The organism is Pseudomonas sp. BIGb0176 (genome assembly GCF_024810175.1).
Taxonomy (GTDB): Bacteria; Pseudomonadota; Gammaproteobacteria; order Pseudomonadales; family Pseudomonadaceae; genus Aquipseudomonas; species Aquipseudomonas protegens.
This window is the reverse complement of sequence record NZ_JANUEC010000004.1, coordinates 505,558-563,228: the sequence shown is the minus strand read 5'-3', so window position 1 is coordinate 563,228 and position 57,671 is coordinate 505,558. Positions and strand designations below refer to the sequence as shown.

At 64.7% G+C, this 57,671-nt stretch carries 49 protein-coding genes (2 of these 49 only partly in view); 31 read left to right on the top strand and 18 right to left on the bottom strand.

Annotated features, from left to right (window positions below; genetic code table 11):
- The 10 genes from M2395_RS25660 to M2395_RS25615 all read left to right on the top strand — a co-directional run.
- On the top strand, positions 1-1,182 hold the 3' portion of the coding sequence (locus M2395_RS25660) for an MFS transporter (protein WP_019094638.1). 117 nt of this gene lie to the left of the window's left edge; 1,182 of the gene's 1,299 nt are visible here — the last part of the coding sequence; the start codon falls outside the window, past its left edge; it ends in the stop codon at positions 1,180-1,182.
- A 237-nt stretch (positions 1,183-1,419) separates the two neighbouring features.
- Positions 1,420-2,403, top strand: coding sequence for a phosphate ABC transporter substrate-binding protein PstS (locus M2395_RS25655; protein ID WP_011064285.1), 984 nt, complete (start codon positions 1,420-1,422; stop codon positions 2,401-2,403).
- 488 nt (positions 2,404-2,891) lie between these two features.
- Positions 2,892-4,925 (top strand): ABC transporter permease subunit, encoded by a 2,034-nt coding sequence (locus tag M2395_RS25650; protein ID WP_174395861.1) that lies wholly within the window; start codon positions 2,892-2,894, stop codon positions 4,923-4,925.
- A gap of 15 nt (positions 4,926-4,940) precedes the next feature.
- Entirely contained in the window at positions 4,941-6,611 is a 1,671-nt protein-coding gene (gene pstA, locus M2395_RS25645) for a phosphate ABC transporter permease PstA (protein ID WP_011064283.1), read from the top strand.
- A gap of 185 nt (positions 6,612-6,796) precedes the next feature.
- Positions 6,797-7,630 carry a phosphate ABC transporter ATP-binding protein PstB gene (pstB, locus tag M2395_RS25640; protein WP_011064282.1) on the top strand — a complete coding sequence of 278 codons (834 nt, stop codon included), beginning with the start codon at positions 6,797-6,799 and terminating at the stop codon, positions 7,628-7,630.
- 121 nt (positions 7,631-7,751) lie between these two features.
- On the top strand, positions 7,752-8,513 hold the full coding sequence (phoU, locus tag M2395_RS25635; RefSeq protein ID WP_011064281.1) for a phosphate signaling complex protein PhoU: 762 nt from the start codon (positions 7,752-7,754) through the stop codon (positions 8,511-8,513).
- Between the two features lie 166 nt (positions 8,514-8,679).
- Positions 8,680-9,639 (top strand): response regulator, encoded by a 960-nt coding sequence (locus M2395_RS25630; RefSeq protein WP_019093932.1) that lies wholly within the window; start codon positions 8,680-8,682, stop codon positions 9,637-9,639.
- Positions 9,640-10,199: 560 nt separating this feature from the next.
- Positions 10,200-10,535: a type II toxin-antitoxin system RelE/ParE family toxin gene (locus tag M2395_RS25625; protein ID WP_053154609.1), complete on the top strand. Its 336-nt coding sequence runs from the start codon at positions 10,200-10,202 to the stop codon at positions 10,533-10,535.
- On the top strand, positions 10,528-10,842 hold the full coding sequence (locus M2395_RS25620) for a helix-turn-helix domain-containing protein (protein ID WP_011064278.1): 315 nt from the start codon (positions 10,528-10,530) through the stop codon (positions 10,840-10,842). Before M2395_RS25625 ends, M2395_RS25620 begins: the two co-directional genes overlap by 8 nt.
- Positions 10,843-10,903: 61 nt before the next feature.
- Positions 10,904-11,800 (top strand): M23 family metallopeptidase, encoded by an 897-nt coding sequence (locus M2395_RS25615; protein ID WP_123431121.1) that lies wholly within the window; start codon positions 10,904-10,906, stop codon positions 11,798-11,800.
- Positions 11,801-11,837: 37 nt separating this feature from the next.
- Here M2395_RS25615 and M2395_RS25610 read toward each other — a convergent pair whose 3' ends face one another.
- From M2395_RS25610 to phoB, 3 genes are all read right to left on the bottom strand, one after another.
- Complete coding sequence (locus M2395_RS25610; protein ID WP_011064276.1) at positions 11,838-13,178, bottom strand: hemolysin family protein; 1,341 nt, start codon at positions 13,176-13,178, stop codon at positions 11,838-11,840.
- 117 nt (positions 13,179-13,295) lie between these two features.
- Positions 13,296-14,588: a phosphate regulon sensor histidine kinase PhoR gene (gene phoR, locus M2395_RS25605; RefSeq protein WP_233447088.1), complete on the bottom strand. Its 1,293-nt coding sequence runs from the start codon at positions 14,586-14,588 to the stop codon at positions 13,296-13,298.
- Between the two features lie 128 nt (positions 14,589-14,716).
- Positions 14,717-15,406, bottom strand: a complete 690-nt coding sequence (gene phoB / locus M2395_RS25600; protein WP_003177195.1) for a phosphate regulon transcriptional regulator PhoB — start codon at positions 15,404-15,406, stop codon at positions 14,717-14,719.
- Positions 15,407-15,557: 151 nt separating this feature from the next.
- Here phoB and M2395_RS25595 point away from each other — a divergent pair, with 151 nt between their 5' ends.
- Positions 15,558-15,941: a hypothetical protein gene (locus M2395_RS25595; RefSeq protein WP_011064274.1), complete on the top strand. Its 384-nt coding sequence runs from the start codon at positions 15,558-15,560 to the stop codon at positions 15,939-15,941.
- Between the two features lie 116 nt (positions 15,942-16,057).
- Here the strand turns inward: M2395_RS25595 and ubiA are convergent, their stop codons facing one another.
- Both ubiA and M2395_RS25585 read right to left on the bottom strand, forming a co-directional pair.
- A complete protein-coding gene (gene ubiA / locus M2395_RS25590) occupies positions 16,058-16,948 on the bottom strand; it encodes a 4-hydroxybenzoate octaprenyltransferase (RefSeq protein ID WP_011064273.1) in 891 nt (296 codons plus the stop codon).
- Positions 16,948-17,511: a chorismate lyase gene (locus M2395_RS25585; RefSeq protein WP_123431120.1), complete on the bottom strand. Its 564-nt coding sequence runs from the start codon at positions 17,509-17,511 to the stop codon at positions 16,948-16,950. The genes ubiA and M2395_RS25585 overlap by 1 nt, the downstream gene beginning before the upstream one ends.
- A 215-nt stretch (positions 17,512-17,726) precedes the next feature.
- Between M2395_RS25585 and M2395_RS25580 the strand changes: the two genes are divergently transcribed.
- From M2395_RS25580 to M2395_RS25550, 7 genes are all read left to right on the top strand, one after another.
- Complete coding sequence (locus tag M2395_RS25580) at positions 17,727-17,894, top strand: rubredoxin (protein ID WP_011064271.1); 168 nt, start codon at positions 17,727-17,729, stop codon at positions 17,892-17,894.
- 42 nt (positions 17,895-17,936) lie between these two features.
- Positions 17,937-19,085 (top strand): NAD(P)/FAD-dependent oxidoreductase, encoded by a 1,149-nt coding sequence (locus M2395_RS25575; protein ID WP_015637492.1) that lies wholly within the window; start codon positions 17,937-17,939, stop codon positions 19,083-19,085.
- Positions 19,086-19,274: 189 nt separating this feature from the next.
- On the top strand, positions 19,275-19,550 hold the full coding sequence (locus M2395_RS25570) for an HU family DNA-binding protein (RefSeq protein WP_011064269.1): 276 nt from the start codon (positions 19,275-19,277) through the stop codon (positions 19,548-19,550).
- 164 nt (positions 19,551-19,714) lie between these two features.
- Positions 19,715-20,239 (top strand): hypothetical protein, encoded by a 525-nt coding sequence (locus M2395_RS25565; protein WP_041752690.1) that lies wholly within the window; start codon positions 19,715-19,717, stop codon positions 20,237-20,239.
- Positions 20,227-20,598, top strand: coding sequence for a hypothetical protein (locus tag M2395_RS25560; RefSeq protein ID WP_053160459.1), 372 nt, complete (start codon positions 20,227-20,229; stop codon positions 20,596-20,598). Before M2395_RS25565 ends, M2395_RS25560 begins: the two co-directional genes overlap by 13 nt.
- 111 nt (positions 20,599-20,709) lie before the next feature.
- Positions 20,710-21,144, top strand: a complete 435-nt coding sequence (locus M2395_RS25555; protein WP_015637489.1) for a DcrB-related protein — start codon at positions 20,710-20,712, stop codon at positions 21,142-21,144.
- Between the two features lie 53 nt (positions 21,145-21,197).
- On the top strand, positions 21,198-21,461 hold the full coding sequence (locus M2395_RS25550) for a hypothetical protein (RefSeq protein WP_041120412.1): 264 nt from the start codon (positions 21,198-21,200) through the stop codon (positions 21,459-21,461).
- 19 nt (positions 21,462-21,480) lie between these two features.
- On the opposite strand, the gene M2395_RS25545 is transcribed toward M2395_RS25550, so the two are convergent.
- From M2395_RS25545 to tssA, 12 genes are all read right to left on the bottom strand, one after another.
- On the bottom strand, positions 21,481-22,107 hold the full coding sequence (locus M2395_RS25545; protein ID WP_123431119.1) for a hypothetical protein: 627 nt from the start codon (positions 22,105-22,107) through the stop codon (positions 21,481-21,483).
- Between the two features lie 15 nt (positions 22,108-22,122).
- Complete coding sequence (locus M2395_RS25540) at positions 22,123-26,583, bottom strand: RHS repeat-associated core domain-containing protein (RefSeq protein ID WP_123431118.1); 4,461 nt, start codon at positions 26,581-26,583, stop codon at positions 22,123-22,125.
- 9 nt (positions 26,584-26,592) lie between these two features.
- Complete coding sequence (locus tag M2395_RS25535; RefSeq protein ID WP_011064263.1) at positions 26,593-27,018, bottom strand: DcrB-related protein; 426 nt, start codon at positions 27,016-27,018, stop codon at positions 26,593-26,595.
- A gap of 18 nt (positions 27,019-27,036) precedes the next feature.
- Positions 27,037-28,974, bottom strand: a complete 1,938-nt coding sequence (locus M2395_RS25530) for a type VI secretion system Vgr family protein (RefSeq protein WP_011064262.1) — start codon at positions 28,972-28,974, stop codon at positions 27,037-27,039.
- A 130-nt stretch (positions 28,975-29,104) separates the two neighbouring features.
- A complete protein-coding gene (tssH, locus tag M2395_RS25525; protein ID WP_011064261.1) occupies positions 29,105-31,780 on the bottom strand; it encodes a type VI secretion system ATPase TssH in 2,676 nt (891 codons plus the stop codon).
- Positions 31,773-32,825 (bottom strand): type VI secretion system baseplate subunit TssG, encoded by a 1,053-nt coding sequence (tssG, locus tag M2395_RS25520; RefSeq protein ID WP_011064260.1) that lies wholly within the window; start codon positions 32,823-32,825, stop codon positions 31,773-31,775. Before tssG ends, tssH begins: the two co-directional genes overlap by 8 nt.
- Positions 32,789-34,648 (bottom strand): type VI secretion system baseplate subunit TssF, encoded by a 1,860-nt coding sequence (gene tssF / locus M2395_RS25515; RefSeq protein WP_123431117.1) that lies wholly within the window; start codon positions 34,646-34,648, stop codon positions 32,789-32,791. The genes tssG and tssF overlap by 37 nt, the downstream gene beginning before the upstream one ends.
- Positions 34,645-35,160, bottom strand: coding sequence for a type VI secretion system baseplate subunit TssE (tssE, locus tag M2395_RS25510; RefSeq protein WP_011064258.1), 516 nt, complete (start codon positions 35,158-35,160; stop codon positions 34,645-34,647). The genes tssF and tssE overlap by 4 nt, the downstream gene beginning before the upstream one ends.
- 160 nt (positions 35,161-35,320) lie before the next feature.
- The gene (locus tag M2395_RS25505) at positions 35,321-35,809 is read right to left on the bottom strand and encodes a type VI secretion system tube protein Hcp (RefSeq protein WP_011064257.1); all 489 of its coding nucleotides are present in this window, start codon (positions 35,807-35,809) and stop codon (positions 35,321-35,323) included.
- A gap of 118 nt (positions 35,810-35,927) precedes the next feature.
- Positions 35,928-37,421, bottom strand: coding sequence for a type VI secretion system contractile sheath large subunit (gene tssC, locus M2395_RS25500; protein ID WP_011064256.1), 1,494 nt, complete (start codon positions 37,419-37,421; stop codon positions 35,928-35,930).
- Positions 37,422-37,437: 16 nt separating this feature from the next.
- Positions 37,438-37,953, bottom strand: a complete 516-nt coding sequence (tssB, locus tag M2395_RS25495; protein ID WP_011064255.1) for a type VI secretion system contractile sheath small subunit — start codon at positions 37,951-37,953, stop codon at positions 37,438-37,440.
- A gap of 81 nt (positions 37,954-38,034) precedes the next feature.
- Positions 38,035-39,054 carry a type VI secretion system protein TssA gene (gene tssA / locus M2395_RS25490; RefSeq protein ID WP_041752688.1) on the bottom strand — a complete coding sequence of 340 codons (1,020 nt, stop codon included), beginning with the start codon at positions 39,052-39,054 and terminating at the stop codon, positions 38,035-38,037.
- Positions 39,055-39,446: 392 nt separating this feature from the next.
- Between tssA and tagH the strand changes: the two genes are divergently transcribed.
- The 13 genes from tagH (at position 39,447) to M2395_RS25425 (ending at position 57,318) form a co-directional block, all read left to right on the top strand.
- Positions 39,447-40,931 (top strand): type VI secretion system-associated FHA domain protein TagH, encoded by a 1,485-nt coding sequence (gene tagH, locus M2395_RS25485; RefSeq protein ID WP_123431116.1) that lies wholly within the window; start codon positions 39,447-39,449, stop codon positions 40,929-40,931.
- A 64-nt stretch (positions 40,932-40,995) separates the two neighbouring features.
- The gene (tssJ, locus tag M2395_RS25480; RefSeq protein WP_011064252.1) at positions 40,996-41,502 is read left to right on the top strand and encodes a type VI secretion system lipoprotein TssJ; all 507 of its coding nucleotides are present in this window, start codon (positions 40,996-40,998) and stop codon (positions 41,500-41,502) included.
- Positions 41,503-41,517: 15 nt separating this feature from the next.
- Positions 41,518-42,852 (top strand): type VI secretion system baseplate subunit TssK, encoded by a 1,335-nt coding sequence (gene tssK / locus M2395_RS25475; protein ID WP_011064251.1) that lies wholly within the window; start codon positions 41,518-41,520, stop codon positions 42,850-42,852.
- A 6-nt stretch (positions 42,853-42,858) separates the two neighbouring features.
- On the top strand, positions 42,859-44,184 hold the full coding sequence (locus M2395_RS25470) for a DotU family type VI secretion system protein (protein ID WP_011064250.1): 1,326 nt from the start codon (positions 42,859-42,861) through the stop codon (positions 44,182-44,184).
- Positions 44,181-47,687: a type VI secretion system membrane subunit TssM gene (gene tssM, locus M2395_RS25465; RefSeq protein WP_053160448.1), complete on the top strand. Its 3,507-nt coding sequence runs from the start codon at positions 44,181-44,183 to the stop codon at positions 47,685-47,687. Before M2395_RS25470 ends, tssM begins: the two co-directional genes overlap by 4 nt.
- Complete coding sequence (gene tagF, locus M2395_RS25460) at positions 47,684-48,337, top strand: type VI secretion system-associated protein TagF (RefSeq protein ID WP_123431115.1); 654 nt, start codon at positions 47,684-47,686, stop codon at positions 48,335-48,337. Before tssM ends, tagF begins: the two co-directional genes overlap by 4 nt.
- Positions 48,338-49,072: a PP2C family serine/threonine-protein phosphatase gene (locus M2395_RS25455; protein ID WP_053160444.1), complete on the top strand. Its 735-nt coding sequence runs from the start codon at positions 48,338-48,340 to the stop codon at positions 49,070-49,072.
- A gap of 2 nt (positions 49,073-49,074) precedes the next feature.
- A complete protein-coding gene (locus M2395_RS25450; RefSeq protein WP_123431114.1) occupies positions 49,075-52,158 on the top strand; it encodes a serine/threonine-protein kinase in 3,084 nt (1,027 codons plus the stop codon).
- A complete protein-coding gene (locus M2395_RS25445) occupies positions 52,158-52,874 on the top strand; it encodes an ABC transporter ATP-binding protein (RefSeq protein WP_123431113.1) in 717 nt (238 codons plus the stop codon). The genes M2395_RS25450 and M2395_RS25445 overlap by 1 nt, the downstream gene beginning before the upstream one ends.
- A complete protein-coding gene (locus tag M2395_RS25440) occupies positions 52,874-54,076 on the top strand; it encodes an ABC transporter permease (protein WP_015637478.1) in 1,203 nt (400 codons plus the stop codon). Before M2395_RS25445 ends, M2395_RS25440 begins: the two co-directional genes overlap by 1 nt.
- 22 nt (positions 54,077-54,098) lie before the next feature.
- Complete coding sequence (locus tag M2395_RS25435) at positions 54,099-55,781, top strand: SUMF1/EgtB/PvdO family nonheme iron enzyme (protein WP_232643851.1); 1,683 nt, start codon at positions 54,099-54,101, stop codon at positions 55,779-55,781.
- An 83-nt stretch (positions 55,782-55,864) separates the two neighbouring features.
- Positions 55,865-56,794 (top strand): type VI secretion system-associated lipoprotein TagQ, encoded by a 930-nt coding sequence (gene tagQ, locus M2395_RS25430; RefSeq protein WP_011064242.1) that lies wholly within the window; start codon positions 55,865-55,867, stop codon positions 56,792-56,794.
- A gap of 140 nt (positions 56,795-56,934) precedes the next feature.
- Entirely contained in the window at positions 56,935-57,318 is a 384-nt protein-coding gene (locus tag M2395_RS25425; protein ID WP_015637475.1) for a hypothetical protein, read from the top strand.
- A 58-nt stretch (positions 57,319-57,376) separates the two neighbouring features.
- On the opposite strand, the gene M2395_RS25420 is transcribed toward M2395_RS25425, so the two are convergent.
- Positions 57,377-57,671 carry the 3' end of an aminoacyl-tRNA deacylase and HDOD domain-containing protein gene (locus tag M2395_RS25420; RefSeq protein WP_123431111.1) on the bottom strand. It continues 1,106 nt past the right edge of the window, so 295 of the gene's 1,401 nt are visible here — the last part of the coding sequence; the start codon falls outside the window, past its right edge — the gene reads right to left on this strand; the stop codon is at positions 57,377-57,379.

Here is a 57,671-nt window from a genome sequence, read left to right as displayed (position 1 = left end):
TTCATCATCTTCGTGTTCTTTGCCACCGTGGTCGGCAAGCTGTTCTTCCCGGCGGACATGCCCGAGTGGCTGCGCCTGATGCAGACCTTCGGGATCTTCGCGGCCGGTTACCTGGCGCGGCCCCTGGGCGGGATCGTCATGGCTCACTTTGGCGACCTGCTGGGGCGCAAGAAGATGTTCACCCTGAGCATCTTCATGATGGCGGTGCCCACCCTGATCATGGGCCTGTTGCCGACCTACGCGCAGATCGGCATGTGGGCGCCGATCCTGCTGTTGCTGATGCGGGTGATCCAGGGGGCGGCCATCGGTGGTGAGGTGCCCGGGGCCTGGGTGTTCGTTTCCGAACACGTGCCCCAGCGGCATATCGGCTATGCCTGCGGCACCCTGACCTCGGGCCTGACTGCCGGGATTCTCCTGGGGTCGCTGGTGGCCACTGCGATCAACAGCATCTATACCCCGGTGGAAGTGGCGGATTACGCCTGGCGGATCCCGTTCCTGCTGGGTGGGGTGTTCGGCCTGTTCTCGGTGTACCTGCGCCGCCTGCTCCACGAAACCCCGGTGTTCGCCGAACTGCAACTGCGCAAGGCCCTGGCCGAGGAACTGCCGCTGCGCACGGTGCTGCGTGATCACCGCGGGGCGATCGTGATTTCCATGCTGCTGACCTGGCTGCTGTCCGCCGGGATCATCGTGGTGATCCTGATGACCCCCACCGTGCTGCAGACGGTCTATAAATTCCCGGCCATCACCGCCCTGGAGGCCAACAGCCTGGCCATTATCTTCCTGAGCCTGGGCTGCGTGGCCTCGGGTGCCCTGGCGGACCGATTCGGTGCGGGCAAGGTGTTCGTGTTCGGCAGCGCCTTGTTGCTGGTCACTTCCTGGACCTTTTATCACGGCCTGCTGGACAACCCGCAGTGGCTGTTCCCGCTGTATGCCCTGACCGGCCTGTTCGTCGGCACCATCGGTGCGGTGCCTTATGTGATGGTCAAGGCGTTCCCGGCAGTGGTGCGCTTCAGCGGCCTGTCGTTTTCCTACAACCTGGCGTACGCGATCTTCGGTGGCCTGACGCCAATGGTGGTGACCTGGCTGCTCAAGGAAAGCCCCATGGGCCCGGCCTATTATGTTGCAATTATTTGCGGCATCGGCCTGCTGGTGGGGCTGTACCTGTGGGCCAAGGGCCGCTGACCACCACCCTGTAGCCGCTCAGGCCCTGGTGTGCGCTGAAGGGCGCCGCGACCCTGCGGGTCGATCGCAGCCTGCGGCAGCGGCTACAGAGGTTTTTATCGCCGAACAAAGAAAGGCCCGCTTGCGTTCAGGAATGCTGGCCTTTCATCTAATTGTCATATTCCGGACATAGAGTGTTCACACGGCCTACAGATACTTGGCCCCGACTTAACACACCCTATCTGCTAGGAGTAAGGCATGAAACTGAAGCGTTTGATGGCGGCAATGACCTTTGTCGCCGCTGGCGTTGCGACTGCCCACGCGGTTGCCGCTGTTGACCCTGCTATCCCGAGCTACACCAAGACCACTGGTGTGTCGGGCAACCTGTCCAGCGTCGGTTCCGATACCTTGGCGAACCTGATGACCCTGTGGGCCGAGAACTACAAAAAGGAATACCCGAACGTCAACATTCAGATTCAGGCCGCCGGCTCCGCCACCGCGCCACCCGCGCTGACCGAAGGCACCTCCAACCTGGGCCCTATGAGCCGCAAGATGAAGGACACGGAACTGGCGGCCTTCGAGCAGAAGTACGGCTACAAGCCAACCGCTATCCCGGTGGCCGTGGACGCCCTGGCCGTGTTCGTGCACAAGGACAACCCGATCCAGCACCTGACCATGGAACAGGTCGACGCGATCTTCTCCTCGACTCGTCTGTGCGGCGCCAAGGAAGAAGTGAAGACCTGGGGCGACCTGGGCGTGAAGGGCGACCTGGCCAACAAGCCGGTTCAGCTGTTCGGTCGCAACTCGGTATCCGGCACCTACGGCTACTTCAAGGAAGAAGCCCTGTGCAAAGGCGACTACAAGCCTAACGTCAACGAACAGCCTGGTTCGGCGTCGGTGGTGCAGTCCATCAGCTCCTCGCTGAACGGCATCGGCTACTCGGGCATCGGCTACAAGACCGCCAGCGTGAAGACCGTGGCCCTGGCCAAGAAAGGCAGCACCGACTTCATCGAAGACACCGAAGAAAACGCCCTGAACGGCAAGTACCCGCTGTCGCGCTTCCTCTACGTCTACGTCAACAAGGCCCCGAACAAGCCTCTGGCCCCGCTGGAAGCCGAGTTCGTGAAACTGGTCCTGTCCAAACAAGGCCAGGAAGTGGTCGTCAAAGACGGCTACATCCCACTGCCAGCCAAGGTGGCCGCCAAGGCACTGGCTGACCTGGGCCTGAAAGAAGGCGCATAAGCCGCCTCCGAAGGTCCGGGCTCCCCGGACCCTCTCGTTTTCGTAGGAGCTGGCCGGGCGGCGTTCCGCTTGCCAGGGAAAGCGCCTGAAATGGCGACCCAGGCTCAAGGCTGGTTCGTCGGCCTGCCGGCTCCTGCAACCTCATTTTCTGTCCGCTGCCGGCCCTGCCATGCGGCGGATTTGTTGCGTCACTGCATTGTCATCTTTCTGTCATACAGGATCGCTAGGGTGTGCGCATGAATGATCTGGCCAACTCCACCATGACTACGACTTCTCCCCCCAAGCGCATTGACTTCAATACGCCTGAACTGCAACGCAAGCGTCGCATCCGCGCGCTCAAAGACCGCCTGACCCGTTGGTACGTCCTTGTCGGCGGCCTCGCGGTACTGGGTGCTATAACCCTGATCTTCTTCTTCCTCGCCTATGTCGTCGCACCGCTGTTCCAGGGCGCCGAGCTGACCGCCAAGGACCCTCTGACTCCCGCCTGGATGCAGGACGCCGGCAAGCCGCTGATGTTCTCCCTGGAAGAGCAGAACCAGGTGGCCATGCGCGTCTCCGACAAGGGCCAGGCGCTGTTCTTCGACATCGACAGTGGCGCCGAGCTGCGCAAGGTCGACCTGCCGATCCCGGCGGGCGCCAGCGTCACCTCCATCGGCAAGGACCAGCCCGGCAACCCGCTGGTGGTGGTCGGCCTGTCCAACGGCCAGGCCCTGGTGTTCCGCCACACCTACAAGGTCAGCTACCCGGACGGCAAGAAGACCATCTCGCCGGCCATCGAGTACCCCTACGGCGAAACCCCGATCACCCTGAACGAGCAGGGCGGTGCCCTGGAGCACGTCAATCTCAATGCCAGCGATTCGTCGCTGATCGTCGCTGGTTCCACCGGGGCGCAGTTGCATGTGCTGAAGCTGACCCGCGAAGAAAACATGATGACCGGCGAGGTCACCAGCGAGCAGAGCCGCATCGAGCTGCCGCAGATGACCGAGCCGGTCAAGGCCATGTACATCGACCCGCGCCAGCAGTGGCTGTACGTGATCAACGGGCGCGCCCAGGCCGATGTCTTCAGCCTGCGGGACAAGAGCCTCAACGGTCGCTACAAACTGCTGGAAGACGCCGATACCGAAGTCACCGCCAGCACCCAGTTGGTGGGCGGCATCTCGCTGATCATCGGGACATCCAAGGGCGGTCTGGCCCAGTGGTTCATGGCCCGCGACCCGGACGGCGAGCTGCGCCTGAAGCAGATCCGCACCTTCCAGATGGGCACCGCGCCCATTGTTGAAATCACCGCCGAGGAGCGTCGCAAGGGCTTCGTTGCCCTGGACGCCGCCGGCAAGCTCGGGGTGTTCCACAGTACCGCCCACCGCACCCTGCTGGTGGACCAGGTGGTAGACGGCCAGGGCCTGTTCGGCCTGTCGCCACGGGCCAACCGGGTGATCGTCGAGGCCGGCGGCAAGCTGCAACCGCTGCTGCTGGACAACCCGCACCCGGAAGTGTCCTGGAGCGCGTTGTGGAGCAAGGTCTGGTACGAGAACTACGACGAGCCTAAATACGTCTGGCAATCCACCGCGGCCAACACCGATTTCGAACCCAAGCTTAGCCTGTCGCCCCTGACCTTCGGCACCCTGAAGGCGGCGTTCTACGCCATGCTGCTGGCGGCGCCATTGGCGGTGGCGGCGGCGATCTACACCGCCTACTTCATGGCACCGGGCATGCGCCGCAAGGTCAAGCCGGTGATCGAACTGATGGAAGCGATGCCGACGGTGATCCTCGGCTTCTTCGCCGGCCTGTTCCTCGCGCCCTATGTCGAAGGCCACTTGCCGGGCATCTTCAGCCTGCTGCTCCTGCTGCCGATCGGCATCCTGGTGGCCGGTTTCGCCTGGAGCCGCCTGCCCGAGTCGCTGCGCCTGAAAGTGCCGGACGGCTGGGAGAGCGCAATCCTGATCCCGGTGATCATTTTCGTCGGCTTCCTCTCGCTGTACATGAGCCCGTTCATGGAGAACTGGTTCTTCGGTGGTGACATGCGCATGTGGATCTCCCACGACCTGGGGATCACCTACGACCAGCGCAACGCCCTGGTAGTGGGCCTGGCCATGGGCTTTGCGGTGATCCCGAATATCTACTCGATCGCCGAAGACGCCGTGTTCAGCGTGCCGCGGGGCCTGACCCTGGGCTCCCTGGCCCTGGGCGCCACGCCGTGGCAGACCATGACGCGGGTGGTGATCCTCACCGCCAGCCCGGGGATCTTCTCGGCGCTGATGATCGGCATGGGCCGCGCCGTGGGCGAGACCATGATCGTGCTGATGGCCACCGGCAACACCCCGGTCATGGAAATGAACCTGTTCGAAGGCCTGCGCACCCTGGCCGCCAACGTCGCGGTGGAAATGCCCGAATCGGAAGTCGGCGGCAGCCACTACCGCGTGCTGTTCCTCTCGGCGCTGGTGCTGCTGCTGTTCACCTTCGTCATGAACACCCTCGCCGAGCTGATCCGTCAGCGTCTGCGCAAGAAATACTCGTCGCTTTAAGAAAGGTAGAAGTCTGTGAAACAGAACTCCCTAAAAGACTGGTTCAAGAGCGGCGCCCCCGGCGTCTGGATCAGCGGTGGCGCGGTGTCCATCGCGGTCATCATGACCATCGGCCTGCTGGCGGTGATCGCCGTGCGTGGCCTCGGCCACTTCTGGCCAGCCGACCTGGTGCACGCCAACTACGACGTTCCGGGCCAGGCCAACCACCTGGTTATCGGTGAAGTGGTGCAGAAGGAAGAAGTGCCCCGGGCGCGTCTGAAGAGTGCCGGCCTGCCGGTGCCCGACCAGGGCCCGGAGTTCATGACCCGCGAGCTGATCAAGGTCGGCAACCGTGACCTGAACGGCAACGACTTCACCTGGATCGTCGGCGAGTGGCTGACCAACCAGAGCTACCCCAAAGAGCTGATGGCCATCGAGCGCCGTGAGTGGGGCAACTTCTACGGCTACCTGGTCAACGTCAAGGAAAGCGGCAAGGTGATCGCCGAAGGCGAAGCCGCCTGGCCCGAGCTGCAAGCGCGGATCGACCGGGTGAACAAGCTGGCCGCCCAGCTCAAGACCCTGGAGAAATCCGACATCGGCGCCATCAACGCCGGCCTGGAACGCATCCGCCTGCACGGCCGCAAGCTGGAGCTGGACGGCAAGCTGGATGCCGCGGCCCAGGCCGACATGGATGCCGAGCGCGCCGAACTCAATGCCCGCTACCAGGACATCGAGGCGCGCCTGAGCGACCTGCACGCCCAGTTCAACCGCGACAGCCTGACCGCCCGTGATGCCAACGGCAAGGAAGTGGAGATCGGCCTGGGCAAGGTGGTACACGCCTACCAGCCGAACGCCATGGGCACTTTTACCAAGATCGGTTTCTACTTCAGCAAGGTCTGGGAGTTCCTCAGCGATGACCCGCGCGAAGCCAACACCGAGGGCGGTATTTTCCCGGCCATTTTCGGCACCGTGATGATGACCCTGATCATGGCCATGATCGTCACCCCGTTCGGCGTGCTGGCAGCGGTCTACCTGCGTGAATATGCCAAGCAGAACACCCTGACCCGGGTGATCCGCATTGCGGTGAACAACCTGGCGGGGGTTCCGGCCATCGTCTACGGTGTGTTCGGCCTGGGCTTCTTCGTCTACGTGCTGGGCGGCTCCGTGGACCGTCTGTTCTTCCCCGAAGCGCTGCCGGCGCCGACCTTCGGCACCCCGGGCCTGCTCTGGGCTTCCCTGACCCTGGCGCTGCTGGCGGTGCCGGTGGTGATCGTGGCCACCGAAGAAGGCCTGGCGCGGATTCCCCGCACCGTGCGCGAAGGTTCCCTGGCCCTGGGTGCGACCAAGGCCGAGACCCTGTGGAAGATCGTTCTGCCCATGGCCAGCCCGGCGATGATGACCGGGATGATCCTCGCGGTCGCCCGCGCTGCCGGTGAAGTGGCGCCGCTGATGCTGGTGGGTGTGGTGAAGCTGGCGCCGTCGCTGCCGCTGGACGGTAACTACCCGTACCTGCACCTGGACCAGAAGATCATGCACCTGGGCTTCCACATCTACGACGTCGGCTTCCAGAGCCCCAACGTCGAGGCGGCGCGGCCGCTGGTGTACGCCACCGCGCTGCTGCTGGTGCTGGTGATCGCCACCCTGAACCTGTCGGCGGTGTGGATCCGTAACCACCTGCGTGAAAAATACAAGGCACTGGACAGCTGATCGGCTGGCTTGTGTGGACGCTGGCTTGCGTAGGAGCTGGCTTGCCAGCGAAGGCGTCCGCAAGGGCGACACAAGGCCCGCAGGCCTCTTCGCCGGCAAGCCGGCTACTACAAACAGAATGATGTCGCCGCTGGCCTGATGCCTGCGGTTCACGACAAACGAATTGGTAGCACAGGGAGCATCCCATGCAACACGAAGCACACACTCATGGCATCAACATGTCCGCCCTGGGCCGCGACAAGCAGAGCCTGAGCCTGGAACAGGAAACCGTGGCCATCGAAGTGCCCGGCCTGAGCCTGTACTACGGCGAGAAACAAGCGCTGTTCGACGTCAGCATGAACATCCCCAAGCAGCGCGTGACCGCCTTCATCGGCCCGTCCGGTTGCGGCAAGTCGACCCTGCTGCGGACCTTCAACCGCATGAACGACCTGGTGGACGGCTGCCGCGTAGAGGGTGCGATCAACCTCTACGGCAACAACATCTACCGCAAGGGCGAAGACGTGGCCGAGCTGCGTCGCCGGGTCGGCATGGTGTTCCAGAAGCCCAACCCGTTCCCCAAGACCATCTATGAAAACGTGGTCTACGGCCTGCGCATCCAGGGCATCAACAAGAAGCGCGTGCTCGACGAAGCCGTGGAATGGGCCCTCAAGGGCGCGGCGCTGTGGGACGAGGTCAAGGACCGCCTGCATGATTCGGCCCTGGGCCTGTCCGGCGGCCAGCAGCAGCGTCTGGTAATCGCCCGGACCATCGCCGTGGAGCCGGAAGTGCTGCTGCTGGACGAACCCTGCTCGGCCCTGGACCCGATCTCGACCCTGAAGGTCGAGGAGCTGATCTATGAGCTCAAGTCCAAGTTCACCATCGTCATCGTGACCCACAACATGCAGCAGGCGGCGCGGGTTTCCGACTACACCGCCTTCATGTACATGGGCAAACTGGTGGAGTTCGGCGATACCGACACGCTGTTCACCAACCCGGCGAAGAAGCAGACCGAAGACTACATTACCGGGCGCTATGGCTAGAAAGCAGCTGCCAGCCGCAGGTTTCACGCGGCGCAACAGAGGCGGTGCGCGACATCCGGATCACTATTTAACTGCTTGAAGCTTGCGGCTTGAAGCTTGCAACTTTCGCGGAGCGAACACGATGATTTCGAAGGAAGGCTTAACCCATCACATCTCCCAGCAGTTCAATGCCGAGCTGGAAGAAGTACGCAGCCACCTCCTGGCCATGGGCGGGCTGGTGGAGAAGCAAGTCAATGACGCGGTCACAGCGCTGATCGAGGCCGACTCCGGCCTGGCCCAGCAGGTGCGCGAGATCGACGACCAGATCAACCAGATGGAACGCAATATCGACGAGGAATGCCTGCGCATTCTCGCCCGTCGCCAGCCGGCGGCCTCCGACTTGCGTTTGATCATCAGCATCTCCAAGTCGGTGATCGACCTGGAGCGCATCGGCGACGAAGCCACCAAGATCGCCCGCCGGGCCATCCAGCTCTGCGAAGAGGGCGAGGCCCCGCGTGGCTACGTGGAAGTGCGGCATATCGGCGACCAGGTGCGCAACATGGTGCGCGATGCCCTGGACGCCTTTGCCCGCTTCGATGCCGACCTGGCACTTTCGGTGGCCCAGTACGACAAGATCATCGACCGCGAATACAAGACCGCGCTGCGTGAGCTGGCCACCTACATGATGGAAGACCCACGCTCTATCTCGCGGGTTCTGAGCATTATCTGGGTGCTGCGCTCGCTGGAGCGGATCGGCGACCACGCGCGCAACATTTCCGAGCTGGTGATTTATCTGGTGCGCGGCACCGATGTTCGTCACCTTGGGCTCAAGCGCATGAAGCAGGAAGTTGAAGGTACCAGTGGCGAATCCGCTAATGTTCCGGATGAAACTGACGATAAGTAAGAGTGCCCGAGAAGAGCGCCCGGCCTTTTGGCCGGGCGTTTTTGTTTGTGCTCCTGGAAATTGAAAAGCAGCACCCGCGAACGAAAAGTCCCGGCGTGACTGAAGAGTTTTGGCAAAGTGCCATCAGCCAGCGTTATGCTTGCCGGGATTTTTAAAGGGGTGGTCGATGAGTAAGGTAAGTGTGTTGGTGGTGGATGACGCTTCGTTCATTCGTGACCTGGTGAAGAAGTGCCTGCGCAACTACTTCCCTGGCATCAAGATCGAAGACGCGATCAATGGCAAGAAGGCCCAGGCGATGCTCGCCCGTGAAGCCTTCGACTTGGTCCTGTGCGACTGGGAAATGCCGGAAATGTCCGGCCTTGAACTGCTGACCTGGTGCCGCGAGCAAGATGCGCTGAAGGCCATGCCGTTCATCATGGTCACCAGCCGGGGCGACAAGGAAAACGTGGTGCAGGCGATCCAGGCCGGGGTTTCCGGTTATGTGAGCAAGCCTTTTACCAACGAACAGCTGCTGACCAAGGTCAAGCAGGCGCTGAACAAGGTCGGCAAGCTCGATACCTTGATGAACAGCGCGCCGACCAAGATGAACTCGGCCTTTGGCAACGACTCCCTGAGCGCCCTGACTGGCGGCAAGCCGGCGGTGGTGGGGGCGGCTTCCGCTCCGGTCAATCCGTTCGCCAAACCGGCGGCTGCCGCCCCGGCTCCAGCTCCAGCGGCAGCAGCGCCGGCCCGCGGTTTGCTCAACAGCCCTCCGGTCAAGGCCCCGGCGCCTGCGGCAGCGGCCGGTGGTGGTCGTGGCCAGGGCCAACTGCGGCTGTCCAGCGGCAACCAGCAGTGTGTGATCAAGGCCCTGAGCATCAAGGAAGCCTTGCTGGTGGTGAAGCGCACCGACAGCCTGCCCCAGGTGCTGGAGAGCGCGGTGCTGGACCTGGAGCAGGGCGACAACGCCGAAGTGGCGCGGCTCAATGGCTACCTGCATGCGGTGGTGGCCTTTGAACCCAAGCCGGACAGCGAGTGGCTGCAGCTGACTTTCCGCTTCGTGGACCAGGATGCCCAGAAGCTCGACTACATCTCCCGCCTGATCGCCCGCGGCACCGCCCAGAAGCACTTCGTTCCAGGCGCCTGATCCTTGCCGGCCGCCTCGCTGTAGGAGCTGGCTTGCCAGCGAAGGCGCCCGCAAGGGCAGCACAAGGCTTGAAGGCCTCTTCGCCGGCAAGCCGGCTCCTACGGTGGCAGGTGCGTAAGCCGCGAGAACACCCTCTTGCTGTGTAGGAGCTGGCTTGCCAGCGAAGGCGCCCACAAGGGCAGAACAAGGCTTGAAGGCCTCTTCGCCGGCAAGCCGGTTCCTGCGGTGATGGGAGGCTGCGGAAATCTGCTGAAAACACTTTCCCACTGCGAGCTTTTGCCGGCCGCCGAGGCGGGCTGCTGCGTCATCCCGCTATCGAGCGAGCAACTCGCAACATAGGCTGTAACCCTCAAGCCACAAGGCGTGCTCCGCCCCCCTCGGTACTTTCCGCCGTACGTCAGATTAATTTCTTTGTGCTTGATTTATATCTGTTTGGATATAGATTTCAGGTGGCGCTCTTTATTGCTCATCCCTTGCGGCCATGCCTTGAAACAACCCGGCGCGACCGGTCCTGGCCGTGTTGATTAGCCTTGTTCCTGGTTATTAACAGGAGAGGTTCGATGCCCAGGCACAAGGATGTGGTGTTTGTCGGGAGCGCGCTGCGGGATCTCAGGGCATTCCCTGAAGATGCCCGTCGGGCCGCCGGTTTCCAGCTGGATCTGCTGCAGCAGGGCGAACAGCCCTACGATTGCAGGTCGGTGAAAACCATTGGCCCGGGCGTTTTCGAGATCAGGATTCATGAGGACTCCGGGGCGTTTCGGTTGTTCTATGTGGTCCGGCGGGCCGCGGCCATTTATGTGTTGCACGCGGTGCGCAAGACCACCCGCAAGACCGAGGCGCGGGATATCGAGCTGGCTCGTGCCAGATATCAGGAAGCAGGTTCACGCCATGACTGACCAACCGATCAACCAGCGCTTTGCCAGTGTCTGGGATGCCCTTGAAGCCACCCCCCAGGAGGCTGCCAACATGCGCCTGCGGGCCAAGCTGATGCTGGAACTGGGCAAGACCGTGCAGGCCTGGGGGGTGTCGCAGAAGGAGGCGGCCAGGCGCCTCAATATCACCCAGCCCCGGCTCAACGATGTGCTCAGCGGCAAGATCAACAAGTTCTCCCTTGATGCGCTGGTCAACCTCTGCGAGGCGGCGCAACTGGGGGTGGACATCCACTTCGACGCTGGCGGCATTGAACCCTTGGCGCCCGCCTGATTCATACAAGCTCCATATCAGGCTGCTAGCGTGATTCCACCCTCTGCCAAGAAGCTGCCGAATGTTTGTGCGCCTGCTGTTTTTCTGTGGATTGTCTTTAGCCGCCACGTCGCTGGCGGCGATGACTGTGTACAAGTCCATCGACGCCAATGGCGTGGTCTCCTACAGCGACCTGCCTTCGCCGGGGGGCCAGGAGTTCGTGTTCCGCGACCGCATGGTGGAGCACCTTGAGCGCCAGGTGCGCCTGGATATCCAGAAGCACAGGGGGGTGGATGCGGTGTATGTGCGCAATGACCTGTATGCCCCGGTGGAAGTGGAATTGAGCTTTGCCGGGTTGAACAATGTCAGCGGCGCTCCGGGGCAGCCGATCCGCCAGGTGCTGCCGGCCCGCAGCAGGCAGCGCCTGGCGCTGCTCACGGCGATTCGCGCCGACCAGCCTCTGAGCTATGCCCCCAGGTTCCGTTATTCCCTGGGGGATCCGGCAGGCGCCACCCAGGCCTATCGCTACCCGCTGCCCTGGCGTGGCGGGCCGTTTCGCCTGACCCAGGGCGCCAATGGCCAATACAGCCATTTCAGCCCCAAGAGCCGCTATGCGATGGATATCGCCATGCCGGTGGGGACGCCGATCATTGCCGCCCGGGGCGGGGTGGTGGTGAAGACCGAGAACGCCCAGAACGGGCGGGGCAATAACCCGGCGGGCAATTTCGTCCGGGTGCTGCACGACGACGGCACCATGGGCGTGTACCTGCATCTCAAGCAGGGTTCGGTCAGCGTGCGGGAGGGCCAGCGAGTGGCGGTGGGCAGCGCCCTGGGGCTGTCGGGCAACACCGGCAACAGCAGCGGGCCACACCTGCATTTCGTGGTGCAGCGCAATACCGGGTTGGGGCTGGTGTCGATTCCCTATCAGTTCAACCAGCCCCTGGGGGATTTGCCGAATTTTGCCCTGGGCAACCAATAACCTGCCCGTAGGAGCCGGCTTGGCGGCGAAAGGGCCGTCAATCCAGCATCAGCACCTTGGCCAGGATGATCTTCGGTCCCTTCATCTTCTTGATGATGATGCGCAGGCCTTCGACCTCCAGTACTTCTTCCTCTTCCGGCACCCGTTTCAGGGTTTCGTACACCAGGCCGGCGAGGGTTTCGGCCTCGATATGGTCCAGGTCGATGCCCAGCAGGCGCTCGACCTTGAACAGCGGGGTGTCACCGCGCACCAGCAGCTTGCCCGGCTGGTAGGCCAGGATGCCGCGCTCGGTCTTGCGGTGTTCGTCCTGGATATCGCCCACCAGCACTTCAAGCACGTCTTCCATGGTCAGGTAGCCAATGACCTTGCCGTCGGCTTCTTCCACCAGGGCGAAGTGCGAGCCGCCCTTGCGGAACTGCTCCAGCAACTGCGACAGCGGCATGTGCCGGGATACGCGCTCCAGCGGGCGGGTCAGCTCGGCCAGGTTGAACGACTCGGGAATGTGGTCCAGGGCCGCCAGTTCCAGCAGCAGGTCCTTGATGTGCAGCAGGCCGACGAATTCGTTGCGCTCGCTGTCGTAGACCGGGTAGCGGCTGAACTTGTGGCGACGGAACAGGGCGAGGATTTCCTTGAGCGGCGCGTTGAACTCGACGCTGATCAGGTCTTCCCGGGAATTGGCCCAGTCCACCACTTCCAGTTCGCCCATTTCCACCGCCGAGGCCAGTACGCGCATGCCCTGGTCGCTGGGGTCCTGGCCGCGGCTGGAGTGCAGGATCAGCTTGAGTTCTTCTCGGCTGTAGTGGTGTTCATGGTGCGGGCCGGGCTCGCCCTGCCCGGCGATGCGCAAGATGGTGTTGGCGCTGGCGTTGAGCAGGTAGATGGCCGGGTACATCAGCCAGTAGAACAGGTACAGCGGCACCGCCGTCCACAGCGACAGCAGCTCCGGCTTGCGGATCGCCCAGGATTTGGGCGCCAGCTCGCCGACCACGATGTGCAGGTAGGAAATGATGAAGAACGCGGTGAAGAACGACACGCCGCGGATCACTTCCGGAGAGCTCACGCCCAGGGCGCCCAGCAGCGGCTCCAGCAGATGGGCGAAGGCCGGCTCACCGACCCAGCCCAGGCCCAGGGAGGCCAGGGTGATGCCCAGTTGGCAGGCCGAGAGGTAGGCGTCGAGCTGGCTGTGCACGGTGCGCAGGATCTGCCCGCGCCAGCCGTTCTTGTGGGCAATGGCCTCGACCCGGGTCGAGCGCAGCTTGACCATGGCGAACTCCGCCGCAACGAAGAAGCCGTTGAGCAGGACCAGGATCAGAGCAAAAAGAATCATGCCGAAGTCGGCGAAAAGAGACGCGAGGGTAAAACCAGGGGAAGGGTCCATGATGGAGTTTTGCGGGTTCCGTGTATTCGAAAAGGAAGGAAATGCGGTGCCTGAAAGGCAGGCACAAGTTACGCAATGTAGCGGCTGACAGGGCAATTGCCTAGGGGCGAGTGGCTGTCAGCGCTGGTCGGTCAGGCTCTGGGTGCGGTTTTTCTTCACTTGGGCCGGAACGAAATGGCAGGTGAAGGTGCTGCCGTGGCCCAGCACGCTGCTGATCTCCAGGCGCGCACGGTGGCGCAGCAGCACATGCTTGACGATGGCCAGGCCCAGGCCGGTGCCGCCGGTGTTGGAGTTGCGGCTCGAATCCACCCGGTAGAAGCGTTCGGTGAGGCGCGGCAGGTGCTTGTTGTCGATGCCGATCCCCGAGTCCTGCACGCTCAGGTGCGCGCCCTGTTCGTCGCCCCACCAGCGAATGCGGATATTGCCTTCGGCCGGGGTGTATTTCACTGCGTTGAACACCAGGTTGGAGAAGGCGCTGCGCAGCTCCGCCTCGCTGCCCTTGAGTTGTACCGAGGCATCGGCTTCCAGGGTGATGCGCTGGTTGCGTTCCCCGGACAGCGCCTGGGCGTCGCTCTTGATCGATTGCAGCAGCACGTCGATGGGCACTGGCTGGTTGTCCGACGGGTAGTCCGTGGCCTCCAGCTTGGCCAGCAACAGCAGGTCGTTGAGCAAGGTCTGCATGCGTCCGCCTTGCTGCTGCATCTGCTGCAGGGCGCGGCTCCAGCGCGGGTTCACTTCCTCGACGTTGTCCAGCAGGGTCTCCAGGTAGCCGCAGATCACCGTCAGCGGTGTGCGCAGCTCGTGGGAGACGTTGGCGATGAAGTCCTTGCGCATCTGTTCCAGCTGGTGGATGCGGGTTACGTCGCGCACCAGCATCAGGTGCTCGTTGTTGCCGTAGCGGGTGATATAGAGCTGGATGCGTACCCGGTCGTTGGCCGGGGAGGGGATTTCCAGCGGCTCGGCGTAGTTGTCCTGCTCGAAGTATTCCTTGAAGCGCGGATGGCGCACTAGGTTGGTCACCGGCTGGCCGCTGTCCTGGGGCGTCTTGAGCCCCAGCAGGGTCTCGGCGGCGCGGTTCCACCATTCCAGGTTGCCGTCGCTGTCGAGCATGATCACCGCGTCCTTAAGGGCCGCGGTGGACTCCTGGACCCGGTCGATCACCGCCTGCAGGCGCCCGCGTACCCGCTGATCGCGGCGTTGCAGGTGGTAGATGCTGTCGAACACCTCGCCCCACAGGCCATAGCCGTCGGGGGGCGCTTCGTCGGGTTGATGCAGGCGCAGCCATTCGTGCAGGCGCAGCAACTGCTTGAGGGTCCAGGCCAGGTAGAGCCCTAAGCCAGCGGCCAGGCTCCAGCCGTAGTAGCCGCTGATCAGGCCCACCAGCAGGCAGCCGGTGATCAACAGCAACATGTGGCGAATCAGGGTGCCATGCCAGTTTTGATTCACTTGAAACACGTCCGTGGAGGGTGGCGCAGCTCCAAGCTGCAAGTGTTGAAGCGGTCACTCATCGGCGTGCCGCTTGTCGCTTGCCGCTGCCGTCAGGCCTTGGTGGAAAAACGATAGCCGGTGCCGCGCACGGTTTGTACCAGATTCTCGTAGGCATCGCCCAGGGCCTTGCGCAGCCGGCGGATATGCACGTCCACGGTGCGTTCCTCGACGTACACATTGCCACCCCAGACCTGGTCCAGCAGCTGGCCACGGGTGTAGGCACGCTCCTGGTGGGTCATGAAGAACTGCAGCAGGCGATATTCGGTAGGGCCCATTTCCGCGGGCTTGCCGTCGATGGTCACCCGGTGGCTGATGGGGTCCAGCAGCAGGCCGCCGACTTCGATTGGCGCCTCGCCATCGGTAGGGCCGGCACGGCGCAGCACGGCCTTTAGGCGGGCCACCAGTTCGCGGGGGGAGAACGGCTTGGTGATGTAGTCGTCGGCGCCGACTTCCAGGCCCTGGATCTTGTTGTCCTCTTCACCCTTGGCGGTGAGCATGATGATCGGGATGTCCCCGGTCAGCTCGTCGCGCTTGAGGCGCCGCGCCAGCTCGATGCCGGAAGTGCCGGGTAGCATCCAGTCCAGCAGGATCAGGTCCGGCTTGCGGTCGACGATGATGGCATGGGCCTGCTGAGAGTTCTCTGCCTCCATGCAGTCATAGCCGGCCATTTCCAACGCAACGGCGATCATTTCGCGAATAGGCGCTTCGTCGTCAACGATCAGAATGCTTCTGCCAACCATGCTTGAACCTCTTGTCATTTAACTGTCTTGCGCCGCATTAGATAACGGAATTATTGCAGTCGTGTGACAGTATTTCAGGTCGCGGGGCGGGGTGCTGCTTCGTGGACTAAGCTTTGAGTCCGATTCCTGACAACCACAAAAGAAGGTTTCCATGACTCTGTTCAAGCAATCGTTGAAAGTCCTGCTGGTAGGCGCTGTCCTGGCCCTGCCGACATTCGCCATGGCCGCCGACCCGGCAATGAGCAAGGACGGCGTGCTGGTAGACCACAAGGGCATGACCCTCTACACCTTTGCCAAGGATGCCGACGGCAAGTCCATGTGCAATGACAAATGCGCTGCCAACTGGCCGCCGCTGATGGCCGAGGGCAGTGACAAGGCCATGGGCAAGTGGACGGTGATCAAGCGTGACGACGGCAAGATGCAGTGGGCCTACGACGGCAAGCCGCTGTATGGCTTCGTGATGGACAAGAAGGCCGGTGACATGACCGGCGAAGGCAAGATGGACGGCGCCTGGAAGGTCGCGAAATCCGACTGACCTCCCGCCGCCCTCCGGGCCATTCGCAGCTTGCGGCAGCGGCTACACCGATCTCTGTAGCCGCTGCCGAGCCCTGGCAAAGCTGCGAAAAGGCCCATAGGGCCTTGCTTGACGGTCTAGCGCAACGCGTAATCCAGCACCACCCCGACAAAGATCGCCAGGCCCGCCCAGTGGTTATGCAGGAAGGCCTTGAAGCACTTCATCCGGTCGCGATCGCGGGTGTACCAGAACTCCCAGGCGAAACACGCCGCCGCCACCGCCAGCCCCAGGTGGAACCAGCCCCCCAGATTGAACCGTGCCCCGGCCAGCAGCAGGCAACCCAGGGACAAGCCCTGCAGGGTGAGAATGATCACCCGGTCGGCATCGCCGAACAGGATCGCCGTGGACTTGACCCCGATTTTCAGGTCATCGTCACGGTCGGTCATGGCGTAGTAAGTGTCGTAGCCCACGGTCCACAGCAGGTTGGCGATGTACAGCAGCCACGCGGTGGCCGGCAGTTCGCCGTTCTGCGCGGTGAAGGTCATCAGGATGCCCCAGGAATACGCCGCCCCCAGTACCACCTGCGGGTAATAGGTGTAGCGCTTCATGAAGGGGTAGCAGGCGGCCAGGGCCAGGGCGCCGAACGACAGCCAGACCGTGGTGGCGTTGGTGCACAGCACCAGCAGGAAGGCGGCGCCCATCAGCACCGCGAACAGTATCAGGGCCTCCTTGGCGCTGACTTTGCCGGTGGCCAGGGGCCGCTGGTCGGTGCGCTTGACCTGGCCGTCCACCTTGCGGTCGGCGAAGTCGTTGATGGCGCAGCCGCCGGCGCGGGTCAGCACCACCCCGAAGGTGAAGATCAGCACATGGCTCAGGGACGGCTGGCCCTCGGCGGCGATCCACAGCGCCACCAGGGTTGGCCATAGCAGCAGATAGATGCCGATGGGCTTGTCCATGCGCGCCAGTTGCAGGAAGTCCCAGGCCCGCGGGTGCAGGCGATTGAGGGATTTGAGCAGGCTCAGGTACATCAGCAGGCCTCCGGTCGGGCGTCTATGGCGGTCCACAGGCTGGGCAGGAAGATTTCCGCCACCAGCAGGCTCAGGGGGCCGCGGTCAAAGCGTGAGCGACGGCCCCACAGGCCGTTGTCGGCAACGGCAGCGGGCAGCCAGTGCCGGGGGTAGCGGCAGACTTCGATGGGCTGGCGGGTAAAGGCCTGGTCGCAGAACAGCAACTCGCCCAGGGAGCGGCTGCCCAGTTCGTCGATATTCAGGCCGCCTTCGAGCAGGGCGCTGCGGGCGGCGACGCTACGGGCGAACACCCAGGCCTGGCCGTGCCCGCGCAAGTACACCTCGCGCACCCAGCCTTCGCTCTGTTCGGGCAGGCCCAGGGCGGCGCATTCGTCGTTGCGCAGGGTTTGCCACTCTTGCACCAGCGGGGTGACGCTGAAGGCGTTGTGGGACAGCCGGGTCAGGCGCCGGGTCAGCGACCCTTCATCGAACAGCCAGTTGGCAACGGCTGTGCCGGGGAAGGGGGACAAACGGCTTTGCACCAGCCAGGTGGGGGCCGGGGCGGGGGGCATTGAGTGCGGCACAGTGGGTCAGTATTGGCAGCAAATGAGGCGGCGAGCTTAGCATGGCGATTGCCGGTTTTGATTGATCCAGGACGCCCGGCGGCACGAACGTGCTTGCATCTGCCGGTAGTGATCAGTAAAAAACCCCAGTGCCGGACGCTGATCAGCGTGGCCTTCTAGAGTCGATCCATCGACCGACCCACCGGCGAAGCCTGAACCCTTGAGGAAATGCATCAATGAAAAAGTGGCAATGTGTGGTCTGCGGCCTGATTTACAACGAAGCGGAAGGCTGGCCGGACGACGGTATTTTGCCGGGTACCCGTTGGGAAGATGTACCCGCGGACTGGCTCTGCCCGGACTGCGGCGTGGGCAAGATGGATTTCGAAATGATCGAGATCGCTTGATCGACTTTTGTGGCTTGAACAACCAATAACAAGGAGCAGGGAATGAGCGCACCGGTAGTGATCGTGGGGACGGGCCTGGCGGGTTACAACCTGGCCCGGGAGTTTCGCAAGCTCGACAGCGAGACGCCGCTGCTGTTGATCACTGCCGACGATGGCCGTTCCTACTCCAAGCCGATGCTGTCCACCGGCTTCGGCAAGAACAAGGACGCCGACGGCCTGAGCATGGCCGAGCCCGGCGCCATGGCCGAGCAGCTCAGGGCCGAGGTCCGCACCCACACCCGTATCAGCGGCATCGACCCGGGCCACAAGCGCCTGTGGATCGGCGAGGAAGCGGTGGCCTATCGCGACCTGATCCTGGCCTGGGGCGCGGAAACCGTGCGGGTGCCGGTGCAGGGCGACGCATCCGAGCTGATTTTCCCCATCAATGACCTGGAAGACTACGCGCGCTTTCGCAGCGCCGCGGCCGGCAAGCGTCGGGTGCTGCTGCTGGGCGCCGGGCTGATCGGCTGCGAGTTCGCCAATGACCTGATCCTCGGCGGCTACAGCGTGGACCTGGTGGCACCTTGCGAGCAGGTGATGCCGACCCTGTTGCACCCGGCCGCTGCGGCGGCGGTCCAGGCCGGGCTGGAGAGCCTGGGCGCGCGCTTCCACCTGGGCCCGGTGCTCAACCGCCTTCAGCGCAGCGCCGACGGTCTGGAAGCCCACCTGTCCGATGGCCAGGTGATCGCCTGCGACCTGGTGGTCTCGGCCATCGGCCTGCGCCCGCGCATCGACCTGGCGGCTGCCGCCGGGCTGGTGGTCAATCGCGGAGTGGTGGTGGACCGCGAGCTGAAAACCTCCCACGCCAATATCTACGCCCTGGGCGATTGCGCCGAGGTCGACGGTCTCAACCTGCTGTACGTGATGCCGCTGATGAGCTGCGCCCGGGCGCTGGCGCAGACCCTGGCGGGCAAGCCGACGGCGGTCAGCTACGGGCCGATGCCGATCACCGTCAAGACTCCGGTCTGCCCCCTGGTGGTGTCGCCGCCGCCCCGTGGCGCCGAAGGCGTATGGACTGCAGAAGGGCAGGGGGCCGACATCAAGGTCCTGTGCCGCAACGCCGAAGGCCAGTTGCTGGGCTACGCCCTGACCGGGGCCGCGGTGATGGAAAAACTGGCCCTGAACAAGGAACTTCCTGCGTTGCTGGCTTAAATACCGGTCGTTCTGTCGGAATAACCCGGTTCTTGCCCTCACAAAGGTCGCGGGGAGACTGGCGCCACTCTCAAGCGCGTGCCATCCTCACACCCGTCTGCCGCAGCGTAGAGCCTGCGGCGCCTTGGGCGCTGTTCCCGTGAACAGCACGGACATAACAACAAAAAACCGTCAAAGAGGCTTCACACTATGCGTAAACCAGAACTCGCCGCAGCCATTGCTGAAAAAGCGGACCTGACCAAAGAGCAGGCCAATCGCGTGCTCAACGCCATTCTTGAAGAGATCACCGGGGCTCTGCACCGCAAAGACAGCGTCACCCTGGTTGGTTTTGGCACCTTCCTGCAACGCCACCGTGGCGCCCGCACCGGCAAGAACCCGCAGACCGGCGAGCCGGTAAAGATCAAGGCCAGCAACACCGTGGCATTCAAACCGGGCAAGTCGCTGAAAGACAGCGTCAACCCATAAGCATTGAGCGGGCTCCCGGCAGCGGGAGCACGCAGGGGAAATAGGCACGCCGAGCGCATCGGGTGCCTATTTTTTTGCCTGCCGTTTGCCCGCAGATGTTCTTGCGAAGCCGCTTTGGCGTGGCTAGGATGCGCGATCGTTCGATTTTTGATCTAAGGCCAAGGATGACCCGCCCCACTGACAGCCCCCTTTCATGGGCCGCCCTGCTGCACGGCCTGGCAAGCCCCGGTTTAGTTGCCCTGGTCGTGGGCTGCCTGTTCAGCCTTGGCCTGTCATCGGCCGCTGCCGGCAACGACTCGCGACTGGAGCAGATCGGCTATCGCGAGGCCCTCAGCTGGTTCCACAGCCAGAAATACGACAGTTCCGGCGCCTGGCTCTGCGGCTATTCCCTGGCCCGCGAGGACTACAGCGTGGCGCCCAGGGCTCCGCGCCTGCTGGTGGAAGTGGACCAGCGCTTTCTTTACCTCAAGACCGCCGGCCAGCTGGTGGAACTCACCGGCGCCGCCCAGGGCCCGGAACGCAGCGAGTACCAGAACACCGGCGCTCATATCCGGGTCACCCTGAACATCCTCAAGCGCAACAATTTCAGCGAGTACCAGGAGTCTCACGACCGCCAGGTGCTGGCGCGCATCGAGATGAACGACCAGGTCGAAACCCTCACCCTCAAGGGGCAATCATGCGGTACCTGAACCTGGCAGGCCTGGGCCTGCTGATCGCCTGCGCGGCCCCGCCCGCCCTGGCGGATGAATCGAACCCGGGCAAGGGTTGCTACGGCTACCTCACCGAACTGGTGCGCAGCAGCGATTTTCCCTACCGCGACTTCACCACCCCGGAGCACCTCAAGCTGCTGATCGACCGCGACGATGGCGACCAGCTGAGCCTGCAGCTGTTCTACGAAACCTCCGGCAGCGGGACCATCGGCTGGGTCCGCTACGACGTGCCGCAGCAGGCCCTGTGGAACGTCAGCATCGACCCCGAAGAGCCCCAGGCCCTCAAGTTCGATCAAGGCTTCGCCCGTGCCTACGCGTCCTGCCTGGAAGCGCGTTGAGGGGCCACGGCCGCTGCGCAGAGTTGCCGAGTGGTTCCTTGATTGTTGCCGGCCGTTGCCTGAATATTTGCCACTCTCCGAATCACCCTTTCAGCATGGAACGCCAAACTCTTGTCCACCTACCGCATTCAAGAAGCCGATCTCGATATTCCTGACGCCTGGCAGGACCAGAGCATCAATATCTTCAAGCTGCCAGCCGTTGGCGGTGCCCAGGAAGCCAGCTTCGTCATCAGCCGCGACCCGAGCCAGGGCGACGCCGCCTTTGCCGATTATGTCGCCGCGCAGCTGAAGGCTGCCGAGCAGCAACTGCCAGGTTTCAACCTGATCAAGCGCTGGGACTTCGACATGCAAGGCCATGCCGCCGTGCTGCTGGACTACAGCTGGAAACGCGAAGGGCGCGAGCTGATGCTGCGCCAGGTCTTCATCGAGCGTAAGCCGGCCGTGCTGATCACCACCCTGACCACCACGGTCAACGACCTGGTGCATCATGAGCCGGCCTGGAAACAGGCCATGCAGAGCCTCAAGCCGCAGCCTTCGAAAGCCTGATCGGTCAACCTGCCCTGAGGCGCATTGCCCGGTAGCCGAACTCTTGGAACCGCATGAAGTTCAACGATCTGTTCGTCAGTCGCGAGGAGATGTTCTCGATGGGCATCGAGGAATCCACCGGCCAGTACTACCTGACCTTTCCGGTGAGCCTTGGGGTGGTCGACTACGAGGAGTACTACGCCATCGAGCGCGCGACCTTCGAACTGTTCGAACAGGATCTGCAGGCCGCGCTGGCGTTCGTCAGCCGCGCCAGAAAGCGCGAGCTGGACGCGTTGCTGATCATCAAGCCGGGCAAGAATCGCGGCTCGGCGATTTGACCCGGCCTCCAGCAGGCGCTCAGTTCAGTGCTGCCAGTAGTTGCTTGTTGAACGACTCTTTCAGGTCCTGATGACCGGTGTAGCCCAGGGTCTGCTCGCTCATGATCTTCGCTAGCGTTTCGTCGTCCGGTTTGATTTTGTTGGTTTTCAAGGCGATAAAAATCAGTGGGACCGGATAGGAGTAATACTTTGGCCTGTCTATGACATCGCTCACCAGCGCGGGGCTGACGTTGAAGAGGTTGAACAGAATAGGCAGGTGAACATCCTGGAGCTGGCGCAGAATCACCTGGCAGGTATTTTCAATACCTTGCTCTGTCACGGGCAGTAGCGGGCAGGCAGCTTTTTCACTGACCGTCGACAAGCTGTAGATAAATTTCGGATTGGCCAGGTTGGACGGGTAGGGCGGGTTTATCTGGTCGATCTCGGCCTGTAGGGCCGGGTGTTCGACGAAGAAGAGGATTTCGTAGGCGCGGGTGTTGGCCAGGTATTCGAAATGCAGGGTTGCCACGGCGCCCGATTCTTTCTGTGCAACCACCACTTTGTTCTTGGTGACTTTTACTCCGGGGTAACCCGAGAGCTCGCTCTTCAAAAAAAGCTGGAGTGCCTTTTCAAAGTTGCTGCGCAATTCCTTGGTGTCTGCTTTCATTTCTCGATTACTCGTTCAATAGCGAAGAAGCCAGAAGGTGGCCGAATGCTGTGCGCCATTGCCACCGAACTGGGTACCTCTGGCGGTTTTGGTCGCAACTTCGAACTGGCCCTGGGTAGCGCCCGACGGTTTGATCAGGCCACCGCCCAGGCCACCGTTCGTATTGGCCGGATTGCTCATGTCGAACATTCCCGATCCCTGTTGGTTCTTGGTCAGTTTGCCGCTGCCATTTTTGACTTCGAACACGTGGTAGTTACCGGCTTTGTCCTTGGCGATGATATCTGCCCTGATGCGATAGGACTTCTGGGTGACAGGGTGTTTGACCTTCATGGTCAATTCTTCACCTACCACAGTGAAACCGTTCCTCTCGAGGTCAGCTTTGGCTTTTGTAGTGCCCCTTCTGCCGCTGTAGGCCGATTTGCAGATCCAGCCCAGCGGATCGATCCAACCGATTGGGTTGGGAGCGTACTGATAAAGGTTCAAGCCTCCGGCCAGGCCGATGGGGTCCGGCGTGGTGAAGCGCCCGATATCCGGGTCGTAGAAACGGAACGTGTTGAAGTGCAATCCAGTCTCGCGGTCCAGGTACTGGCCCTGGAACCTGAGATTCTGTTCCTCGATGTAGTAGGGCTCGCGTATTTCTTCGACAGTGTTGCCCCAGACCTGATAGCGGGCCTGCCAGACGCTATGGCCGTCAGGCTCGCAAAGCTGTTGAGGCAGGCCATTCAGGTCGTTGTGGTAGTAGCGGATCTTCTGCTGCGCGCCGAGGCCGTCGACCCGCGCCAGGGGCGCATGTCCCAGGTCTTCATAGACATAGAGGCTGGTCTGTTGATTACGCTGTTCCTGCAGCAGCCGCAGGCCATCCCAGACGAATCGCGTTTCACCCAGAAGGTTGCCCTGGCTGTCGTACTCGCTCTTGCTGATGCGGCGACCCAAGACGTCGTAGCGCATCCTGACCAGGGTTTCGCCGCTGGAGGTCTGATTGCGCACTTCGATCAACCGGTGTTCGGCGTCGTAGGCAAAACGTTGCACGCCTCGCCGACCACTGCGTTTTTCAATCATTCGCCCGAAGGCATCATAGCGGTAGCGCTTGTCCTGGTAGGTCAGCAATTTGTTGTGCACCACCAGCCCGGCGCCCGTCTTCGGGCCATCAAGCAAATTGGCGGCGGCGTCATAGGCGAAGGTTTCTTTCTGGCCCTGCAGGCCGTCCTGGCTGGCAATGATTCGCCCGGTCGCGTCGTAATGGAACAGTTGCCGATGTTGCCCGGTGGCATGTCGCTCGGCCAGGCCCACCAGATTATCGCTATCGTCGTACTCCAGGTGTCGCTCCGGGGCTGTTGGCAAGGTGTTTGCCAGCAGGCTGGAATGCTGCAGGCGTGCGCGCAGGCGGCCACAACGGTCGTATTCGCTGCGAGTGCTGATCTGACCCTGGGTACGCAGCATCTCACGGTGCAGGCGGTCACGTTGAAAGTCGCTGACTACCTGGCCATCGAGATTGATCTGGTGCAGATGGCCGCTGCCGTAATAGAGCCGGTTGAGCCAACGCTTGTCCGGTAGCTGGGTCTGAGTCAAATTGCCCAGTTCGTCGTATCGATGGATCAGGCTGCCGGCCACGGTGTGTTCTTCGAGTAATTGGCCCAGGGCGTCGTAGCTGAAACTCAGTGCCTGCTGGTTGCCGAGGTTGTCGGTAAAGCTGGCGGCGGTCAGTTGGTTCAAGGGGTCGTAGGTGTATTGGCTGCGGCCATCGTCTGTGATTTTGGCCAGCAGCCGTCCCACGGCATCGCGCTCGAACCGGTGGATGATCGGCGCGATAGGTTGCACGGGCACGGCGCTCAGCCCGGTGCCATAAGGGGCGGGGTGGGACTGGAGTTCGACGACGTTGTTCAGCAGGTCATAGCCATAGCGTTTGGCACTGCCGTCGAGGTCCTGCTGTTCGCTCAAGCGGTTGCCGGCGTCCCAGGCAAAGCGATAGCTTTCGCCGTTCTCGTTGGTGAGCGCCAGCAGCCGTCCGTACGCGTCATAGTCGAACCGGACCTGTCGGCCGTGAGCGTCGATGCGCTGGCGTATCTGCCCGCGCCGGTTGTACTGGTAGAGCGTGGTGTAGCCGGAAGGGTCGGTGTAGCCCTGTAGCTGACCGTTGCTGCTGCGTTGAAAATGCTCGGCGCGCCCATCGGCCAGTTGACTGCTCAGCAACCGTCCCTGGCAGTCGTAATGGAACCGGGTGTGCTCGCCATGGGCATCGATGATGGCTTTCACGTTGCCGCGTCGATCGTATTCGAAGCGGGTTGGATAGCCCGAGCAGTCCAGGTGTTCAAGCAGTTGCCCGGACGAGTTCCAGCGCATCTTCCGGCTTCTTCCCGCGGCATCGATGATCTCCACCACCTGGCCGTGCGCGTCATGGCGGTACTGGGTCACCTGGCCCAGCGGGTCTACTTCGGCGATACAGTTGCCCCGGGGATCGTAGCGCAGGTGCCAGCTTTCTCCGGCGGGATCGGTCAGGGTCTGTGGCAGCGACCAGTGCTCCAGCCACAAGGTCGAATGGCTGTGCCCCAGAGGATCGGTCTCGGCTATCAGGTTGCCGGTTTCGTCGTAGCTATAGGCATAGCGCCCTCCCAAGGGGTCGGTGGCGCTGAGCAGTTGGCGCTCATCGTTCCACTCGAAGGCCCATGTCTGGTTGAGGTTGTCGGTGTACTCGACGATCTGCAACTGGCTGTTCCAGCGGCGGCGGCTGAGGCGTTGCAGGCTGTCGGTGACCTGGGTGATTCCCGCCTCCAGATCATAGTCGTACTGATAGCTATCGCCTTCGTCGGTCCAGTGACGGGTCACTCGCCACTGCTGGTCGGCAAATTGTGTCCATTGATAGAAGCAGCGCAGCCCGGTGGCCAATTGATGTTCGGTCATCCGGTGGCCGGCGTCATAAGCGAAGCGACGCTGTACCTGGCCTTCGCTATCGCGCACCTGTGCCAGGTCTCCTGCCGCATCGTAGTCGTAGCTGACCAGCACTTCCCGTTGCTGGTCGGGGTACAGCCGTTCGACCTGGGCAATCCGACCGGGCCAGAGCGTGCTGTAGCTCAGTTCGAGCTGCGCCTGTTCAAAGGTGTCACGCAGCAGCCAGAGGCGTCCGGACGAGTCGTACTCCAGGTGCAGACGGTTGTCGTTGCGGTCCCCCAGCTGGCTCAGGCGCAGCCGCGAGGAGTCGCCCGGCAGCGGCTCGAACAGACGGTAGATACCGTCGCTGCTTTCGATCAGCAACTGTCCGTTCTCGTTGCGTCGCACGCTCAAGCCTTCACCGGGGCTGAAGGCTCCTGCACCCAGGGCAATGGAGCCCATGTCGATGCGGCGTCCTTGCTCATCAATGTAGAGCAGGCGCTCGCCCCCTTCGGGGTGGGGCTCGATCTGGACGCTGATCTCGTAAGGCAAGCTCCAGCCGGCCCCGAGCAGGCCGTCACGACGTTCGTCGCGGCTGTTGTAGAAGCGTTGCCATTCGATGGGCATCAGCCCGGGCAGGGTGAAATCCAGATCGTCGTCGGCTCCGAGCACCTTGGCCCCGGTGGCTGCATGCACCGGGTGGGTCGAGGCGACGACGGCCTGGGTCAAAGCATTGGTGGCCTGGCTGACGACAAACGAATTGACCCCGGCCATCAGCATGCACGGCAGGTTGCTGAGGAACTTGCCCTTGCCGCCCTTGAGCATCATCAGCACGGTCACCGCCAGGCCCACCCCCGGGGTCTTGCCGCTACGGATCTCGCGCACCACCACCGAGCCACCGCCGATGGTCACGTTCGGGGAGATAGGCCCGGCCGACACTACCTTGGCATCGCAGGTGCTGCGGTCGCCGCTGCGTACTGCCGGCTGGCCGTCGATGCTGACCTTTTCCGAGCCTTCAGCCAGATACTGCACCGGCATCGGCGGGTGCTTGGTGCAGGTCACCAGGTCCAGTTCCTTGGTCTGGGAGCCTGGCGCCGGGGAGGCCACGGTGGGCCGCCACATCTGTGAGAAAAACTCCTTGGCCATGTCGAGGAAACCGGGCCCTTCCTCGGGCGTTGCCGACGGGGTGTCGGTGGCCTCGCCTTCTTCGGCGCCGTCGCCGCTGATCTGTGTCGGCGGTGCGATGCCGGCCGCGCGGGCCGCCGGCTTGTTGTTGGTCAGGACCTTTTTCGAGCCGCTGGCGATGGTGGCCTGGATCGAGGGCGGGAACAGGGCGTTGGCGATGCCCTCGCATAAATTGCTCAGGCCCTTGTCGGCTCCGGTCTTGCTCATGACCACGCCGACGACGACGCCCACCACCAGCCCCAGCACACAGGCGCCGAGGCCGCCGGTGGCCACGGTGATGCCTGCCGCCGCGGCTACTGCCATGGTCGCCAGGGCGCCGATGGCAACGTTGGCCGCCACCTCCAGCACGCCGCCGAGAATGTCGGCCATCATCGAGGTGTGTTCCAGCCCGTCGCCCAGGCGGGCGGCCCACAGTGCGTCAGACATGGCCCTGCCTCAGCCCAGCACCAGGGTGTTCTTGATCTGCGCCCAATGGGCGGCTTCCGCGTCGCCGAGCTTCTGTGCCTTGACGTAGCTCATGGCGAGCATCTGTCGGGTGCCGGGCAGCACCAGGGCCAGCTGGAACTGGAACACCTGTTCTTTGCCCTTGTTGAACTGGCTGCGCAGCTCCAGGCCCTGGATGTCCTGGGCCGGGCCCAGCTGCACCGGTTGCGGAGCCTGGCAGCGCAGGTCCTGGACTTGCTGCTCCAGCCGCTGCAGCTGGCTGGCCAGGTTGCTCTCCAGGGTTTCGCCGTCCCCCAGCAGGCTGCGGCTGACGATCAGCGAAGTGCCTAGGGCCGGGAACTTGAGGATATTGATCGAGGCGTCCTGCAGTTCGCCGGCAGGCAGCTGGAACTGCAATTCATTGAGGCGATAGGTCATGACAAGGGCGTCCGTTCATTAGCCTTTGGGGGCGGAAAAGGGGGCTTTGGCCTTGGCGCTGATGGCGCCCTGCACACCCTGGCCCTCGGTGGTGGTGCCCGGGCCGCCGCCGTTGTTCAGGTGCAGCACGCCACCGGTATTGATCTGGGCATCGGCCGAGGCATGCACGCTGATGTTGACCCCGCACAGGTTGATCTGGCCGCTGGCGTTGAGCTCCAGGATGCTGGCCCCGCATACCAGGCGCAGGCGCTCGCCGACCTCGATCACATAGCTCTGGCCGACGCTGTCGAGCTTCTTCTCGCCGACCCGCAGCTCATCCACGTGCTGAACGATGCGCGTGCGCTTGTTGCCGATGGTCACGTACTCGTCGTGGCCGATGCTCTTGTTGCGGTTGTTGCCCACCGAATGGCTTTCGTTGACCTCGACCACGATGTCCTGGTTGCGCTCGGCGTGGATGTACAGCTGCTCCGCGCCCTTTTTGTCTTCCATGCGGATTTCATTGAAGTTGGCCGGGCTGCCGCCCTTGCTCGAACGGCTCTTCATGCCGCTCTGGGTGGCGTTGGCGGGCAGGTCGTAGGGCACGGTCTGTTCGGCGTTGTAGACCCGGCCGGTGATGATCGGGCGATCGGGATCGCCTTCCAGGAAGCTGACGATGACTTCCTGGCCGATGCGCGGGATCTGCATCGAGCCCCAGTTCTTCCCGGCCCAGGCCTGGGACACGCGAATCCAGCACGAGCTGTTTTCGTTGGACTGGTCGTGGCGGTCCCAGTGGAAGTGCACCTTGACCCGGCCGTACTGGTCGGTCCAGATCTCTTCCCCGGCCGGGCCCACCACTCGCGCGGTCTGCGGGCCCTGGACCATGGGCTTGTGGGTGGTGGCCAGGGGGCGGAAGCTCTGCTGGGCGTCGATGCAGGTCAGGTGGCTCTCGAACTGCGCCGAGCCGCCGCCAGCGCCGCTCTCCAGGCTTTCCTGGACCAGGTAGTAGCGGATGCTGACGATCAGGTATTCGCGGTTCTGGTCCTGGCGGCTGAAGCCGGTGAGGCTGAACAGGTTGCCCACCCCCAACCCCCGGGCGTTGCCGCTGAGCTCGATGCGCTCATGCAGGCTTTGCAGGGCCTCGATACGGGTCTGGGCATAGTGCTCGCCGTCGCTGCTCTGCACGTAGGTGCCGGGGTAGTCGTAGAGCGGGTAGTCGCCGGCGCTGTGGGGCCGCGGCATGGCCGAGCGCACGTCGATCCGGGCGCTGGGGCGCTGGAAATCATAGTCGTTGAGCTCCAGCGAGCCGGGCTGCACCTCCTGGGCCAGGTGCCAGTCGAACATGTGGTCGCGCTCGCGCTGCTGCTCGTCTCGCGGGTAGTAGGGCACCGAGGCGTAGCCGGGCACGCTGCTGTGAGCGCCATAGGCGTCGGCCAGCACCACCACGTGGCGGTCCTTCTCGTGGCGGAAGAAGTAGTAGATACCTTCCTGTTCCATCAGCCGGCTGACGAAATCGAAGCTGGTCTCGCGGTACTGCACGCAGTACTCCCACTCCCGGTAGGGGCGGCTCAGGGCGTCTTCGAAATCGGAAAAGCCCAGGTCGCGGAACACCTGCTTGATGATCTGCGGGATGCTCAGGTTCTGGAAAATCCGGCAGTCGGAGGTGCGACTCAGCAGCCACAGCCAGGGGCGCAGCGTCACCTCGTAGCTGGCGAACTGGCCGGTGTCGATGTTCTGGCTGCAGCGCGCGACGATGCCGTGGAAGTACCGCTGGCCGCCGCCGTCCAGCTGTACGCTGAGGCCCATGGGCTTGCCCAGCAACTGGTTGAGGTCGATGTTGGCGTCACTGGAGGCCAGTTGCAGCTGGTAGTCGAACAGCCGCCCCAGCTCCTCGCCGCCGCCCAGGCTCTTGAGCAGCAGGACGTCCGGGCCCAGGGGGCAGTTGACCTGTGCCAGTCGTGTGGATTGCTGAAATAACATCGTCAGTCTCGTTGAATGCGTGGTGTGCCAGGTCAGCCCCCTGCAGGAGCGAGCGTGCTCGCGAAGGCGCCAGGTCCATCACCGTGGCGGTCGCTTCGCTGGCAAGCCGGCTCCTGCGCAGGGCGTGGGGTCAGGCCGGCTCGCTGAAGTCGTAGTGCAGTTCGTTGTCGCGCTGGCTGATGCGCACCCCGGCCAGGGCGCGGCCTTCGAGCATGCGGTTGAGGAACTCGCGGCTCATGTCCGGCAGCAGGCTGTTGGTCAGGATGGCGTCGATCATCCGCCCGCCGCTTTCGGTCTCGGTGCAGCGCGAGACGATCAGGTCGATGACCTCGTCGTCGAAATCGAAATCCACCTTGTGGGTGCTTTCCACGCGCTTCTTGATCCGCCCCAGTTGCAGGCGGGTGATGGCCTTGAGCATCTCGTCGCTCAGCGGGTAGTAGGGAATGGTCACCAGGCGCCCCAGCAGTGCCGGCGGGAAGATCTCCAGCAGTGGCTGGCGCAGGGCCTTGGCGATTTCCTCCGGCTCGGGCACCGCCTGCGGGTTCTTGCAGACGTTGGCGATCAGCTCGGTGCCGGCGTTGGTGGTGAGCAGGATCAGGGTGTTCTTGAAGTCGATCATGCGGCCTTCGCCGTCTTCCATGACGCCCTTGTCGAATACCTGGAAGAAGATCTCGTGCACGTCCGGGTGGGCCTTTTCCACTTCGTCCAGCAGCACCACGCTGTAGGGCTTGCGCCGTACCGCTTCGGTGAGCACGCCACCTTCGCCGTAGCCGACATAGCCCGGCGGGGCGCCCTTGAGGGTGGACACGGTGTGGGCTTCCTGGAACTCGCTCATGTTGATGGTGATGACGTTCTGCTCACCGCCATACATGGCTTCGGCCAGGGCCAGGGCGGTTTCGGTCTTGCCCACCCCGGAAGTGCCGGCCAGCATGAACACGCCAATCGGCTTGTTCGGGTTGTCGAGGCCTGCGCGGGAGGTCTGGATGCGCTTGGCGATCATCTGCAGGGCGTGGTCCTGGCCGATGATGCGTTTCTTCAGGTGCTGGTCCAGGTTGAGCACGGTTTCCAGCTCGTTGCGGGCCATGCGCCCCACTGGAATGCCGGTCCAGTCGGCGACCACCGAGGCCACGGCCTGGTAGTCCACGGTCGGCAGGATCAGCGGGGTCTCGCCTTGCAGGGTGCTGAGGCGCTGTTGCAGGTCCACCAGTTTTTCCCGCAGGCCGTGGCTGTCGTCGCCGACGTCGCTGTCCACCAGGCCGACGTTTTCCCGCAATTGGGCGCGGGTTGCCAGCAGTTCGTCCACCAGGGTCTTCTCTTGTGCCCAGCGACTTTCCAGCTCGGCCAGGCGCTCGCGCTCGGCAGTCAGGAGGTTCTCGCTGTTGACCTGGCGGTTGCCAATGGCAACGCCGATCGCCTGTTCCCGGGCGATGATCTGCAGCTCGGTTTCCAGGGCCTCGATGCGCCGGCGGCTATCGTCCACCTCGGCCGGCACGGCGTGCAGGCTGATGGCGACGCGGGCGCAAGCGGTATCCAGCAGGCTGACGGATTTATCCGGCAACTGGCGCGCGGGAATGTAGCGATGGGACAGTTTGACCGAGGCCTCCAGGGCTTCGTCGAGGATCTGCACCTGATGGTGCTGTTCCATGGTCGAGGCCACGCCGCGCATCATCAGCAGCGCCTTGTCTTCCGAAGGTTCGGCTACTTGCACCACCTGGAAGCGCCGGGTCAGGGCCGGGTCTTTCTCGATGTGCTTCTTGTACTCGGCCCAGGTGGTGGCGGCCACGGTGCGCAGGGTGCCACGGGCCAGAGCCGGCTTGAGCAGGTTGGCCGCGTCGCCGGTGCCGGCGGCGCCACCGGCGCCCACCAGGGTGTGGGCTTCGTCGATGAACAGGATGATCGGCTTGGGCGAGGCCTGGACGTCCTCGATGACCTGGCGCAGGCGCTGTTCGAACTCGCCCTTCATGCTGGCGCCGGCCTGCAGCAGGCCGACGTCGAGGCTGCGCAGTTCAACGTCCTTGAGCGCCGGCGGCACGTCGCCGGCGACGATGCGCAGGGCGAAACCTTCCACCACCGCGGTCTTGCCCACCCCGGCTTCACCGGTGAGGATCGGGTTGTTCTGCCGGCGGCGCATGAGGATGTCCACCAGTTGGCGGATCTCTTCGTCACGGCCGACAATGGGGTCGAGCTTGCCGCTGCGGGCCTGTTCGGTGAGGTCGACGGTGAAGCGCTTGAGGGCTTCCTGCTTGCCCAGGGCGCTGGGGGCCATGGCGCCGCTGGCTTCGCCGGGCACCGCACCGGCACTGAAGCCGTCGCTGGCGCTCAGGGCGTTTTCCGGCGAGTCGCCGATGTATTCGTCAAAGCGCTCGCACAGGGTCTCGACCTTGATCTTGTCGAACTCGCGGGACAGCCCCAGCAACGCATGGCGCAGGCTCGGGGTCTTGAGGATGCCGATCACCAGGTAGCCGGTGCGCACCTGGCTTTCGCCGAACATCAGGCTGCCGTAGACCCAACCGCGCTCCACCGCCTCCTCGACGTGGGACGACAGGTCGGTGATCGAGGTCGAGCCCCGGGGCAGGCGGTCCAGGGCCTCGGTCAGGTCCTTGGCCAGGCGCGCCGGCTCCAGGTTGAACTGGCGGATGATGCGGTGCAGGTCCGAGTCCGTAAGTTGCAGCAACTGGTGAAACCAGTGGGCCAGTTCCACATAGGGGTTGCCCCGCAATTTGCAGAAGACCGTGGCGGCTTCGATGGCTTTGTAGGCAACGCTGTTGAGTTTGCCGAACAGCGCCGCGCGACTGATTTCACCCATGCTCTGTGCTCCTTGGTGTACGTGAGGTAGTGGCCAGGTCGGCGTAGTGCCGGGCCAGTATTAGATCCTTGGCATCGCTGCCGGGTTGGCCGAGCCAGGTGTTGAAACCCAGGCGCTGGCGGCCGTTGAGTTGCAGCTTGGGCACTTCGTCCTTGAGCAGGACCAGGTTCAGGTCCCAGTCCAGCTCGAAGCCCAGGTATTCGGCGGCCCAGGCCACCAGTTCCTGGAATTGCTGGCCGTCGGGCAGCATCCCCAGGTAGTCGTCCAGTTTCATCGGGCCGAGGCGGATGCGGAACTTGTGCTGGCGGTCCCAGACGTGGCTGCCCAGGCAGAAATCCACCCCCAGCTGATGGGATTGCACCCCGACCCGGCTGCGTTCGGGCAACTCCAGCCACTGGCCGACATATTCCTCGATCTGCACCGGCAGGCCGAAATACTCGCTGATGATCGCCCGCAAGCCGTCCGGGTAGCGGGTCTGGGCCGCCAGGTGGCCGCTGTAATGCAGCTTGGCGGTGTCGGCTATCAGACCCTGCTTGAGCAGGCTGGGCATGCCCCGGCCCGACAGCGCCGCCAGCCGCGCCGACCAGTAGTCGTCGTCCGGGCGATCGTGGCTCACCGTCGGTCGGGCTTCGGCCCAGGCCCGATAGAACAGGCTCAGCAGGCGGTGGTGGAACACATCGAGAAAGCGCTTGCTGGTGCTGTCGGCGTTGTTGCGCTGGCGCTCGCGCACGTATTCGGTGATGTGCAGCGGCAACGGCCCGTTGGGCCCGCCGAGGCCGAAGAAGAACTGCTCCAGGCGGGTCGCGGCGCCGTCGCTGCCGGGGGTGACCGAGGCCAGGGTGGCCGGGGCGAAGCTGCAGTCGGCCTGCTGTCCCAGGCGCAGCGGATCGTCCGCCAGGCGCACGGAGTGACCGAAGCGCGGCAGTTGCGGCGACAGGCATTCGATACGCCGCAGGGCCTGGAAGAAGTCGTACTCCCAAGGCTCGGCGTGCATCGCCGTCAGCGTATTCAAAGAGTCGGACGACGTCCGGGCTTGGCTTTCCATCGCATGATCTCGCCGCGTTCGGTGGTACGGATCACCGTCTCGGTAAAACTGTTGATCGACACATAACGTGCCAGGAAGCGCTCGAATACCGCGCCGAGCAGAAACACCCCGGTGCCGCGGAACGCGTTTTCATCGAACTCCAGGGTGATCTCCAGGCCCCGGCCGAAGACGATCGGCCCGGGCATCGGCAGGCGCCGGGTCACCGCCTTGCTGCTGACTTCCCGCAGGCCCTCGATCTGCAACTGCAGGGCCGCGTCGTTGCTGTCGCCGTACAGCCGCAGCAGTTCGCGCAGGGCCGCCGCGCCCTGGCCCTGTTCGCTCAGGGACAGGTAGTTCAGCGACAGCTGGCTGATCAGACGCCAGGCCTTGCCGTCGTGGGCATGGCTGGGGCGCGGCCGGCTCGGGCCCGCCACGCAGCGGATGGCCTGTACCGGGGCGCTGTCGGCCAGGGTGAAGTCGGTCTTGCCGTTGCCGGTGTTCATGAACAGTGGCAGGTCGCGGTTGGTGCACAGCGCGCTGACCCCGAGCTGGCGCAGGTCGTGGCGATAGGGCGCCTGCTGGCTGTCCACCAGGCTGACGAAGGATTCGCTGCCGATGTAGGTGGAGCGCGGGCCGTTGCGACGCTGGTCGCTGGACAGCACCCGCGGCTCGCGCCGGACGATGTAGTAGGACTGGTCGCGGCCGTAGCGGGATGGATCGCGCACGGCGTAGAACGGCAGGAACGGCTGTTCCGGGCCGGTGCCGTGGCCGCTGATGGCGGTCAGCGAGTGGACCTCGAAATCCATCGGTCGGGTGCGGTCGGCGATCACATGGTGCTCGTTGACCCGGTCGGACAGGTGGATACGGTCCAGGCGCTTGGGAAACAGGTTGATCGCCGGGGTGCAGAAGGGCACGAACTGAGCGGTGCCGACGCTGCCTTCCAGGCTCTGGTCGAAGCGCTCGAAGAGCACGATCAGCTCCAGCTCCTGGCCGGCGCAGCGCTGGACCGCGCGCCCCAGCTGGGCGAATTCGACGAACAGGAAGCGGTTGGGCAGGGCGAAGTATTCCTGCAGCAGGCGGTAGCCCTGGAAGGCCTGGGGCACCACCGGCAGCGCCGCGTCGCGGTCGTCGAAACCGCGCGAGCGCAGGGCGTCCGGGGGCAGGCGCTCGACCCAGTCTCCGCCCGGGGCCCGGGCGAACACCGCGCAGACGTTGCCCAGCAGTTGTTCGTAGAGGCGGAACGGCTGTTCGTCATTGCCGTTCAGGTACAGCGGCAACTCGTCCAGGGCCAGGCTGTTGAACGGCAGTTCGGCGCCGGTGCGCAGGGTCAGGCGCAGCCCGGCCTTGGCCCTGGGCTCGCTGGCGGCCAGGCGCCCGAGCACTGCCGACGGGTTGCCGAAGTATTCGGCCTGGGCCACTTGCAGTGGCCACAGGGTCACCGAGTGCGCGGTGCGGTATTCGCAGCAGGTCTGGGTATCGCGGCCCAGGGCGGCGCGCAGGCTGGTGTCGCGCTCCAGGGTGAAGCCGCTGCTCAGGGAACCTTCGTCGGGATCGGCCTGCAACTGCACCACGGTCATCGACGGGGTCGGTGCCAGGTAGTGCGGGTAGGCGATCTCCAGCAGGTTGTGGGTGAAGGTCGGGTACTCGGCGTCGAGCTTGAGCTGCACCCGGGCAGTCAGGTAGGCGAAGCCCTCCAGCAGGCGCTCGACATAGGGGTCGGCGCAGTCCATGCCCGACAGGGTCAGGCGGCTGGCGATCTTCGGGAATTCCTTGGCGAACTCCGCGGCGCTTTCGCGCACGTGGTGCAGTTCCTGGTTGTACAGCTCCAGCAGGCGCGGGTTCATGAGCGCCTCCGGGAGTCGGCGTGCACTACTCGTACGTGGCCCGATTCCAGGTCCATGTCGGTTTGCAGCAGCAGGCGCAGGGGCATCGGCTGGGCCCAGAGGTCGCCTTCGATCTCGAAGCTCAGGGCGTTGTGGTTCATTTCCCCGGGCGCGGTGCGTGCGCGTACCCGCAGGGTGCTGCGCAGGATGCGCGGCTCAAAGGTGGCGATGGCCTGGTGGATCAGCGCCTCCAGGGCCGGGATATCGATGCTCGAAGCGCTGTACCCGGCCAGGGCCGGCAGGCCGTAGTTGACCACCGAAGTACCGGCGGGGGTGTGCAGGGTGGCGTCGGCTTCCAGCAGGGAAGTGGTGTTGAGCAGCCATGCCAGGTCGCGCAGTACCGAGGCCTTGAGCTGGCTCAGGGACAGCACGCGTTTGTCCGGGCTTTCTTTCAGGTTGCCGGGTTCATCGTCGGTCAGACGATCCAGCAGGGAGGGTTGCAAGCGATCGCGGGCGGCGATGTCGGTTACCAAGGGGTTCGCTCCAGGATCGGATTGCGCAGGCATGACGTCACGAAAAGGGGCATAACCAAAGACTCACGAGGACGCGGTCCTGGCCAACCGTCCTCGCGTTGCGCCAGGCGCAACGCGAGGGCCGGGCCGGTCGCCGCCACAGGGCAGCGACCGAAGCGGATCAGCGCTTGGTGTTGGAGCGGATGTTCCAGCCGTACTTGATCGGGCCGCCGTCCTTGGTGCCGTCGGCTTTCTGCGGCTGGTACTCGACCATCACCTGAGCGAAGTTCAGGGTGATGTTTTCGGTCAGGCGGTCATCGCTGCCCGAACCGCCGGTGCTCAGCGAAGTGATCAGCACTTCTTCCAGGTCGATGATCATGTACTCGACCTGGCTTTCGCCGCCGGCCTTGCGCACGGTCAGGCGCACCTTGTCGATGTGCTTGCCGCTGGAGCAATGCATCATCAGGTTCGGCGATGCCTTGTCCACGTACTTGGTCAGCGACAGGTCCTGGATGTTCACCTTGCCCGCGCCGCCGCCACCGCCAACGTGCATGTTGCCGGACTGGGACATGCCCCAGCTCCAGTTCAACACGTCGATTTCGTCCTTGTGGGCTTTGTCCATGGACTCGCCCTTGATGTCACCGATCTTGATGAAAATATCAACAGCCATGTTTTCTCCCTGTGTGGCACTTGCCACGATGTTGATTCAGCTTCTGTCGCCGCTGCGCGAGGCCCTGGGGACCTCGCGCGGCCTGTGGCTGCGGCCGCAGGTTTGAGTCGGTTATGGGTTAGGCGCCCTTGGCGGACGGCAGTTTGGATACCAGGCGCAACGACACGGTCAGCCCTTCGAGCTGGTAGTGCGGGCGCAGGAAGAACTTCGAGTTGTAGTAGCCGGGGTTGCCTTCGACTTCCTCGACCACCACCTCTGCCGCGGCCAGTGGGTGCTGGGCCTTGGTGGTTTCGGTGGAGTGCGCCGGGTCACCGTCGACGTAGTTGAGGATCCAGTCCTGCAGCCAGCGCTGCATCTCGTCCTTCTCTTTGAAGGAGCCGATCTTGTCGCGCACGATGCACTTCAAGTAGTGAGCGAAGCGGCAAGTGGCGAACAGGTACGGCAGGCGCGCGGCCAGGTTGGCGTTGGCGGTGGCGTCCGGGTCGTCGTATTCGGCCGGCTTCTGCAGCGACTGGGCGCCGATGAAGGCGGCGAAGTCGGTGTTCTTCTTGTGCAGCAGTGGCATGAAGCCGTTCTTCGCCAGTTCCGCTTCACGACGGTCGGAGATGGCGATCTCGGTCGGGCACTTCATGTCCACGCCACCGTCGTCGGTGGGGAAAGTGTGGGCCGGGAGGTTTTCCACCTCGCCACCGGACTCCACGCCGCGAATCCGCGAGCACCAGCCGAAATGCTTGAACGAACGGTTGATGTTCACGGCCATGGCGTAGGCGGCGTTGGCCCAGGTGTACTTGGAGCTGTCGGCGCCGTCGGTGTTTTCCTCGAAGGCGAAGGCTTCCACCGGGTCGGTCTTGGCACCGTATGGCAGGCGCGCCAGGAAGCGCGGCATGGTCAGGCCGATGTAGCGCGAGTCTTCCGATTCACGCAGCGAGCGCCAGCCGGCGTATTCCGGGGTGGTGAAGATCTTGGTCAGGTCGCGCGGGTTCGACAGTTCCTGCCACGAGCCCATGCCCATCACGGTCGGCGAAGCCGCGGCGATGAACGGCGAGTGCATGGCGGCGCAAACCTTGGACAGCTCGCCCAGCAGCTCGACATCCGGTGGCGACTGGTCGAAGTAGTAGTCGCCCACCAGGCAGCCGTAAGGCTCGCCGCCGAACTGGCCGTATTCCTCTTCGTACATCTTCTTGAAGAGCGGGCTCTGGTCCCAGGCCGTGCCCTTGAATTTCTTCAGGGTCTTGTGCAGCTCCGGCTTGGAGATGTTGAGCACGCGGATCTTGAGCTGCTCGTCGGTCTCGGTGTTGTTCACCAGGTAGTGCAGGCCGCGCCAGGCGCTTTCCAGCTTCTGGAATTCCGGGTGATGGATCACCTGGTTGACCTGGGCGGTGAGCTTGGCGTCGATGGCGGCGATGATCGACTCGATCGACTTGATGGCGTCGTTGGACACCAGGTCGGTCTGCGCCAGGGCCTGTTCGGCCAGGGTCCGCACCGCGGTTTCCACGGCTTCGCGAGCACGCTCGGTCTTGGGCTTGAATTCCTGCAGCAGCAGCGATGCGAATTCGCTGGCCTGCTCGGTGGCGCCGGGTTGCGCCTGATTGTCACGCATCAATTCGGTCATGATCGTTGGTCCTGATTTACGCGTTCGGCTCGGAGTCAGCAGGCTTTGGCGCACTGGCCAGGGCCTGGAGCAACGCCGGATCCTTGATGGCTTTCATGATGATTTCTTCGGCGCCGGTCTTGCCGTCCATGTAGGTCAGCAGGTTGGCCAGCTGGGTGCGGGCTTCCAGCAACTGGTTCAACGAATCGACCTTGCGCGCCACGGCCGCCGGGCTGAAGTCGTCCATGCTCTCGAAGGTGATGTCCAGGCTCAGGTTGCCTTCGCCGGTCAGTTCGTTGGGCACGTGGAAGGCCACCCGAGGCTGCATGGCCTTGAGGCGCGAGTCGAAGTTATCGACGTCGATTTCCAGGAACTTGCGATCGGCCACGGCCGCCAGGGGCTCCACGGGCTTGCCGGCGAGGTCGGCCATCACGCCCATGACGAAGGGCAGCTGGACCTTTTTCTCGGCGCCGTAGAGTTCGACGTCGTACTCGATCTGCACCCGGGGCGCGCGGTTGCGCGCGATGAACTTTTGAGAACTTTGCTTCGCCACGTTGTGCTCCTGGTCGCTGCTGCGACGGTGTTGGCGTCGGTCGGTGGTTGCCGCTGACGATACTGCTCGGTTGTTCCGGGGTTAGTCGGATTCAGGGCCGCGCAGGTTTTCAAATTGGGACATGCCGTCGGGAATCAGATTGCGCACGATGGCCGCGAAGTCGGCGTTGACCAGGTTCTTGGCCCGGTTGAGCAGCACCGGCAACGGGCTCGAAGGCTCGTGGCGGCTGTAGTAGGCCAGCAGCCGGTCAAGGCTGCGCAGCACGTCTTCGCGGCTGCTGATCTCGCCGGAAATCCGTACCGGGGCTGGCGCTGCGGGCGCACCGGGCTCTTCGGTGGACGGCCCATCGGCGTGTTCCTCGACCGCGTTCTGCGCGCCTTGCGGGGCGTGCTGGCCCAGCACCTGCAGCGCCAGGCGCAGGGGTTGCTTGAGGGCCGTGAGGTCTACACCGCTGGCCGAGCCTACTTGTTCGCTGACCTGTTTCTCGATGCTTTCGGCCGCCGAGCGGGCTGCGTTCAAGGCGCTGCGAATCGCATCCAGGTGCTCGGGGTCGCTGTCTTGCAGGGCGCCGGCCAGGTGGTCGGAGCCCAGGCTCTCGCCGGAAAAGTGCTGCAGGCCGGCGGCGTTCAGCGCGGCTCGCAGGCTCACCGGGCCGAAGGTCCGGGAACGGGTCAGGATGGCTTCGCGGAGCAGGCCGATGGTGGTGTCGGACGCCAGGCCGGCCAGGGCGTTGATACGCACCGTGGGGTCGTTGTCGTCGTCGGCGTCCAGGCGCGGATGCAGGTCCGCCCAGTAATCCCGGAGCAGGCCGTCGATCAGTTCGAGGCTGGTGGCCAGGCCCGGCAGGCCTTCGAGGGCCAGGGTGCTCTGCAGGAGGAAGTGGGTGATGCGCAGGTCTTTGCTGCGCGCCAGCAGGTCCAGGCTCTGTTGCTGGATGCTGCGCCAGTCCGGCGGCTCGGCCGGCAGGATCGAGTCGCCCATGCTGCGCTCGGGCTGGCCCTGTGCGGCCCGCTCCAAGTGCAAGAAATCCGCGTCATATTCCAGGTCTTCGCCACAAGGCGAAGTTGCTGAAACCGCGGCGAGCAACATCGGTACATCCACCTGGTTTGATCTCCCTATCAGCCTGCAGGACAGTCAGGCAATTAATGCACTAGTTTGTTTGTGAACTCGCGCACATTTCTTGGTTTATATGGACTCGTTGATACTAGTGAGCCATCATCCGTGTTCAAGAAGTTGTGCATTTTTGGTGTAGTAGTTGTGCCTTGTCAAGGTAAGCTATTCGCCCCGCATGACAGTGTTATGTCGCCTTATAGCTCCTTGACCGGCGAGTCAGATCGGGGCGGTACGAAAAGCTTTTGTCATGCGTGTAGTTTAAGTTAAGCGATCATGCTGTGAACGGCGCTGTTTAAAGGATTTTTTGCGGACTTTTCATTTTTTCACGGAACTTTTTTCCCTTCGCCGGTTCGCACGCGGAAGTACAGCAAGGAGGCGCGATGTCGCTGTGTTTGACTATCACTAGTTATCACAAGATTACCCCTGGTCAATGCCCTGAAAAACTAATGGACCAGGGAATGATGGCAATTGGCCGCAGTTCCGATAATGACTGGGTACTTCCTGATCCCGAACGCTTAGTTTCCGCGCGGCACTGTGTCATCCAATACAAGGATGGCCGTTATTATTTGACCGATAACAGTACTAATGGTGTGGAGTTAGTCCGTGCCGGTATTCGTATGCGCCGGGGTAGCAGCGAGCCTCTGGAAGATGGCGAGGTTATTCGCATTGGCGATTATGAAATCAGTGCGCGCATCGATTTCAGTCTGAACCGCCCGGGGGCTGAACCCTTTTCCGGGGACAGCTCCAATAGTTTCGAGGCGCTGATGGGGCGTCAGGCGGCTTCGCCGACCCCCATCGAACCGATTTCCATGGCCCCGGTGGCGCACTTCCAGGGTGCCTCGGCCCAGGACACCTTTCCCGATCTGTTCGACTTTCTCGCCCCCAGCGCGACCCCGCCGGCCACCCAGCCGGACCACGTGCCGGCCGAGCAGCACGATTTTCGCCCGCCGACCCCCACCGCGGTGCCCCAGCCCGTGGCACCGCCTGAGCCATCGGCGCCCCAGGGCGGGGCGGTGATTCCGGAGGACTGGGACCTGTTCGGCTCGACGCCCGCAAGCCCTGCGCCAGTGCCCAGTACGCCGCCCGTGGTTGCCCCGCCGGTGGTTGCTGCCGCGCCGATTGCCCACCAGGCCTCGTTCGCGGCAGAACCCGCGCAGCCGCAGCCGCAGCCGCAGCCGCAGCCGCAGCCGATCGCCCAGGCGCCCGTGGCACCGGTGGTTTCCGAAGTGGAGCTGGCTCCTGTTGTCACGCCCGCGCCGGCCCCGGTCGCCCCCCAGGGGGATCTGCTCCAGGCCTTCCTGCGCGGGGCCGGGCTCGATCAACTGCGTATCGAGCCGCAGCAGGCCCAGGCCCAGATGGAAAGCCTGGGTCGCAGCTACCGGTTGATGGTCGAGGGCCTGATCGATGTGTTGCGTGCCCGCAGCAGCCTCAAGGGCGAGTTCCGCATGCAGCAGACGATGATCCGCCCGGTGGAAAACAACCCGCTGAAGTTCGCCCCCAATGTGGACGAGGCGATGCTCCTGCTGCTGCGTCACAGCAACCAGGCATTCATGGCTCCGGATCAGGCCGTGCAGGACAGTTTCGATGACCTGCGGGCGCACCAGCTGGCGGTCATGGCCGGTGTGGAAGCGGCCATCAAGCACCTGCTGGGGCGCTTCGAGCCCACTGAACTGGAAGCTCGCATGGCTCGCCCCGGCGGCCTGGGCAACCTGTTCAGCGGCTCGCGCCAGGCGCAGAACTGGCAGCAGTTCACTGCACTCTACAAACAGATTTCCCAAGAGGCCCAGGACGATTTCCAGGACCTCTTCGGTCGTGAGTTCAGCCGCGCCTATGAAGAACACACCCACCGGCTGCGCCGTTCCTGAGCGCGCCTGGAACACCCGAAAAACACGGATACACGGACAGCTGATACGTCATTGAGGACGCAGGATGATTCAACGATTGCTGACATTGGTTGCCATGCTGGTACTGGCGGCCTGTGCCAAGGACACACCACCTCCCGGCGAACCGGCCAAGGAAGCGCCCGGCGCCACGACTGTGGAGCTGCATTTCCAGGCGGTCAGCGGGCTCAACCCCGGGCCTGATGGCCAGAGCACGCCGGTGCGGGTACGGATCTTCGAGCTGAAGAATCCGGCCACCTTCATGCGCGCCGACTACTTCGCCCTGGCGGAGCGGGCGCCGGCTACCCTCGGCCCGGACCTGATCGACCAGGATGAAGTGCTGGTCAAGCCCGGCGACCAGTTCACCCTCAAGCGCACCCTGGACCCGGCCACCCGTCAGGTCGGCCTGCTGGTGGGCTATCGCGAAGTGGACCAGGCCCTGTGGCGGGTCGGGGTCAACACCGCGCAGCGCCTGAGCAACCAATATCAGATCGTCCTCGACGTCCGCGCGGTCAGCGCCGAGCTCGTGGCATCCCCATCCAGCCCTGCCCAATAGGCAATCGGAGCAACCATGTCCTGGAACAATCGCGTGGTCTGGTCGGAAGGCATGTTCATTGGAACCCAGCACTTCCAGCAGCATGACCGTTACCTGGAAAACCTCATCGACGCCCGCAGCCGCCCGCTGTCGACGGGAGCCTGGGGGTTCTCCGAGCTGCGTATCGATCAGGGCCTGCTGGCCCAGGGCAAGCTGGCCATCGTCAGCGCCCGTGGCCTGCTGCCCGACGGCACGCCGTTCAACATTCCCCATGACGACCTGGCGCCCAGCCCGCTATGCATCGACGACAACCTGCGTGACGGCCTGGTGTACCTGGCGCTGCCCCTCAAGCGCGCCGGCGCCCGGGACACCGTGGACGAAGGCGAAGAGCTGGGCGGTGCCCGCTACCTGAGCCAGGTGCGCGAGGTGCGTGACGACAACGCACCGTTCGAGAACCGCGCGCCGGTGGCCGTGGGCTCTCGTGCCCTGCGTCTGCTCACCGCCCAGGACGGCCTCAGCGACTACGCCGCCATTGGCGTGGTGCGGGTCAAGGAGAAACGCGCCGACCGTGCTCTGGTGCTGGACGACAGCTACATTCCGCCAGTGCTGGACGTGGCCGCGTCCAAGCCGTTGAGCGCCTTTCGCAGCGAGCTGCTGGGCCTGCTGCACCAGCGCGGCGAGGCGCTGGCCGGGCGCGTGGTGGCATCGGGCGCTGGGGGCGCTTCGGAAATCGCCGACTTCATGCTCCTGCAACTGGTGAACCGCGCCCAGCCCCTGGTCAACCACCTGAGCCAGATCAGCCCGCTGCACCCCGAGCGCCTGTTCAGCGAGCTGGTGAGCCTGGCCGGCGAGTTCTCGACCTTCACCCACAGCGCCCGGCGCCCTGAGCAATACCCGCAGTACCAGCACGATGAGCTGGCCATGAGTTTCGCCCCGGTGATGCAGGCCCTGCGTGAAGCGCTGTCGATGCTGATCGACAGCAAGGCAACGCCGATCCCCATCGTCGAGAAAGCCTACGGCGTACACGTGGCGATGCTGGCCGACCGCACCCTGCTGGAGAACGCCAGCTTCATCCTGGTGGTGCGTGCCGACGTGCCGGGCGAAACCCTGCGCGGGCGCTTCGCCCAGCAGAGCAAGGTGGGTTCGGTGGAGCACATCCGCGACCTGGTCAACCTGCAGCTGCCGGGCATCGGCCTGCTGCCGCTGCCGGTGGCGCCGCGGCAACTGCCGTACCACGCAGGCTCGACCTACTACGAGCTGGACCGTGGCAGCGAGCACTGGAAACAACTGGTTCACTCCGGCGGCTTCGCGTTCCACGTCGCGGGAGAATTCCCGGGCTTGAACCTGGCCTTCTGGGCCATTCGAGGATAAGTCGCGATGCATCCTTTCGACGATTCGCCAGGGCAGCCGTCCCCGCCCAACGACCGTACCCAATTCATGCCGCGCCCCGGTGGCCGTGCTCCCGAGCCCGGGCGCCCGGCTGCTGCGCCCGCGCCGTCGCTGGCCATGCCGGCGGCGCCGCTGCCGGCCGGCCAGGCCCGTGGCCTGAACCCCCTGGAAAGCGCCGCGGGCCCACTGCTGGCCTTGCTCACAAGGCTGCGCAGCACCCTGGCGCACCCGGCGCCGGCCAGCCTGCGGGCGCAACTGCTGGCCTACCTGCGCCAGTTCGAGGAGCGCGCGGAAGCGGCCGGCGTGCCGCGCAACGACGTGCTGCTGGCGCGCTATGCGCTCTGTACTGCCCTGGATGAAGCCGTGCTGAGCACGCCCTGGGGCAGCACCAGCGACTGGGGCAAGCAGAGCCTGCTGATCACCGTGCACAACGAGGCCTGGGGCGGCGAGAAGGTCTTCCAGCTGCTGGAGCACTGCCTGCAAAGCCCGCGCGAGCGCCTGTACCTGCTGGAGCTGTTGTACCTGTGCATGTGCCTGGGTTTCGAAGGCCGCTACCGGGTGATGATCGATGGTCGCAGCCAGCTCGAGGCCCTGCGCGAGCGCACCGCGGCCACCATCCGCAGCGCCCGTGGCGAGCACGAGCGCGAGCTGTCGCCACACTGGCGCGGGGTCACCGTGGCCCGTGACCGGCTGGCCCAGTTCATGCCGCCCTGGGTCGGCATCGCCATCGGCGTGGCCTTGCTCCTGGCGCTGCTGTTCGGCCTGCGCCTGAAACTGGCGGCGGACGCCGAGCCGGTGTTCAAGAACATCCATGCCCTGGGCGAGATCCCGGTGCAGACCCTGGACCGCCCGGTGATCCAGCCGAAGATTGTCGAGCGTCCGCGCCTGGCGGGCTTCCTCGCCGAGGACATCAAGGCCGGGCGGGTGGCGGTGGAAGATGCCGTCGACCGTTCGGTGGTGACCATCCGTGGCGACGAGCTGTTCGCCTCGGCCAGCGCCAGCATCCTCGACGACTACCAGCCGCTGATGCTGCGCATCGCCGACGCCGTGCGCAAGGTCAAGGGCCAGGTGCGGATCACCGGCCACAGCGACAACCGACCGATCGCCACCTTGCGCTTCCCGTCCAACTGGAAGCTGTCCCAGGCGCGCGCCGAATCGGTGTTGCAGATCCTCGCGGCGAAGACTGGCCAGCCGGAGCGCTTCAGCGCCGAAGGCCGCAGCGACACCGAGCCACTGGCAACCAATGCCACCGCCGAAGGGCGGGCACGTAATCGTCGGGTAGAAATCAGCGTATTGGCGGAGGGGGTCGAGTGAAGGCGTTTTTCAGTTTTGTGATTCGCTGGGTGATCCCGCTGCTGGGGCTGATCGCCCTGAGCCTGATCATCTGGTTCATTGGCCCGTTGCTGGAGTTCCTGGTACCGGAAGGCCGGCGTTGGGCGCTGATCATTTTCATCTTCGCGCTATGGATCGGCTACCGGGTGTTTTGCATCATCCAGGCCCGTCGGAATGCGGCCAAGGTCTTGCAGAGCCTGGCCGCCGACACCCCGCCGGACCCGGACAGCGTGGCCACTGCCGAGGAACTGGCCGCCCTGCGCCAGCGCATGGACGAAGCCCTGGCGCTGCTGAAGAAGGCCAAGCTCGGCGGTGACGAGCGACGCAATCTCTACGAGCTGCCGTGGTACGTGATCATCGGTCCGCCGGGTTCCGGCAAGACCACCGCACTGGTCAATTCCGGCCTGCATTTCCCCCTGGCCGCCCAGTTGGGCGCCGGTGCCGTACGCGGCGTGGGCGGCACCCGCAACTGCGACTGGTGGTTCACCGACCAGGCCGTGCTGCTCGATACCGCCGGCCGCTACACCACTCAGGACAGCCATGCCACGGTGGACAAGGCAGCCTGGCTGGGCTTTCTCGACCTGCTGAAAACCCAGCGCTCGCGGCGGCCGATCGATGGCGCCTTCGTTGCCATCAGCCTCTCCGACCTGTTGCTCGGCAGCGAAGCGGAGCGCGCTGCCCACGCCGCAGCGATCCGCCTGCGGATCCAGGAGCTGTACACCCAGCTGGGAGTGCGCTTCCCGATCTACCTGATGCTCACCAAGCTCGATCTGGTGCCGGGTTTCATGGAGTTCTTCGACTCCCTGAGCAAGGAAGAGCGGGCCCAGGTCTGGGGCATGACCTTCGCCCTGGACGACGGCAAGAGCGGTGACAGCCCCCTGGCCCACCTGCCGGCGGAACTGGCGGCCCTGGAGCAGCGGCTCAACGAGCGCCTGGTGGAACGCCTGCAGCAGGAACGCGACCCGGCGCGGCGCGACCTGATCTACGGCTTCCCGCAGCAGTTCGCAGCGCTCAAGGAATCCTTGCAGAGCTTCCTGGAAGGGGTGTTCAAGCCCAATGCCTTCGAAGAGCGGGTACTGCTGCGCGGGGTGTACTTCACCAGCGGCACCCAGGAAGGCAGCCCGATCGACCGCCTGATCGGCGCCATGGCCCAGAGCATGAACCTGGACCGCCAGCACCTGGCGCGGCAGACCGGCACCGGGCGCAGCTACTTCATCGAGAAGCTGTTCAGTGCCGTGGCCTTTGCCGAGCGCGGGCTGGTGGGGGTCAACCCCAAGGTCGAGCGCCGGCGCAAATGGATCGCCCGTGGCGCCCTGGCTGGCACCGTAGCCCTGGTGCTGGTGGTCAGCACCTTGTGGATCATCAGCTACAGGGCCAACCAGGCCTACATTGCCCAGGTCGACCAGCGCGTCGGCCCGGTGCGCCAGGACGTGCAGAACCTCAGCCCGGCCCAGCGCGATGTGCTGGCGGTGCTGCCGCTGCTCAACGCCACCCGCCACCTGGCCGGCGACGCCCCGGGCTGGGCCGAAGGCCTGGGCCTGTACCAGGGCGACATGCTCGAAGCCGAGTCCGCCAGCGTCTATCGCAAGCTGCTGGTGGCGGTGTTCGCCCCACGGTTGATGACCCGCATCGAAGAGCAACTGCACAGCGGCGGCAACTCGGACTTCCTCTACGAGGGGCTCAAGGCCTACCTGATGCTGGCGGACAGCGAGCACTACGACCCGGACTTCATCAAGGCCTGGATCACCCTGGACTGGGATCACACCCTGGCCCGCGACCTGCCGCCCGAGCAACGCCAGGCCCTGACCGGCCACCTGCAGGCGCTGTTCGAGAAGCATCCGCCCAACGCGCGCCTGGACCAGCGCCTGATCGACGACCTGCGCCGCCAGCTGCAGCAGCTGCCGGTGGCCCAGCGGGTGTATGACCGGGTCAAGCGCGCCAAGCTGCCGGACGGCGTGCCGGACTTTCGCCTCAGCGAGGCCGGTGGCCGTGACGCCGCGCTGGTGTTCACCCGCAAGAGCGGCAAGCCGTTGAGCGAGCCCCTGAGCGGGCTGTTTACCGCCAAGGGCTACCGCCAGGGCTTCCTCCTGGCCAGCCTCAACCAGGCAGGCACCCTGGCGGAAGAACAGTGGGTGCTGGGTCGCGATCAGGCCGACCAGCAGAACGTCGCCAGCCTTGCCGCCGACGTGCGCCGCCTGTACTTCCAGGATTACCTGCGCCAGTGGGACGCCTTGCTGGCGGACATCGACTTCGTGCCGATCACCAGCGTGGCCCAGGCCGCCGACGTGCTGCGGATTCTGTCCGGGCCCACTTCGCCGCTGAAGAAACTGTTGGTGGCCGTGGCCAAGGAAACCGACCTGCAACAGGAAGAACGCCTGCTGGCGGCCCAGGGCCAGAAGGTCGAGGGCGGTGTGGACCAGCTCAAGCAACGCCTGGGTACCCTGCTGGGCCAGGAACAGTCGGCCAACCCGGCTGCCGTGGCCAGCAGCGAAGACCCGGTGAGCGCGCACTTCGCCGAACTCAACAGCCTGGTGAGCAAGGGCGAGGGCGAGCCGGCGGCCATCGACGGCCTGCTGGCGGACATGAACGCCCTGTACGTGCAGGTCAGCGCCATGGTCGGGGCCAGCGGCGACGCGCTGCTGGGCGAGGCCAAGAACCAGGCCAGCGCCGCTGCGGCGCGGGTCAGCCTGACCGCCGAGCGCCAGCCTCCGGTGGTCCAGGGGCTGGTCAAGTCGGTGGTGGGCTCCACCACCAACACCATGATGGGCGGGGTGCGCAACCAGCTGAACGCGGCCTGGGTCAGCGAAGTGGTGAACGTCTATCGCCAGTCCCTGAGCGGCCGTTACCCGATGTCGCCGGGCAGCTCCCGGGACGCGACCCTGGAAGACTTCGGCCAGTTCTTCGGCACCGGCGGGGTGATGGACAACTACTTCCGCAAGTACCTGCAGCCCTACGTCAACACCTCGACCACCACCTGGAGCTGGCAGCCAGGCGCGGCGCAGAAGCTGGGGATTTCCCCTGGCGTGCTGCAGACCTTCCAGCGCGCTTCGAACATTCGCGACGCCTTCTTCCGCTCCAGTGGCGGTACCCAGCCGGCCGTGCGTTTCGAACTCAAACCGGTGGCGATGGACGCCAATATCAGCCAGTTCCTCCTCGACCTGGACGGCCAGCAACTGAGCTACGACCACGGCCCGAGCCGGCCGGTGGCCATGCAATGGCCCAACCCGGGGAGCATCGGCGTGGTGCGCCTGTCGATCATGCCGCCTTCGGCCACCGGGCGTTCCGGGATCACCCTGGATGGCCCCTGGGCCTGGTTCCGCCTGCTGGAGCAGTCGGACCTGACCGCCACCAATTCGCCGGACCGCTTCAACCTGCGGCTACGGGTGGACGGTGCGAGCATTTCCTACGAGCTGCGGGCCAGCAGCGCCTTCAACCCGTTCAAGAGCCGAGTGCTCAGTGGCTTCAGCCTGCCGGAGCGGCTATGACGACGCCCGGCCTGTACGGCAAGTTGGCCAGCCGCGGCGATTTTGTCAGCCGTGGCCTGCCGCAGAGTTTCATCGGCCCCTGGGACAGTTGGCTGGCGGCGGGGCTGCTGGCCAGCCAGAACGCCCTGGGCGAGCAGTGGCTGAACGCCTACCTGATCAGCCCGTTGTGGCGCTTCGCCCTGGCCCCTGGGGTCTGCGGGCCCCAGGCGGCGGTCGGGGTGGTGATGCCGAGCATCGACCGGGTGGGGCGCTATTTCCCCCTGACCGTGGCTGCGCTGCTGGAGCCCGAGGCTGACCTGGCTTCGTTGGTCGGCGGCCCGGAGCAGTGGTTCGAACAGGTGGAAGAGCTGTTGCTGGCGACCCTGGAAGAGGGCGCCAGTTTCGAAGCCCTGGAAGAGGACTTGCAGGCCCTGGGCGCGCCAAGCCCGGCCAGCCGGATCGAAGGCAGCCACTACGCCGGCCTGCAGCGGTTTTACGTCAGCGATCCACAGGCCCGGGGCGCGGTACTCGCGGCCCAGGCCTGCGCGGGATCGAGTGCCTGGTGGGGGCGCGGTTCGCAGTACATCAGCCCAATGCTGTTGCGCTGCCAGGGCCTGCCGCCGGCCAGTGAATTTGCGCAATTTTTGCTCGGACAAGAGGGTGCCGTCTAAATGCGTTCAGCGCCGCAACTGTCCTACCAGTCCGCCAGCTACAGCCATGTCGGCATGGTGCGGAAAATCAATGAAGACGCCTGGCTCGAAGCCCCGGAGACCGGCCTGTGGCTGGTGGCCGACGGTATGGGCGGGCACGCCGCCGGGGACTATGTCAGCAGCCTGATCGTCGACAGCCTGCGGGCGGTTCCGGCCGCCGACAGCCTGGACGACTATGTCGCCGCGCTGCGCAACGGCCTGGCCGCGGTCAACGCCGCGGTGCGCGAGGAAACCGCCAACCGTGGGGTGACCATGATGGGCAGCACCGTGGTGCTGCTGGCAGTGCGCGGGGCCCGGGCCGTGTGCCTGTGGGCCGGCGACAGCCGCCTGTACCGGTTGCGGGACGAACAGCTGGAAGGCATTTCCCGGGACCACAGCTACGTCCAGGACCTGCAGGACAGCGGCCTGCTCAGCGAGGCCGAGGCGCGGGTGCACCCGCGGGCCAACATCGTGACCCGGGCGATTGGCGTCGAGGCCCAGCTGGAGCTGTCCCAGGTCGACCTGCAGGTGCAGGACGGCGACACCTTCCTGCTGTGCAGCGACGGCCTGAACAAGACCGCCGAGGACTTTGAGCTGCGTGACGTGCTCAGCCACAGCGAGCCCAATGACGTGGTGCGCAGCCTGATCCACCTGGGCCTGACCCGGGGCGCTCCGGACAACATCACCGCCATCGTGATCAAGGCCGCAGGACACTGACCATGGACATTCTGATTCCCGGCTTTGACATCCAGGGCGAAATTGGCGAAGGCGCCATGGCCAGCGTGTACCTGGCGACCCAGCGTTCCCTGGAACGCAAGGTGGCACTCAAGGTGATGGCCGCGGCGCTGGCCGCCGACCCGAGCTTCTGCGAGCGCTTCCTGCGCGAGGGCAAGACCCTGGCGCGGCTGTCGCACCCGCACACCGTGACCATCCACGACATCGGCAATGTCGGCGAGCTGTACTACATGGCCATGGAGTACCTGCCCAACGGCACGCTGAAAGAGCGCATCGCCGCCGGGCTGACCCCGGAGCAGGGCCTGACCTATATCCGCCAGATCGCCTCGGCCCTGGGCTATGCCCATGCCCAGGGGCTGGTACACCGCGATGTGAAGCCGGCCAACATCCTGTTCCGCGCCGACGGCACCGCGGTGCTCTCGGACTTCGGCATCGCCAAGTCCCTGGACGACCGCACCCAGTTCACCCAGGCCGGTTTTGCCGTAGGCACCCCGAGCTACATGAGCCCCGAACAGGCTCGTGGCCAGGACATCGACGGCCGCGCCGACCTCTATGCCCTGGGGGTGGTGCTGTATGAAATCCTGGTGGGCGAGCTGCCTTACAACGGCACCGACGCGCTGTCCACGGCCCTGGCCCACCTGACGGAGCCGCTGCCGGAGCTGCCGCTGCACCACGGTCGCTACCAGCACATCCTGCGCAAGCTGCTGGCCAAGGACCCGGCCGAGCGCTACCCGGATGCCGCCGCCTTGCTGGCGGCCCTGGACAACCTGCCGGCCGCCACCGCCGAGGTGGAAGCGACGCTGATCCAGCCCTTGCCGCTGCCACCCCAGGCTGCGTCGCAGCCTGTACCTCAGGGCAACGACCTGGCCGGGCTGACCCCGGTGTCCATCGAGATCCCGCAGCAGGCGCCCCGACCGGCGCCGCGCCGCGAGCCGCCCGAGGAGCCGCCCGCGCCGCCGCGCACGGCCAATCTGCCGCCAGCCGGCAGCGGGCCTTCCGAACAGCGGCGCGGCCCGGTGCTGGCCCTGGCTGGGGTCGCCGTGGCGGTGGCCCTGGCAGTGGCGGGCGCCGGTTATTGGTGGCTGTCGGGCGACAGCCCGGCGCCAGAACCCAAGACCGCCTCGACAGCCGGCACCACGCCTGCGGTGGTGGCGCCCCCGGCCAGTCAGCCGGTGGCCGCGGATGTCGACGGCGGCCAGCGACCGCTGCTGATGCCGGGCAAGAAAACCTTGTTCCAGCGGGTGCTGAGCAAGCCAGGGGCGAGTTTCTCCAGCGAGCCTGGGGCTGCGCCGGGCCAGGCGGTGCCGGCGTTCTCGGTGCTCTACGTGTATCAGCGCAAGAACCTCGACGGCCGCTCCTGGCTGCGCCTGGGGGCCGCCAGTGACGGTCGCAGCGCCGGCTGGTTGCCGGCCGAACAGGTCAGCGACTGGAAGCAGAGCCTGGTGCTGAAATTCACCGAGCGTTCCGGTCGTGCACCGGTGATGTTCGTGCGTCAGGCCAGCGAGCTGGAGCGTTTGTTGGCGGACCCTGCGGCGGCCAAGAACCTGCTGCTCAAGGCACAGAAGAACCCCCAGGACGAACAGCAGGTGCTGGCCCTGGAACCCAACGCCAGCGCGGTGCCACAGGACCAGTTCTACCTGCTGCCGATCTTCGATTCCAAGGAGAGTTTCGACGACAACGGCCAGCCGGTGCAGTTGCTCAATGTGGCTTCCATCGACCCGGGCAACAGCCCGCAGAGCATCAGTGACAGTAGCGGCAAGCGCCTGCCGGCCAATGCTCCTCCGGCGGCCGGCGATGCCTTCCGCACTGCGGTGGTGCTGGTGGTGGACACCTCGGTGTCGATGCAGCCCTACATCGACCAGGTGCGCGATGTGGTGCACGAGCTGCAAAGCAAGATCGCCCAGCGCGGCGAGCTGGACAGCGTCAGCTTCGGCCTGGTGGGCTTTCGCAACAACACCAGCAAGACCCCGGGCCTGGAGTACGTGACCAAGACCCTGGTGACCCTGGACCAGGGCCGCGATCCCCAACGCTTCCAGGAGCTGGTGAGCCAGGTCAAGGCCACCAGCGTCTCCAGCCACTCGTTCAACGAAGACGCTTTCGCCGGGATCATGCAGGCGGTGGAAGGCATGGACTGGAAGGGCTACGGCGGACGCCTGATCCTGCTGGTCAGTGATGCCGGCGCCCTGCGCAAGAACGATCCCTACAGCCGCACCCAGATGAACGAGGCGGAAGTGCGCCAGGCGGCTTTGGGCAAGCAGATCAAGATCTACGCCCTGCACCTGCGCACCGACGCCGGCAAGAAGAACCATGCCCAGGCGGAAACCCAGTACCGGGTGCTGACCGCCGACGCCAACCCGAAGATCGGCGACCTGTACATTCCGGTGCCCGGTGGCGATGTGGGCAAGTTCGGCGAGCGGGTCGACGAGATCGGCACGGTGTTCGCCGACCTGGTGCATCAGGTGCGCAGCAACCAGAGCCAGGAAGTCCCGGTGCTGGCGGCGGCGCCGAGCATCGCGCAGAAGTCGGCGGCCATCGGCTACGCCATGCACATGGATTTCCTCGGCCGCAAGTCCGCCAGCCAGGCGCCCCAGCTGGTCAGCGCCTGGACCGCCGACCGCGACCTGACCAACCCGGCGCTGCCGGCGTTCCAGGTCTGTGTGATGCTCACCAAGCTGCAACTCAACGACTTGCAGCAGTCGCTGAAACTGATCGTCGACGCGGCGCGCAAGACCCAGACCTCGCCCAAGGATTTCTTCCAGGAAATCGCCAGCGCCAGTGCCTACATGAGCCGCGACCCGTCGGCCCTGCGCAAGGGCGGCAACCTGGCCGACGGCGGCGTGCTGGGGGAATACCTGGAAGGCCTGCCGTACCGCAGCAAGTCGCTGAACATGACCCAGGACCTGTGGCTGTCCCTGAGCGTGGCCGAGCAGGAAGACTTCATCGACGAGCTGGATTCGAAGATCCGCCTCTACGAAACCTTCCATAACGATCTGGCCAACTGGGTGCGCTTCGGTGATGCCGAGCCGGGTGATGCCCTGTACCGCGTTCCGTTGTCGACCCTGCCGTGATGCTCAATCTGGCGCAGGTGCACAAGAGCCGCGGCGATGGTCGCCAACGCTACAGCCTGGTGATCCCCAGGCTGCAACTGCGTGCCGGTGATCAATTGGCGGTGGTCGGCCCCAGCGGTTGCGGCAAGAGCACGCTGCTGGACCTGCTGGCGCTGGTGCTGGCCCCGGATTCGGCGGCGCGCTTCGAGTTCTCCCCGGCCAGGGATGCCATCGACATTGCCGGGATCTGGCGCGGCGACGGCCACAGCGCGCTGGCGCAGTTGCGCAGCCGGCACCTGGGGTATGTGCTGCAGACCGGCGGCCTGCTGGGCTTTCTCGACGTGCGCGCGAATATCAGCCTGCCCCGGCAGTTGCTGGGGCTGGCGGACGAGGGCATTCCCCGGCGCCTGGCCGAGCGCCTGGAGATCGCCGACCAGCTGCACAAGAAACCCGCCGCGCTGTCGGTGGGCCAGCGCCAGCGGGTCAGCTGCGCCCGGGCCCTGGCCCACAACCCTCAGGTATTGCTGGCGGACGAGCCGACAGCGGCCCTGGACCCCTTGAACGCCCAGCGGGTGATGCAACTGCTGGTGCAGCAGTCGCGGGACCAGGGGGTGTGCTGTGTGATCGCCACCCACGACGAACCCCTGGCCCGGGCCAACGGCTTGCAGGTACGACGCATCGCCTGCCAGCGCGACGCCGATGGCGGAGTCACTGCCACGCTTGGGGAGGCCTGCTGATGCGCGCCTCACTGACCGCGGCACTGGCCTGGCAGGACTACCGGGCCGACAGCTGGCTGTCGGCCTGTTCGGTGCTGGCCCTGGTGGCGGTGATCGCCCCCTTGCTGGTGCTGTTCGGGCTCAAGTTCGGGCTGGTGAGCAGCCTCACCGAGCGCCTGGAAAAGGACCCGGCGGTGCGCGAGATCATTCCCCTGGGCGGCGGGCGCTTTAGCGCCGACTTCATCGCCCAGTTGGGGCAGCGTCCGGACGTGGCCTTTGCCTTACCGCGTACCCGGCAGATCGCCGCCACCGCGGACCTGTCCCGGGGCACGGGGGATATCGGCCTGACCGTGGAAATGCTCCCCACCGCGGCCGGCGACCCCTTGCTCGGGCGCTTGCCGGCGCCCCGGGGCATGAGTGGCGTGCTGCTCAGCCGTACCGCCGCCGAGAAGCTTGGGGTGCAGCCGGGGGACTGGTTGCAGGCGACCTTTGGCCGGCAGGTGGCGGGGCGCAGCGAGGTACAGCGGACCCGGGTCCAGGTGGAGGGCGTTCTGCCGCTGGAGGCCTTTGCCCGGGACGCGCTGTTCGCCCCGCTGGCGCTGCTGGAGGCCGCCGAGGATTACCGCGACGGACGCGCTGTGGCGGCCCTGGGCTGGCTCGGCGATGCCCAGGCAACTGCCGGGCAGCGGGTTTACCCGGCGTTTCGCCTGTATGCCCGCGACCTGGGGGATGTCGAGCCATTGCGTCTGTATTTCGCCGAGCGCGGCCTGCTGGTGTCGACCCAGGCCCAGACCATAGCCCAGGTGCAGTCCTTGAGCCGCAACCTGGCCATCGTCTTCTGGGTGATCGCCGGGCTGGCCCTGGCGGGTGCCTTCGCGGCGATCTTCGCCGGGGCCCTGGCGGCGGTGGAGCGCAAGCGCCGGGAGCTGTCGGTGTTGCGCCTGCTGGGGTTTTCCACCGGTGCGCTGCTGCTGTTCGTGGTGGCCCAGGCGCTGTACAGCGCCGGTTTTGCCGCGCTGTTGAGCGGCGCCCTGTATGGCCTGGCCCAGGCCGGGCTGAATCATTTGTTCATGCAGGCGCCCGGCGAATACGCCAGCCACCTGCTGCCGGCCCATTACGGGCTGGCCCTGTTGGCGACGCTGGGCGTCAGTACCCTGGCCGCCGCGCTGGGCGGCTGGCGGGTGTCACGCATAGAAGCCTGTGAAGGAATTCGCGATGTATAAGTTGATCAGCACCGTGCTGGCCATGACCCTGGCCGGGGCCGTGTGGGCCGAAGAGCCGGCGAACAAGATGGACAACCCCAAGCCGTTGCCGGATGACGTCAGCCTGCCGCTGCCCTGCGACGGCGAGATGGTGTTCCGCTACGTCTACGTGCTGGCCCAGGGCACCCTGGACGACCGTGAGGTGAACCTCGGCTACCCCTTCAGCGAGGGCGAGAGCGGTTACCAGCAGTCGTTCATTTCCGGTTACCGCCGGGACTACATCAACGGCCAGTTCACCCTCAAGGACCTGCCCAGTGCCTGGGGCAAGACCATTGGCCCGGCGCTGCCGAAAAGCGGCGCCGGGGTGCCCCTCAAGCCAATGCTGTATTTCATCGGCAAGTACGAAGTCACTGCCCGCCAGTACGCCCAGGTCATGGCCCAGGCCCAGTCCCTGGCCAGTGGCGAGCCGGCCCCGGCCTGCGAGGCGCCGGACGGCCTGCAAGGGCGCCTGCCCAAGGTCAAGCTGTCGCGCTTCGAGGCCGAGCGCTTTGCCGCGGTGTACAGCGCCTGGCTGATGAAGAACCACCGCGACCTGCTGCCGGTCAGCGGCCGTGGCAGTTCCTCGGAAGATGGTGGCCTGGGCTTTGTGCGCCTGCCCACCGAGGTGGAGTGGGAATACGCCGCCCGCGGCGGCCAGGCGGTCAGCCGCCAGGAGCTGGAAGGCCGCCTGTTCCCGCGGCGCGTGGAGGGCAGCGAAGACGACGGCCCGCTGGCGGACTGGGCAGTGTTCAACCAGGTGGCCGGCGGTACCGGCCAGGCCGCGCGCCTGATGCCCATCGGTACCAAGCTGCCCAACCCCATCGGCCTGTTCGACGTGATCGGCAACGCTGCCGAGATGGTCCAGGAGTCCTTCCAGCTGGTGCGCGCCGGGCGCCGCCAGGGCACCTACGGCGGTTTCGTGGTCAAGGGCGGCAACTACCTGGAAGGCGAAGGCACGCTGTTCACCGGGATGCGCCGCGAGTACCCGCTGTTTGGCGCCGACGGCACTGAGCAGAGCAACGAAACCACCGGTTTCCGGGTGGCCATCGGCGCGCTGTCGGCGCCCCGTTCGCGCTACAAGGAGCTGTTCGCCCAGTGGCAGAAGGAGGGCCGCCTGGCGTCCCTGACCGATGCAATCGACGACGCCCAGGACCCCACCAAGCGCCTGGACGCCATCATCGCCGCCAGCGTCGACCCGCGCCTGCAGGCGGAGCTGGGGCTGGTCAACGAAGAGCTCAAGCGCAACGTCTCGCTGATCGCCCAGCAGCGCGAGGAGGCGGCCGGCAACCTGATCCAGTCGTCGGCCCTGGTGGCCGAGACCATCAACAACTACAACATCCGCCTGACCAACCTGAAGAAGAGCCAGCAGCAGGCCATCGATGCCAAGGACGAGCCCAGCGCCAAGCTGTTCGCCGAAGCCATCGACAACGGCCGCAGCGCGCTGGACGGGGCGGTGGCGATCTACATCGACAACCTGGCCACGGGCACCCGTTACACCGACGCGGTGATCCAGGCGCAATTTCAACGAATCAAGGAAGAGCTCAATCGCAAGCCGGTGCTCGGCAAGAGCCTGGTGACGCGCGCTACGTTATTCGTTCGCCATGTCGGGAATTATCGCCAGCAACGGCGAGCCGACCCGGCGACGATTTTGAAGGAACTGCTCGCATCGACCGGTCAGAAGTCATGACCGGCCGCTGTCTGTCGAGCCTGGAGGATCTCGGACGACATTGCGTCGCGCCGAGTTGGTCAAACTTAATCGAGATCACGAACATGCTTTTTTCCCGCAACCCATTTGCTTCAACGTCCAAGCGTCACCTGCTGTTGGTTGCCGCCGGGTTCAGCACCGTATTGACCGGTTGCGCGACCTCTCCGGTGTCCAAGGTCGCCTCGACCACCAAAGTCGAGTACTACCCGAGCTGCTACGAGCCGGTGCAGCACCTGCGCGCCACGGATTCGGACATGACCAAGTCGGTGGTCACCGGTGCTGCCCTGGGCGCTGCCGGCGGCGCTTTGCTCGGTGCCCTGACCGGTGACGGCGACCACCGTGGCCGCAACGCCGCCATCGGTGCCGCAGGCGGTGCCCTGGCCGGTGGCGCAGCCGGTTACTACACCGAGCGCCAGAAGCAGATCGCCGACGACAACCAGCGCATCGCTTCCTACGCTGCCGACGTCAACAAGAGCGCGGCCGACATCGACCGCAGCACGGCCTATGCCCGCGCTTCCCAGACCTGCTACCAGCGCGCCTTCGACAGCCTGATCAGCTCCCGCAAGGCCAATACCATCAATGACGTGGAAGGGCGCAAGCGCCTGGCGGAAATCGTCAGCGGCCTGAAAGAGTCCAACGACCTGATCACCGCGGTGAACGGCCGTGCCAGCGAAGACCTGAGCAAGTACAACCAGGCCTACGAGCAGGATCTGCAGCAAGTGGGCGTGCAGCGTACCGACGTGGTGAAAGTCGCCACCGCCGATACCACCACGGTGACCACCGGTGGCAAGAGAAAACAGCCACAGAAGGTCAAGCAGCCCAAGCTGCCGACCGTGCCTCAGGAAGCGGTGAGCACCGAGAGGTCGATCCAGGATGCCAAGATCAAGCAGGCCGAGAGCAACAAGGTCGCGACCACCGGCCAGACCCAGGTCAACAGCATGTGCAAGAACCCGGACCTGGGTGACTGGGCACCGGTGCCTTGCCCTAACGTCTGAGTTGGCGATTGTCTGACAAGATGTCGCGATAAGCGTTGAACGCCAGCCGATCTCCGAGCAATCGAACAGATCGGCTGGCGCTCTTCGAGTTACAGGTTAAACTGCGCCGGCCATCCAATAATTCCACTGAGGCGCCGTGCATGAAATTCCGTTTTCTTCTCTGGGTGCTTGGCCTGTTGATGGGCAAAGCCAGCCGCAACAATCCTGCTTTCCAGCAACAGTTGGGTGACAAGGAGCTGGTGTTCCAGCTGCAGACGCTCGACGGCAAGGTTGCTCGGCATTTTTTCGTCAAGGACCAGCGCGTCACCAGCCGTTCGGGGTTCTATCCCGAGCCGGCATTCGCCATCGCCTTCAAGGATGCCGCCTACGGCTTCGCCACCCTGCAGGCGAAGAACAAGCAGTTGGCATTCATGACCGGTATTCAGGACAAGTCGATCCAGATCAAGGGCAACCCGGCCCTGGTGATCTGGTTCCAGGGGCTGACCAAGTACCTGAAACCGAAAAAGGCCAAGCCCAAGGCTTGACCGGGAAACTTCGCCGGCAAGCCGCCTCCTGCAGGAGCGGGCTGGCCGGCGAATGGGCTCAGGCCTGGCTGAACTGCGAAGCCAGTTCCCGCAGCAGTACTTCGGCTTCCAGCACCTTGCTCACCACGTCGTCCGCCTTGTCCCGGGTCAGGCCCAGGCGTTCCAGCAGGGCGTCGGGGATATCCTCGTGGGGCCCGGAGCCGATGCCCCGGCTGCGCAGCAGGCGCACGGCCAGGCACACCAGGTTCGGGTACTCGGCATAGGCGCCGTCGTAGCTCGGGTCGTGCTGGAAGCGCAGGGCGGTGCACAGCTCTTCCGGCATGTCCCAGTAGCGCATCAGCCAGGCGCCGATC

Excerpts from the sequence above, each read along its gene's own strand:
- M2395_RS25655 (WP_011064285.1), top strand. The coding sequence starts at position 1,420 with ATGAAACTGAAGCGTTTGATGGCGGCAATGACCTTTGTCGCCGCTGGC.
- M2395_RS25650 (WP_174395861.1), top strand. The coding sequence starts at position 2,892 with ATGCAGGACGCCGGCAAGCCGCTGATGTTCTCCCTGGAAGAGCAGAAC.
- pstB (WP_011064282.1), top strand. The coding sequence starts at position 6,797 with ATGCAACACGAAGCACACACTCATGGCATCAACATGTCCGCCCTGGGC.
- phoU (WP_011064281.1), top strand. The coding sequence starts at position 7,752 with ATGATTTCGAAGGAAGGCTTAACCCATCACATCTCCCAGCAGTTCAAT.
- M2395_RS25630 (WP_019093932.1), top strand. The coding sequence starts at position 8,680 with ATGAGTAAGGTAAGTGTGTTGGTGGTGGATGACGCTTCGTTCATTCGT.
- M2395_RS25625 (WP_053154609.1), top strand. The coding sequence starts at position 10,200 with ATGCCCAGGCACAAGGATGTGGTGTTTGTCGGGAGCGCGCTGCGGGAT.
- M2395_RS25620 (WP_011064278.1), top strand. The coding sequence starts at position 10,528 with ATGACTGACCAACCGATCAACCAGCGCTTTGCCAGTGTCTGGGATGCC.
- M2395_RS25615 (WP_123431121.1), top strand. The coding sequence starts at position 10,904 with ATGTTTGTGCGCCTGCTGTTTTTCTGTGGATTGTCTTTAGCCGCCACG.
- M2395_RS25610 (WP_011064276.1), bottom strand. The coding sequence starts at position 13,178 with ATGGACCCTTCCCCTGGTTTTACCCTCGCGTCTCTTTTCGCCGACTTC.
- phoR (WP_233447088.1), bottom strand. The coding sequence starts at position 14,588 with ATGTTGCTGTTGATCACCGGCTGCCTGCTGGTGGGCCTGATCAGCGGC.
- phoB (WP_003177195.1), bottom strand. The coding sequence starts at position 15,406 with ATGGTTGGCAGAAGCATTCTGATCGTTGACGACGAAGCGCCTATTCGC.
- M2395_RS25595 (WP_011064274.1), top strand. The coding sequence starts at position 15,558 with ATGACTCTGTTCAAGCAATCGTTGAAAGTCCTGCTGGTAGGCGCTGTC.
- ubiA (WP_011064273.1), bottom strand. The coding sequence starts at position 16,948 with ATGTACCTGAGCCTGCTCAAATCCCTCAATCGCCTGCACCCGCGGGCC.
- M2395_RS25580 (WP_011064271.1), top strand. The coding sequence starts at position 17,727 with ATGAAAAAGTGGCAATGTGTGGTCTGCGGCCTGATTTACAACGAAGCG.
- M2395_RS25575 (WP_015637492.1), top strand. The coding sequence starts at position 17,937 with ATGAGCGCACCGGTAGTGATCGTGGGGACGGGCCTGGCGGGTTACAAC.
- M2395_RS25570 (WP_011064269.1), top strand. The coding sequence starts at position 19,275 with ATGCGTAAACCAGAACTCGCCGCAGCCATTGCTGAAAAAGCGGACCTG.
- M2395_RS25565 (WP_041752690.1), top strand. The coding sequence starts at position 19,715 with ATGACCCGCCCCACTGACAGCCCCCTTTCATGGGCCGCCCTGCTGCAC.
- M2395_RS25560 (WP_053160459.1), top strand. The coding sequence starts at position 20,227 with ATGCGGTACCTGAACCTGGCAGGCCTGGGCCTGCTGATCGCCTGCGCG.
- M2395_RS25550 (WP_041120412.1), top strand. The coding sequence starts at position 21,198 with ATGAAGTTCAACGATCTGTTCGTCAGTCGCGAGGAGATGTTCTCGATG.
- M2395_RS25545 (WP_123431119.1), bottom strand. The coding sequence starts at position 22,107 with ATGAAAGCAGACACCAAGGAATTGCGCAGCAACTTTGAAAAGGCACTC.
- M2395_RS25540 (WP_123431118.1), bottom strand. The coding sequence starts at position 26,583 with ATGTCTGACGCACTGTGGGCCGCCCGCCTGGGCGACGGGCTGGAACAC.
- M2395_RS25535 (WP_011064263.1), bottom strand. The coding sequence starts at position 27,018 with ATGACCTATCGCCTCAATGAATTGCAGTTCCAGCTGCCTGCCGGCGAA.
- M2395_RS25530 (WP_011064262.1), bottom strand. The coding sequence starts at position 28,974 with ATGTTATTTCAGCAATCCACACGACTGGCACAGGTCAACTGCCCCCTG.
- tssH (WP_011064261.1), bottom strand. The coding sequence starts at position 31,780 with ATGGGTGAAATCAGTCGCGCGGCGCTGTTCGGCAAACTCAACAGCGTT.
- tssG (WP_011064260.1), bottom strand. The coding sequence starts at position 32,825 with ATGGAAAGCCAAGCCCGGACGTCGTCCGACTCTTTGAATACGCTGACG.
- tssF (WP_123431117.1), bottom strand. The coding sequence starts at position 34,648 with ATGAACCCGCGCCTGCTGGAGCTGTACAACCAGGAACTGCACCACGTG.
- M2395_RS25505 (WP_011064257.1), bottom strand. The coding sequence starts at position 35,809 with ATGGCTGTTGATATTTTCATCAAGATCGGTGACATCAAGGGCGAGTCC.
- tssC (WP_011064256.1), bottom strand. The coding sequence starts at position 37,421 with ATGACCGAATTGATGCGTGACAATCAGGCGCAACCCGGCGCCACCGAG.
- tagH (WP_123431116.1), top strand. The coding sequence starts at position 39,447 with ATGTCGCTGTGTTTGACTATCACTAGTTATCACAAGATTACCCCTGGT.
- tssJ (WP_011064252.1), top strand. The coding sequence starts at position 40,996 with ATGATTCAACGATTGCTGACATTGGTTGCCATGCTGGTACTGGCGGCC.
- tssK (WP_011064251.1), top strand. The coding sequence starts at position 41,518 with ATGTCCTGGAACAATCGCGTGGTCTGGTCGGAAGGCATGTTCATTGGA.
- M2395_RS25470 (WP_011064250.1), top strand. The coding sequence starts at position 42,859 with ATGCATCCTTTCGACGATTCGCCAGGGCAGCCGTCCCCGCCCAACGAC.
- tagF (WP_123431115.1), top strand. The coding sequence starts at position 47,684 with ATGACGACGCCCGGCCTGTACGGCAAGTTGGCCAGCCGCGGCGATTTT.
- M2395_RS25455 (WP_053160444.1), top strand. The coding sequence starts at position 48,338 with ATGCGTTCAGCGCCGCAACTGTCCTACCAGTCCGCCAGCTACAGCCAT.
- M2395_RS25450 (WP_123431114.1), top strand. The coding sequence starts at position 49,075 with ATGGACATTCTGATTCCCGGCTTTGACATCCAGGGCGAAATTGGCGAA.
- M2395_RS25445 (WP_123431113.1), top strand. The coding sequence starts at position 52,158 with ATGCTCAATCTGGCGCAGGTGCACAAGAGCCGCGGCGATGGTCGCCAA.
- M2395_RS25440 (WP_015637478.1), top strand. The coding sequence starts at position 52,874 with ATGCGCGCCTCACTGACCGCGGCACTGGCCTGGCAGGACTACCGGGCC.
- M2395_RS25435 (WP_232643851.1), top strand. The coding sequence starts at position 54,099 with ATGACCCTGGCCGGGGCCGTGTGGGCCGAAGAGCCGGCGAACAAGATG.
- tagQ (WP_011064242.1), top strand. The coding sequence starts at position 55,865 with ATGCTTTTTTCCCGCAACCCATTTGCTTCAACGTCCAAGCGTCACCTG.
- M2395_RS25425 (WP_015637475.1), top strand. The coding sequence starts at position 56,935 with ATGAAATTCCGTTTTCTTCTCTGGGTGCTTGGCCTGTTGATGGGCAAA.